General features: G+C 67.3%; 53 protein-coding genes, 3 tRNA genes and 1 pseudogene (2 of these 57 running past the window's edge). 21 read left to right on the forward strand and 36 right to left on the reverse strand.

Going from position 1 to position 57270, the window contains the following annotated elements; genetic code table 11:
* Window positions 1-837, reverse strand: the 5' portion of a protein-coding gene (locus tag IG04_RS0117180; protein WP_245816625.1) for an ATP-grasp domain-containing protein. Its footprint begins 417 nt before the window's first position; 837 of the gene's 1254 nt are visible here — the first part of the coding sequence; the start codon lies at window positions 835-837; the stop codon falls past the left edge of the window.
* A gap of 18 nt (window positions 838-855) precedes the next feature.
* Here IG04_RS0117180 and IG04_RS48140 point away from each other — a divergent pair, with 18 nt between their 5' ends.
* On the forward strand, window positions 856-996 hold the full coding sequence (locus IG04_RS48140; protein ID WP_245816627.1) for a hypothetical protein: 141 nt from the start codon (window positions 856-858) through the stop codon (window positions 994-996).
* 192 nt (window positions 997-1188) lie between these two features.
* Here the strand turns inward: IG04_RS48140 and IG04_RS0117185 are convergent, their stop codons facing one another.
* Window positions 1189-1359, reverse strand: a complete 171-nt coding sequence (locus IG04_RS0117185) for a hypothetical protein (protein WP_157512940.1) — start codon at window positions 1357-1359, stop codon at window positions 1189-1191.
* Between the two features lie 105 nt (window positions 1360-1464).
* Between IG04_RS0117185 and IG04_RS0117190 the strand changes: the two genes are divergently transcribed.
* A complete protein-coding gene (locus IG04_RS0117190) occupies window positions 1465-2322 on the forward strand; it encodes an NAD-dependent epimerase/dehydratase family protein (protein WP_030477669.1) in 858 nt (285 codons plus the stop codon).
* Here IG04_RS0117190 and IG04_RS0117195 read toward each other — a convergent pair.
* Entirely contained in the window at window positions 2267-3178 is a 912-nt protein-coding gene (locus IG04_RS0117195) for a ribonuclease Z (RefSeq protein WP_030477670.1), read from the reverse strand. The genes IG04_RS0117190 and IG04_RS0117195 overlap by 56 nt on opposite strands.
* 23 nt (window positions 3179-3201) lie before the next feature.
* Between IG04_RS0117195 and IG04_RS0117200 the strand changes: the two genes are divergently transcribed.
* On the forward strand, window positions 3202-4023 hold the full coding sequence (locus tag IG04_RS0117200; protein ID WP_030477671.1) for a serine hydrolase domain-containing protein: 822 nt from the start codon (window positions 3202-3204) through the stop codon (window positions 4021-4023).
* On the opposite strand, the gene IG04_RS0117205 is transcribed toward IG04_RS0117200, so the two are convergent.
* The 10 genes from IG04_RS0117205 to IG04_RS0117250 form a co-directional block, all read right to left on the reverse strand.
* Window positions 4007-4378: a hypothetical protein gene (locus IG04_RS0117205; protein WP_030477672.1), complete on the reverse strand. Its 372-nt coding sequence runs from the start codon at window positions 4376-4378 to the stop codon at window positions 4007-4009. The two genes, IG04_RS0117200 and IG04_RS0117205, sit on opposite strands and share 17 nt — an antisense overlap.
* On the reverse strand, window positions 4365-5195 hold the full coding sequence (locus IG04_RS0117210) for an SDR family NAD(P)-dependent oxidoreductase (protein WP_030477673.1): 831 nt from the start codon (window positions 5193-5195) through the stop codon (window positions 4365-4367). Before IG04_RS0117210 ends, IG04_RS0117205 begins: the two co-directional genes overlap by 14 nt.
* 62 nt (window positions 5196-5257) lie before the next feature.
* Window positions 5258-6139, reverse strand: coding sequence for an SAM-dependent methyltransferase (locus tag IG04_RS0117215; protein WP_030477674.1), 882 nt, complete (start codon window positions 6137-6139; stop codon window positions 5258-5260).
* A gap of 168 nt (window positions 6140-6307) precedes the next feature.
* A tRNA-Arg gene (locus IG04_RS0117220) sits at window positions 6308-6380 on the reverse strand.
* 41 nt (window positions 6381-6421) lie between these two features.
* Window positions 6422-6511, reverse strand: a tRNA-Ser gene (locus IG04_RS0117225).
* A 155-nt stretch (window positions 6512-6666) separates the two neighbouring features.
* The gene (locus tag IG04_RS0117230) at window positions 6667-8610 is read right to left on the reverse strand and encodes an acetoacetate--CoA ligase (RefSeq protein WP_030477675.1); all 1944 of its coding nucleotides are present in this window, start codon (window positions 8608-8610) and stop codon (window positions 6667-6669) included.
* Window positions 8611-8685: 75 nt separating this feature from the next.
* Window positions 8686-9441, reverse strand: coding sequence for an ESX secretion-associated protein EspG (locus IG04_RS0117235; RefSeq protein WP_030477676.1), 756 nt, complete (start codon window positions 9439-9441; stop codon window positions 8686-8688).
* Entirely contained in the window at window positions 9438-10700 is a 1263-nt protein-coding gene (locus IG04_RS48620; RefSeq protein ID WP_030477677.1) for a PPE domain-containing protein, read from the reverse strand. Before IG04_RS48620 ends, IG04_RS0117235 begins: the two co-directional genes overlap by 4 nt.
* Entirely contained in the window at window positions 10697-11251 is a 555-nt protein-coding gene (locus IG04_RS44035; RefSeq protein WP_144065618.1) for a hypothetical protein, read from the reverse strand. The genes IG04_RS48620 and IG04_RS44035 overlap by 4 nt, the downstream gene beginning before the upstream one ends.
* A 135-nt stretch (window positions 11252-11386) precedes the next feature.
* Complete coding sequence (locus IG04_RS0117250) at window positions 11387-12028, reverse strand: dienelactone hydrolase family protein (RefSeq protein ID WP_030477679.1); 642 nt, start codon at window positions 12026-12028, stop codon at window positions 11387-11389.
* Window positions 12029-12104: 76 nt separating this feature from the next.
* Between IG04_RS0117250 and hisC the strand changes: the two genes are divergently transcribed.
* The gene (gene hisC / locus IG04_RS0117255) at window positions 12105-13172 is read left to right on the forward strand and encodes a histidinol-phosphate transaminase (protein ID WP_030477680.1); all 1068 of its coding nucleotides are present in this window, start codon (window positions 12105-12107) and stop codon (window positions 13170-13172) included.
* Here the strand turns inward: hisC and IG04_RS0117260 are convergent.
* The 3 genes from IG04_RS0117260 to IG04_RS0117270 form a co-directional block, all read right to left on the reverse strand.
* The gene (locus IG04_RS0117260; RefSeq protein WP_030477681.1) at window positions 13162-13911 is read right to left on the reverse strand and encodes a sulfite exporter TauE/SafE family protein; all 750 of its coding nucleotides are present in this window, start codon (window positions 13909-13911) and stop codon (window positions 13162-13164) included. The two genes, hisC and IG04_RS0117260, sit on opposite strands and share 11 nt — an antisense overlap.
* 123 nt (window positions 13912-14034) lie before the next feature.
* On the reverse strand, window positions 14035-17154 hold the full coding sequence (locus tag IG04_RS0117265; RefSeq protein ID WP_030477682.1) for a hypothetical protein: 3120 nt from the start codon (window positions 17152-17154) through the stop codon (window positions 14035-14037).
* A gap of 209 nt (window positions 17155-17363) precedes the next feature.
* Window positions 17364-19952 carry an SdrD B-like domain-containing protein gene (locus tag IG04_RS0117270; RefSeq protein WP_159460508.1) on the reverse strand — a complete coding sequence of 863 codons (2589 nt, stop codon included), beginning with the start codon at window positions 19950-19952 and terminating at the stop codon, window positions 17364-17366.
* Between the two features lie 170 nt (window positions 19953-20122).
* Between IG04_RS0117270 and IG04_RS0117275 the strand changes: the two genes are divergently transcribed.
* From IG04_RS0117275 to IG04_RS0117285, 3 genes are all read left to right on the forward strand, one after another.
* On the forward strand, window positions 20123-20554 hold the full coding sequence (locus IG04_RS0117275; RefSeq protein ID WP_030477684.1) for a helix-turn-helix transcriptional regulator: 432 nt from the start codon (window positions 20123-20125) through the stop codon (window positions 20552-20554).
* Window positions 20555-20564: 10 nt separating this feature from the next.
* A complete protein-coding gene (locus IG04_RS0117280) occupies window positions 20565-20978 on the forward strand; it encodes a VOC family protein (protein WP_030477685.1) in 414 nt (137 codons plus the stop codon).
* 66 nt (window positions 20979-21044) lie between these two features.
* On the forward strand, window positions 21045-22466 hold the full coding sequence (locus tag IG04_RS0117285; protein WP_051770080.1) for a M28 family peptidase: 1422 nt from the start codon (window positions 21045-21047) through the stop codon (window positions 22464-22466).
* Here IG04_RS0117285 and ypfJ read toward each other — a convergent pair.
* From ypfJ to IG04_RS0117305, 4 genes are all read right to left on the reverse strand, one after another.
* Window positions 22463-23359: a KPN_02809 family neutral zinc metallopeptidase gene (ypfJ, locus tag IG04_RS0117290; protein WP_030477687.1), complete on the reverse strand. Its 897-nt coding sequence runs from the start codon at window positions 23357-23359 to the stop codon at window positions 22463-22465. The two genes, IG04_RS0117285 and ypfJ, sit on opposite strands and share 4 nt — an antisense overlap.
* Window positions 23360-23930: 571 nt before the next feature.
* Complete coding sequence (locus IG04_RS0117295; RefSeq protein WP_030477688.1) at window positions 23931-24701, reverse strand: hypothetical protein; 771 nt, start codon at window positions 24699-24701, stop codon at window positions 23931-23933.
* A 54-nt stretch (window positions 24702-24755) separates the two neighbouring features.
* The gene (locus IG04_RS0117300) at window positions 24756-25328 is read right to left on the reverse strand and encodes a superantigen-like protein SSL4 (protein ID WP_030477689.1); all 573 of its coding nucleotides are present in this window, start codon (window positions 25326-25328) and stop codon (window positions 24756-24758) included.
* A 97-nt stretch (window positions 25329-25425) separates the two neighbouring features.
* Window positions 25426-27138 carry a bifunctional metallophosphatase/5'-nucleotidase gene (locus IG04_RS0117305; RefSeq protein ID WP_030477690.1) on the reverse strand — a complete coding sequence of 571 codons (1713 nt, stop codon included), beginning with the start codon at window positions 27136-27138 and terminating at the stop codon, window positions 25426-25428.
* Between the two features lie 163 nt (window positions 27139-27301).
* Between IG04_RS0117305 and IG04_RS0117310 the strand changes: the two genes are divergently transcribed.
* Both IG04_RS0117310 and IG04_RS0117315 read left to right on the forward strand, forming a co-directional pair.
* Window positions 27302-27733 carry a MarR family winged helix-turn-helix transcriptional regulator gene (locus IG04_RS0117310; RefSeq protein WP_051770103.1) on the forward strand — a complete coding sequence of 144 codons (432 nt, stop codon included), beginning with the start codon at window positions 27302-27304 and terminating at the stop codon, window positions 27731-27733.
* A gap of 27 nt (window positions 27734-27760) precedes the next feature.
* A tRNA-Ser gene (locus IG04_RS0117315) sits at window positions 27761-27845 on the forward strand.
* A gap of 76 nt (window positions 27846-27921) precedes the next feature.
* Here the strand turns inward: IG04_RS0117315 and IG04_RS45305 are convergent.
* Window positions 27922-28197, reverse strand: coding sequence for a tyrosine-type recombinase/integrase (locus tag IG04_RS45305; RefSeq protein WP_084402026.1), 276 nt, complete (start codon window positions 28195-28197; stop codon window positions 27922-27924).
* On the opposite strand from IG04_RS45305, the gene IG04_RS45310 reads away from it, so the two are divergent.
* Window positions 28187-28891: an HAD family hydrolase gene (locus IG04_RS45310; protein WP_245816629.1), complete on the forward strand. Its 705-nt coding sequence runs from the start codon at window positions 28187-28189 to the stop codon at window positions 28889-28891. The two genes, IG04_RS45305 and IG04_RS45310, sit on opposite strands and share 11 nt — an antisense overlap.
* 991 nt (window positions 28892-29882) lie before the next feature.
* On the opposite strand, the gene IG04_RS45315 is transcribed toward IG04_RS45310, so the two are convergent.
* From IG04_RS45315 to IG04_RS0117330, 3 genes are all read right to left on the reverse strand, one after another.
* Window positions 29883-31583: an RNA-binding domain-containing protein gene (locus tag IG04_RS45315; RefSeq protein ID WP_245816630.1), complete on the reverse strand. Its 1701-nt coding sequence runs from the start codon at window positions 31581-31583 to the stop codon at window positions 29883-29885.
* A 786-nt stretch (window positions 31584-32369) separates the two neighbouring features.
* Window positions 32370-33881 carry a M28 family metallopeptidase gene (locus IG04_RS0117325; RefSeq protein ID WP_030477692.1) on the reverse strand — a complete coding sequence of 504 codons (1512 nt, stop codon included), beginning with the start codon at window positions 33879-33881 and terminating at the stop codon, window positions 32370-32372.
* A 78-nt stretch (window positions 33882-33959) separates the two neighbouring features.
* Window positions 33960-34592: a GNAT family N-acetyltransferase gene (locus tag IG04_RS0117330; RefSeq protein ID WP_030477693.1), complete on the reverse strand. Its 633-nt coding sequence runs from the start codon at window positions 34590-34592 to the stop codon at window positions 33960-33962.
* A 45-nt stretch (window positions 34593-34637) separates the two neighbouring features.
* Between IG04_RS0117330 and IG04_RS0117335 the strand changes: the two genes are divergently transcribed.
* On the forward strand, window positions 34638-35603 hold the full coding sequence (locus IG04_RS0117335) for an NAD(P)H-quinone oxidoreductase (RefSeq protein WP_030477694.1): 966 nt from the start codon (window positions 34638-34640) through the stop codon (window positions 35601-35603).
* Here IG04_RS0117335 and IG04_RS0117340 read toward each other — a convergent pair.
* Both IG04_RS0117340 and IG04_RS0117345 read right to left on the reverse strand, forming a co-directional pair.
* Window positions 35587-36231, reverse strand: a complete 645-nt coding sequence (locus tag IG04_RS0117340) for a class I SAM-dependent methyltransferase (protein WP_030477695.1) — start codon at window positions 36229-36231, stop codon at window positions 35587-35589. The genes IG04_RS0117335 and IG04_RS0117340 overlap by 17 nt on opposite strands.
* Before the next feature lie 19 nt (window positions 36232-36250).
* The gene (locus tag IG04_RS0117345) at window positions 36251-37450 is read right to left on the reverse strand and encodes a cysteine desulfurase-like protein (RefSeq protein WP_030477696.1); all 1200 of its coding nucleotides are present in this window, start codon (window positions 37448-37450) and stop codon (window positions 36251-36253) included.
* Between the two features lie 139 nt (window positions 37451-37589).
* Here IG04_RS0117345 and IG04_RS0117350 point away from each other — a divergent pair.
* The 9 genes and pseudogenes from IG04_RS0117350 to IG04_RS0117390 form a co-directional block, all read left to right on the forward strand.
* A pseudogene (locus tag IG04_RS0117350) lies at window positions 37590-38015 on the forward strand (bacterial proteasome activator family protein); the annotation flags it as partial.
* Between the two features lie 54 nt (window positions 38016-38069).
* On the forward strand, window positions 38070-38927 hold the full coding sequence (locus IG04_RS0117355; protein ID WP_030477698.1) for a class I SAM-dependent methyltransferase: 858 nt from the start codon (window positions 38070-38072) through the stop codon (window positions 38925-38927).
* A 32-nt stretch (window positions 38928-38959) separates the two neighbouring features.
* Window positions 38960-39898 (forward strand): galactan export ABC transporter permease subunit Wzm/RfbD, encoded by a 939-nt coding sequence (wzm, locus tag IG04_RS0117360; protein ID WP_051770086.1) that lies wholly within the window; start codon window positions 38960-38962, stop codon window positions 39896-39898.
* Window positions 39899-39914: 16 nt separating this feature from the next.
* A complete protein-coding gene (wzt, locus tag IG04_RS0117365) occupies window positions 39915-40733 on the forward strand; it encodes a galactan export ABC transporter ATP-binding subunit Wzt/RfbE (RefSeq protein ID WP_030477700.1) in 819 nt (272 codons plus the stop codon).
* 3 nt (window positions 40734-40736) lie between these two features.
* Window positions 40737-41639: a galactofuranosyltransferase GlfT1 gene (glfT1, locus tag IG04_RS0117370; protein ID WP_030477701.1), complete on the forward strand. Its 903-nt coding sequence runs from the start codon at window positions 40737-40739 to the stop codon at window positions 41637-41639.
* A gap of 95 nt (window positions 41640-41734) precedes the next feature.
* Window positions 41735-42964, forward strand: a complete 1230-nt coding sequence (locus IG04_RS0117375; RefSeq protein ID WP_030477702.1) for an ABC transporter substrate-binding protein — start codon at window positions 41735-41737, stop codon at window positions 42962-42964.
* Window positions 42961-43839, forward strand: a complete 879-nt coding sequence (locus IG04_RS0117380) for a carbohydrate ABC transporter permease (protein WP_030477703.1) — start codon at window positions 42961-42963, stop codon at window positions 43837-43839. The genes IG04_RS0117375 and IG04_RS0117380 overlap by 4 nt, the downstream gene beginning before the upstream one ends.
* Window positions 43836-44648 (forward strand): carbohydrate ABC transporter permease, encoded by an 813-nt coding sequence (locus tag IG04_RS0117385; protein ID WP_030477704.1) that lies wholly within the window; start codon window positions 43836-43838, stop codon window positions 44646-44648. Before IG04_RS0117380 ends, IG04_RS0117385 begins: the two co-directional genes overlap by 4 nt.
* A 108-nt stretch (window positions 44649-44756) precedes the next feature.
* Window positions 44757-45554 (forward strand): SdrD B-like domain-containing protein, encoded by a 798-nt coding sequence (locus IG04_RS0117390; RefSeq protein ID WP_030477705.1) that lies wholly within the window; start codon window positions 44757-44759, stop codon window positions 45552-45554.
* Window positions 45555-45615: 61 nt separating this feature from the next.
* Here IG04_RS0117390 and glf read toward each other — a convergent pair whose 3' ends face one another.
* The 8 genes from glf to IG04_RS0117430 form a co-directional block, all read right to left on the reverse strand.
* On the reverse strand, window positions 45616-46803 hold the full coding sequence (glf, locus tag IG04_RS0117395) for a UDP-galactopyranose mutase (RefSeq protein WP_030477706.1): 1188 nt from the start codon (window positions 46801-46803) through the stop codon (window positions 45616-45618).
* A 68-nt stretch (window positions 46804-46871) separates the two neighbouring features.
* Window positions 46872-47771: a glycosyltransferase family 2 protein gene (locus tag IG04_RS0117400; RefSeq protein WP_030477707.1), complete on the reverse strand. Its 900-nt coding sequence runs from the start codon at window positions 47769-47771 to the stop codon at window positions 46872-46874.
* On the reverse strand, window positions 47768-49366 hold the full coding sequence (locus tag IG04_RS0117405; protein WP_245816634.1) for a glycosyltransferase: 1599 nt from the start codon (window positions 49364-49366) through the stop codon (window positions 47768-47770). The genes IG04_RS0117400 and IG04_RS0117405 overlap by 4 nt, the downstream gene beginning before the upstream one ends.
* Window positions 49367-49514: 148 nt before the next feature.
* Window positions 49515-49913, reverse strand: a complete 399-nt coding sequence (locus tag IG04_RS0117410) for a DUF2304 domain-containing protein (protein WP_051770088.1) — start codon at window positions 49911-49913, stop codon at window positions 49515-49517.
* 9 nt (window positions 49914-49922) lie between these two features.
* Complete coding sequence (locus IG04_RS0117415; protein WP_030477710.1) at window positions 49923-50669, reverse strand: glycosyltransferase family 2 protein; 747 nt, start codon at window positions 50667-50669, stop codon at window positions 49923-49925.
* A gap of 20 nt (window positions 50670-50689) precedes the next feature.
* On the reverse strand, window positions 50690-52633 hold the full coding sequence (locus IG04_RS0117420; RefSeq protein ID WP_030477711.1) for a DUF6541 family protein: 1944 nt from the start codon (window positions 52631-52633) through the stop codon (window positions 50690-50692).
* Between the two features lie 104 nt (window positions 52634-52737).
* Window positions 52738-54006: a lipopolysaccharide biosynthesis protein gene (locus IG04_RS0117425; RefSeq protein ID WP_051770089.1), complete on the reverse strand. Its 1269-nt coding sequence runs from the start codon at window positions 54004-54006 to the stop codon at window positions 52738-52740.
* Window positions 54006-55043: a glycosyltransferase family 2 protein gene (locus IG04_RS0117430; RefSeq protein WP_036014974.1), complete on the reverse strand. Its 1038-nt coding sequence runs from the start codon at window positions 55041-55043 to the stop codon at window positions 54006-54008. The genes IG04_RS0117425 and IG04_RS0117430 overlap by 1 nt, the downstream gene beginning before the upstream one ends.
* Before the next feature lie 62 nt (window positions 55044-55105).
* Between IG04_RS0117430 and IG04_RS0117435 the strand changes: the two genes are divergently transcribed.
* The gene (locus tag IG04_RS0117435) at window positions 55106-56215 is read left to right on the forward strand and encodes a UDP-N-acetylglucosamine 2-epimerase (RefSeq protein WP_030477714.1); all 1110 of its coding nucleotides are present in this window, start codon (window positions 55106-55108) and stop codon (window positions 56213-56215) included.
* Between the two features lie 64 nt (window positions 56216-56279).
* Here IG04_RS0117435 and IG04_RS0117440 read toward each other — a convergent pair whose 3' ends face one another.
* Together IG04_RS0117440 and IG04_RS0117445 are read right to left on the reverse strand one after the other, a co-directional pair.
* Window positions 56280-57251 carry a Gfo/Idh/MocA family protein gene (locus IG04_RS0117440; protein ID WP_030477715.1) on the reverse strand — a complete coding sequence of 324 codons (972 nt, stop codon included), beginning with the start codon at window positions 57249-57251 and terminating at the stop codon, window positions 56280-56282.
* On the reverse strand, window positions 57248-57270 hold the 3' end of the coding sequence (locus IG04_RS0117445; RefSeq protein ID WP_030477716.1) for a DegT/DnrJ/EryC1/StrS family aminotransferase. 1075 nt of this gene lie beyond the right edge of the window; 23 of the gene's 1098 nt are visible here — the last part of the coding sequence; its start codon lies off the right edge, out of view; the stop codon is at window positions 57248-57250. Before IG04_RS0117445 ends, IG04_RS0117440 begins: the two co-directional genes overlap by 4 nt.

Consider the following 57270-nt stretch of genomic DNA (forward strand, 5'->3'; position numbering starts at 1 on the left):
GACCTGGACCAGCGCGAGCGGCAGCGTCGGGACCGCGTCCTCGAAGCACACCATCGCGCCGCCGTAGCGGGTGTTGATCTCGGTCGGCAGGAAGCCGTCCTCGGTCGCGATGCCGTCCAGCGTGAACGTGCCGCGGTAGCCGACGGTGCCACGCAGGTGCTCGCCGACGCGGCGGGCCAGGTTGCGCATCTCGTCGCGGATCCACACGGGCGGGTCGTAGTACGACGCGCAGCCCGCGTAGAGGAACTTGGCCTGACCCTGGCGGCGCGGCACGACCATCTCGATCGGACGCAGCACCGCGGTGCCGTCCGGGAAGACGATGCCGTGCACGCTGACCGGGATGCCTTCCAGGAACGGCATGACGCGGACCTGGTCGCACTTCGGCGCGAGCACGTCGAAGGCTTCCTTGGCCTCCTCGTAGGACCGCACGCGGCGCACGAAGTTGGCACCGCCGTTGATCGCCGGGCCGTCACCGGACCAGACGACGCCCGCGCCGCGGTCCAGGATCTCCGAGGCGCCCCAGAGGCGTTCGAAGTCGAGGTCGAACACCATCGCGGGCGCGCGGCGGGCGGACAGCTCGTCCCAGAGCGCGTCGATGGTGGTCTTGTTCTCCAGCGCGACCCAGTCGTGCTGCCGGGCGTTGAGCACCGGGCGGCCCTCGAACGAGCTGATCTCGTTGTAGGGCGTGCTGATCACGACCGCTTCACCGTCGGCGTCGAAGTCGCTCAGGATCGCCTTGACCTCGGCGCCCGGCTTGGTCAGCAGCTTGCCCAGGCGGCGCTGCTCGACGGCGACGAGACTGCCCTTGATGCCCAGCGACACCCAGCGCGCGATCACCGAATCATGAAGCGGGGCATGATCGTCGGTATCGAGCACGAGCGTATGGCGGGCACCGAGCGCATGAAGCTCATGCGCGCGCTTCGCCAGACGCGTACCGCCGGCCAGAACTACCAGCCGGTCACCGAACAACCTTCCGAGGCGCTCGTTGAGCGCTGAGAGGACATGATTCATCGCCGAAAACTCGCTTAAGAGAAGCGGAGGACGTGACCGGCGATCGCCGGGTGACGCGTAGCGTAGAGCCACCCGGTATGTGTGTCGAAGCACGGTCCGGCAACGGCCGGATGAATCTTGCGACGGGCCTGTCGGCTCAGGCGTCGAAGCAAGTGGATCAGCAGTCGGCCCGGGTGCTCACCGGGAGCGTGCCGCGTCCCGGAGGACCTGGTCAACGCGGTTGAGGAAGCTGCGCTTCGGGTTGATCGACGGCAGCGGCGCCGTGAGCTCTGCGGACTGGGGCGCGGGTGCGGCTCCCACGATCTCAGCCACGTTGCGCAGGAACTCCTGCCGCTTGAACTCGAGCACGGCGTGATCGTGCAGGAGTCCGGCGATGCTTGTGTGCACAGCGCGATGGGGGTAACTCACTCGTGTGTTATCGGCGTAGTCGCCGTCGACCTTTAGGGTCAACTCGTGCGAGTTCTGGTGACCGGTGCCACTGGGTACGTCGGCCGCGCCGTGGTGCGTGAGCTGCAGGTTCATGGTCATGAACCTGTTCTGTCCCGTCAACGCCTCTCGGAGCCGTTCGAGCTGGACGACGTGGACGCCGTCGTCCACCTGGCCGCCGTGGCCCGTGTCCGGGAGTCTTTTCTTGATCCACTCCCGTACTACGAGACGAACGTGGGCGGGACGCTGAATCTGCTCAAAGCCCTGAAGGGCCAACGATTCCTGCTCGCGTCGACTGGCACGGTGTACCGGCCTTCCGACGCCGTCCTGACCGAGGACTCGGTCCGGGAACCGTCCTCCCCCTACGCCGCTTCCAAGGCCGCCGCGGAGGACCTCGTGGCGTGGGCGGCGCGGTCCGGGCAGATCGGGGCGACCACTCTCCGTTTGTTCAACGTCGCTGGAGGGGGTGACACGGACACCACTCGGGTGATCACGCGGGCCGTGGCGTGCGCCGCCGGAACGGTGCCCGGCATGGAGGTCTACGGCGACGGCGGGGCCGTGCGCGACTTCGTGCACGTACGCGACGTTGCTGCTGCCTTCGTCGTGGCTCTGGAGGCATGTTCCGTGGGCACGTCGTCGGTCTACAACGTCGGCGCGACCGCTGCTTCCGTCCGGGACGTGCTCGACGCCGTCGCCGAGGTGACCGGACGGACCGTCGACGTGACGTGGAAGCCCGCAGTCCCCGGGGAGATCCGTTCACTGCGGGCCGACGCGTCACGGCTGCGAGCGTTGGGCTGGGAGCCTCGTTCGTCGGCGCTGACGGAGATCGTCAGGGACCAGTGGCTCGCTTCGGCACCGGTACCCGGTCCAGATCCTTCGCGATGACGATCTCGCCGTCGAACTCGGCGGCGGCCTCGGCGAGGAACTCGGCCGGATCGTCGTAGCGCTGGGAGAAGTGCGTCAGCACCAGCTTGCGGACGCGGCAGTCCCGCGCGACGCGGGCGGCCTGCTGGGCGGTGAGGTGACCGTGGTCGCCGGCGAGCTTCGTGTCGCGGGCGAGGTACGTCGACTCGATCACGAGCATGTCGGCGTTGTCGGCGAGCTCGAAGACGTTGTCGCAGAGCCTGGTGTCCATGACGAACGCGAACCGCTGGCCCTTGCGGGGTTCGCTGACGTCCGCGAGCTTGACGCCCTCGAACTCGCCCTGCTGCTGGAGTGTGCGGACCGCCGGGCCCTGGATGCCGTGCTCCTTGAGCTTCTCGGGGAGCATGCGGTGGCCGTCGGGTTCGACCAGGCGGTAGCCGACGCTGTCGATGCCGTGGTCGAGCGCGTACGCCTCGAGCCGGCCGAACCTGCCGTTGGCGATCTCGCCATCCTCGACGACCGGCACCTCCTTGATGTCCGCGGCGTCGTAGAACGCGCTGGCGTAGCGGAGGCGCTCGAAGAAGTGCGCGCCCGACAGCGGGTAGTGCGCGTGGACGGTGTGCTGGACGCGGTCCAGGGACAGCCGCTGGACGATGCCGGGCACGCCCAGGCAGTGGTCGCCGTGGAAATGGGTGATGCAGATCCGGGTGATGTCGCTCGCAGCGGCGCCCGACCTGAGCAGCTGCCGCTGGCTGCCGTCGCCTGGGTCGAACAGGAAGCCCTCGCCGTCCCACCTGAGCAGATAGCCGTTGTGGTTGCGCTGGCGGGTCGGGACCTGGCTGGCCGTTCCCAGGACGATCAGTTCCCGGACTGTCACCCCCTGACGTTAACGTCTGTCCCATGCGGAGCGTGGAAGTTGCGTCGACCTGGCCTGTCGGGAACGTGGCGGTGGCGGTGGTCACCCCCGACGGCGTGACCGGGTCGCTGGGTGATCAACAGCGCGTGTTCCCGCTCGCGTCCGTCACGAAGCTGCTGACGTCGTACGCGGTGCTGGTGGCCGTCGAGGAGGGCGCGGTCGAGTGGGACCAGCCGGCCGGCCCCGAGGGTTCGACGGTCCGGCACCTGATCGCGCACACCGCCGGTTACGCGTTCGACAAGGCCGAGGTGCAGGCCACTCCCGGTACCCGCCGGATCTACTCGAACGCGGGCTTCGACGTGCTGGCGTCTTTTGTGGGCGAGGCGTGCGAGATGCCGTTCGCGACTTATCTGCACGAGGCTGTTTTCGCGCCGCTGGGGATGAATTCCTCCGCGCTGGTCGGCTCGGCGGGGGCCGGTGCCGAGTCCTGCGCCGCCGACCTGGCGTTGTTCGCGGCCGAGCTGCTGTCGCCACGCCTGGTCTCCGCCGAGCTGGTGGCCGAGGCGACGTCCGTCGTGTTCCCCGGCCTGAACGGCGTGCTGCCCGGTTACGGAATGCAGAAGCCGAACGACTGGGGGCTCGGCTTCGAGATCCGCGACTCGAAGTCACCGCACTGGACGGGACTTTCCTTCTCACCGCGCACCTTCGGCCACTTCGGGCAGTCCGGCACGTTCCTGTGGGTCGATCCGGAGATCTCCGCGGCCTGCGTGGCTCTGACCGACCTGCGTTTCGGGCCGTGGGCGGTCGAGGCGTGGACCCCGTTCTCCGACGGCGTGCGCGCCGAGCTGGTCAGTCGGCGAGCCTGATCGCGAGCTGCCGCAGGACCTCCTGCACGTCGGCTTCCTCGTAGTCGTTCTCGTACGCCTGAGCGACGCCGTGGAAGGCGTAGAGCAGCCCCGCCGTGAACCAGCCGAACTGCGACAGCACCTGGTCCATCGCCTGCTTGAGGGCCTGCTGCCCGGCCTCGTTGAGCTCGCCGTCGACCTTGACCTCGTAGCTGAACACGCCCTCCTGCAACGACTTGAGGGCCATGCGCAGGTAGTCGTTGGATCCGGCGCCGTCGTAGGTGAGCGTCAGGACGCCGAGCGCCCGCTGCATGATCTCCCGCTGCTCCACGCCGCCACTCTGCCTGGAGATCAGGCGTGCGTCACCTTCCGACACCCCATCGGACCCTGGCGGGGTCCTCCGGCACGAGCTGCCGCTCGAAGGCCTCGGCGATCGAGTCGACGTCCCACGCCTCGCGTTCGAGAACGGGTTCCCTCGGTGAGGTCTGCCCCATGACGTGCAGCTTCTGATTGGCGAACCGGATGAGCTGCCCGGTGATCCTCGCCGCGTGGTCGCTCAGCAGGTACGTGACCAGCGGCGCGATCGTCTCCGGCGGCGGCCCGCTCGGGCCGGCCAAGGTGTCGGCCGCGGCCATGCGTGTCCATGCGACCGGGCAGATGGCGTTGACCCTGATGCCCTTGTCGTGGAGTTCCGCCGCCGCACCGGCCGTGATGCTCGCGACGGCCCCTTTGGACGCGGAGTAGGTGAGTGCGGTCGGCTGCCCGACCATCGCGACCGAGCCGAGGTTGACGATCGAACCCCTGCCCATGCTCCTCACCGCGGCGTTGGTGCAGTAGAGCGTGCCGAGCACGTTGATCTCGATGAGCTCGCGCATGTCCCGGGGATCGTCCTGGCCGATCTCGGCCTGGTATCGAATGCCGGCGTTGTTGACGAGCCCGTCGATCCGGCCGAACGCCGCCGTGCAGGTGCCGACCATGGCCTCGGCCTGATCGGGATCCTGCACCGGCCCGGCGCTGACGACGGCCTTGCCGCCCCTGGACGTGATCAGGTCGGCGACCTGCCCGGCAAGCGGCTCGTCGACGTCGTTGATCACCACCGCCGCGCCCTCGGCCGCCGCGTGGACGGCGAACGCCCGACCCAAGCCCTGTCCGGCGCCGGTGATGACCACGGCCTTGCCTGCCAGAACCGTCATCCTTCGATGATGCCGTCATGTGCGGCCCGGCCCCGTGCGGACGGGGCCGGGGTTCGCTCGGCTCAGCCGGGCTTGCGCGCGACCCACCGCGCGACCGAGAAGACACCGGCGGCCCGAGCGGCGTCGAGCACGCGCTTGCCGTCGTGGATCACGGTGTTCTGCTCGCCGGCGTACTCACCCCAGCCCTGGCCGTCGTCCGGCGGCGTGCTGCCCCAGCACTCGACGTCCGGGTAGAGGTCCTCGGCGGCCTCGACGACGAAGCCGGCGGCCGACATCATCTCGCGGTACTCGTCCAGCGTGCCGAGCCGCGGGATGGAGATGACCTGCTCCACCGGCCCGATGAACGGCGCGATCTGCTCCTCGGTCAGGTGCTCGCCGAACGGCCGCCGGATCCAGTCGACCCCGACCAGGCAGGCACCGGGCTTGAGGACACGGAACGCCGCCGTGAAGAAGGCGGCCTTCTCGGGCAGATGACACACCGACTCGTAGAAGCTGACCATGTCCAGCGACCCGGCCGGCCACGCGACCAGGGTCTTGTAGTCCTCGTCGCCGACCGTCAGGAACGCGGCCCGCTCACTCATCCCCTGCTCGGCCGCATACGCGCGCGCCTGCGCCGACAACCACTCGTTGTTGGAGATGCCGACGACGTTCGCCCCGGAGACCGAGGCCGTGTAGACCGCCGTCCCGCCGACGCCGCTGCCGAAGTCCAGCCCGGTCCCGCCCGGCCGCAACCCGGCCGCGTCGATCTGCTTGCGCGCCAACGCCTTCGCCGCCTCTTCGGGCGACAACCCCGCCCGTTCGGCTTCCAGGTCTCCGTGGTGCCAGAACTGCCCCATGAGCGCGTGGTAGGCGGGCCCTGCGTGGTCGTAGTACTCGCGGACCTGTTGCTCGACAGTGGTGTTCACCAAAACCCGGCCTTTCGTGTTGAGCTTGCGGCCGCTCATCGAAGGGCCCGCGAGAACTCGTCGGCCACACCGAAGTCGACCAGCACCGGCGAATCTCAACGTAGTGTCCGCTCAGCGGGGTTGTCCACGATCTGGGTCGGCACTGGCACGGCCGGAAATGAGATCAGGGCCCCTGTGGAAAACTTCTCCACAGGGGCCCTGAGTCAGTGCGCTCGGCAGGATTCGAACCTGCAACCTTCTGATCCGTAGTCAGATGCTCTATCCGTTGAGCTACGAGCGCGTGTATTAAATTGTAACCGATCCTCAAGAGGCTCGGCCTTGCGGAGGCTCCGGGATTTGAACCCGGGATGGGGGGTTACCCCAAACCGCATTAGCAGTGCGGCGCCATAGACCAGACTAGGCGAAGCCTCCCGGGACCATCCTCGGCCACGGGACATAGGTTACACAGGTCCTCAACCGAGTTGCAAAACGCCCCCCTTCAACACCAGAACCTGCTGGTCAGAGCACGTTCAGAGGGGTGAAGAGGGGCGTTAAAGTCCTGGTCGCCGCGCGCGGAGTGACCTAGATCATTCCGCAGCGATTTCCAGGAACGGTTGGAGGGACTCGGGATTGCGGAGCGCGCCCCGGCTGACGGCTCGGTCCGGGTCCATGCCGGCGAGGATCTTCTTGACCGGGACCTCGCACTTCTTGCCGTTGAGAGTCCTGGGGATCTCGGCCACGGCCACGAAGCGGTTCGGGACGTGACGGGGGGACAACGACGCGCGCAATTCACGGCGTAGCAACGGTTCCACGTCGGGCAGCGTTACTCCGTCCAGCACGACGAAGCAGAGGAGTTCGCCCTCGGTCACGCCCGAGGTGTCGATCACCAGGGAGTCGACGACGCCCTCGATGGACTCGACCACGCGGTAGAACTCCGAGGTGCCCATGCGGACGCCGCCGCGGTTCAGGGTCGAGTCGGAGCGGCCGTAGATCACCGCCGAGCCTCGCGGGGTGATGCGGATCCAGTCGCCGTGGCGCCAGATTCCGGGATATGTGTCGAAGTACGCGTCGCGGAGGCGTGAGCCGTCCTCATCGCCCCAGAAGTAGACCGGCATGGACGGCATCGGCTTGGTGATGACGAGTTCGCCGACCTCGTTGTCCAGCGCGGTACCGGACTCGCTGTACGCGTAGACCGCGGCGCCGAGGGCTCGGCAGGAGAGTTCGCCCAGCCAGACGGGGCGGTCCGGGGAGGCTGCCACGAAGGCGGTGCAGAGGTCGGTTCCGCCGGAGACCGAGGCGATCTGGACGTCCTTGCCGACGGCGGAGGCGATCCAGCGGAAGCCTTCAGGGGTCAGGGGTGCGCCGGTCGAGCCGACGACGCGCAGGCCCGTCAGGTCGTAGCGGGAGGACGGGTCGATGCCCTCCTTCAGGCACGACTGGACGTACGGGGCCGAGGTGCCGAAGTAGGTCACGCGGTGCTGTTCGGCCAAGTGCCACAACACATTCAGCGACGGGAACGCCGGGCTGCCGTCGTACAGGACGATGGTGGTGCCGACCATGAGGGCGCCCACCAGGTAGTTCCACATCATCCAGCCGGTGGTGGTGAACCAGAAGAAGCGGTCGCCGGGGCCGAGGTCGCTGTGCAGGCCCAGCATCTTGAGGTGTTCCAGGACGATGCCGCCGTGGCCCTGGACGATGCCCTTGGGCAGGCCCGTGGTGCCGGACGAGTAGAGCACCCACAGCGGGTGGTCGAACGGCACCGGGGTGAACTCCAGCGGGGCGCCCTGGTGAGCGGCCACCAGCTCCGTGAACGACAGCGTGTCCGGCAGGGTCGAGCCGTTGTCCAGGTAGTCGATCAGGACCGTGGCGCGCAGCGACGGGATCTGCGCGCGGATCTCCTCCACGACCGGGCGGCAGTCGAACGACCGTCCGTTGTAGACGTAGCCGGAGACCGCCACGAACACCACGGGCTCGATCTGGGTGAAGCGGTCGGCCACGGCGCGGGCGCCGAAGTCCGGGGAGCAGGACGACCACGTGGCGCCGAGCGAGGCGGCCGCCAGGAAGGCGATGAGGGCCTCGGGGGCGTTGGGGACCAGCGCGACCACCCGGTCGCCCTTGGAGACGCCCAGGGAGGCCAATGCGGCCCGGAAAGCGGCCACGCGCGAGCGCAGCGTGCCGAACGTCAAAGAAGATGTGACGCCGTCTTCGCGATGGAAGATCACGGCGAGGTCGTCGTCGCCTCCGCGGCGCAGCGCATGCTCGGCGTAGTTCAGGGTGGAACCGGGGAACCATTCGGCGCCGGGCATCTCCGTGGAACCCAGCACGCGTGACGGTTCGGTGTGGAACCTGACGTCGAAGTACGAAGCTATGGCGCCCCAGAACCCCTCGAGGTCTGAGACGGACCACTCCCACAGCGACTCGTAGTCGGGGAGGTCGCGGCCCTGCTCGGAGAGCCAGGTCCGAAAAGCGGTCATCCCGTTGTCCCTCGTGGGGTCCGGGCGCCACAGCAGTTCGACGTCGGTGTCGGTCATGCCCCATGTCTAACCGAGGCACAACCGCACGTCCATGTGTGATTGGCGGACTTGCGGTAGCCCACCGGTGTGGAACTATCCCGCCGCGATCAACTCGTCGACGGCGCTGGTCAGGCGTGAGGCGTCGGCCGGGGCCAGCACCAGCCAGCCGTCCTGCCTGCGCAGGAGGTAGCGGCCCTCTCGGGTGTCGAGCCACTGCACCGATCGGCCGGTCGGGCGCGGCACGCCGTCGCGGTTGCGGGCGGTCAGGCCCAGTTCGCCGCCGCCGATGCGGGACGTGACGATCCGCATCAGGTTGTGCGCCTCGGGCTCGCGGATGCCCGCGTCGCGCAGGATCTCCAGGAACGCCTGCTTGCCGTCCTGCTCGCCCGCCTGGCCCGCGCGGACGTAGTCGTCCCAGCGCACGTTCACGGCACGGCCGGTGCCCGGTGCGAGACCTGGCAACGATGACACCGTTGCCGAGGCCAGCGACGTCGGGTGGAACGGGTACAGGTGCACCTCGCCGTTCACGCGGGCGGCGAAGACACCGCCCCAGCCGGCGCACGCGATGCCGCGGGCCAGTTCGGTGCCCTTGAAGTACGCGATCTCCAACGCCCGGTCGAACTCACCGAGGCCGCTGATCAACGCCCTCAGGTCAGGATCCGGGCGCTGCACCGTGCCCAGCCGGCGAGCCTGCAACGTCCGTGAACTCTCGTCGACGAGACGCTGCCGCGCCGCCCGGGTGGCCCCGACGTGGGGCGTGCCGAGCGGCACGACGCGGTCCTCGCCGTGCACGGCCTGCCACAGCAGGAAGAACTCCTGCGAGCTCACCGTGTACTGGCGGTCGGTCACTGACCGATCACCGGCGGGGCCGCCTTGCGGTCCAGACCGAAGACGTTGTCGTCCTCTTCCAGGTAGCTCGCCGTCTTGTGTTCCTTCGAGTCGTTCTGGCCGCCGCCGGCCACGGGGGCACCGGCCATCGGCGCGCCGCCCATCGCGAGCGGGTTCTGGAACGCCTTGGTCGTGTTGCCGGGTGCGGCCGAGGCCGCAGCTGCGGCACCACCGGCGCCACCACCGCGCGAGCCCTCGCTCACACCGGCCGAGCCACCGGCGGACGCGGCACCGCCGGCGCCGCTGGCGGCAGCGCCCTGGTTGCCGCTGCCGGAGCCGAACGGACGGGCCATGCCGCCGCCGAAGCCGCCGAACCCTCCGGCGCCACCACGGCCACCGGCACCTCCGCCATAGCGCGAGGACGTGTTCGTGGTGCCGCGGTTCTGGTTCTGCGTGCCGGTCGCGACGGGAGCACCCGCGCCACCGCCCGCGCCGTCCGAGGGCGTCGCCGGCGTGCGGCCGGTGAGGTCGCCGCCGACCGGGGTCGGATTGATCGGGTTGACGGGAGGCGTGAACTGCGCGGGCACGGTCTGGTCGACCGCGGCCGAGTTGCGCTGGAACGCCGCCATCACGTCCGCCGCGCGGCGGTGCGAGGCGTCGTTGGCCGCGAGGGCGTCGACGGGGCTGCTGCCGATGGTCTCGAAGCCGGCGAACTCGGTCTGCGGCTGCGCGATCAGACGCGGTTCCCGCAGGCTCGCGGACCCGAAACCGTCGACCTGGTCGACCGTCCGCAACCTGTCCTGCAGCACCGGCCTCGGCAGCGTCGTCTCCGCGGGCACCGGCGGTTCCGGCGCCTTGGGAGGCGGCGGCATCGCGGCACGCGCGGCTTCGACGTTGCTGGTCTCGGTCGTGATCGCGGCCGAGACCTTGGTCGCGTAGTTCGCGGTGTCGTCGACCCAGTTGGTGACCTCGGTCAGACCGTCACGGGCGAGCCGGGCCGACTCGCTGTCCCAGCCGACCGACGAGTCCTCGACGGCCTTGAGCAGGCCCGTGCGCACGCCGGCGATGTCCTCGCCGATCTTCTGCCAGTTCGTGGCTGCGGCCTGGGCACCGTCGAGGTTCACGCCCGTGTGGACCATTTTGTAGAGCTGCTCGTGGGTGTACGTCATCCAGTCGACCGGCTCGTGCAGGTCGCTGCGGTCGTACTTGCCGTCGCCGTGGTGCGACGACTTGCCGTCCCGGTCTCCGTTGCCCTTGTTGTCGTGCGATCCGTGGCTCACCAGGACCCCCCGGCGTTCTTCATCGACTTCTCGGCCTCTTCGTCGGCGTCGCGAATGGTGTCGCGGTTGCGGCGCAGGGCGTTGCTGATGTCGTCGAGGACCTTGAAGAGGTCCAGCAACGCCTTGGCGGCACCCGAGTCCTCACCGACGGCCAGGTCGGAGAACCGCGCGCTGATCGCCTTGGCGACCGGGTTCTCCCCCAGCTGCAGCGGTGTGGCCAGCTGGTCGGTGGCGCGCTTCCACAGGTCCATCACCTGGTCCCGGGCCGCATCGACGGCCTTGATCAACGCGTCCGCCGCGTCGACGTCGAGCGTCAGCTTCCCGTTGTCCGCCGCCTGGTCGAGCTTGGCCGCGGCATGGCTCGCCTCCGCCTTGTCCGCGAGCATCTGCTGCTGGAGAACAGGCTTCACCGCCGCCAGCTGCTCAGCCGTGATCGGCACGGTGGTCGACGTCGTGACCTCCGGTGTCACCGCCGGCGGTTGCGCCGGCGGCACGGTGTCCGTCGTCGCCGCGCCAGTCGTCCCGGTACCTGTCCCAGTGCCTTCAGCCATCCCTAGTAACCCCCTGCACTGCTAACTCGTCACCGCAGCACTGGGTGTTACGCGCAGCTACACCCAGTCAGCCGTCCGAAGCACTCCTTAGATGTACCTGGAGGACGGTTCGGTTCCAATCCGCCGGAAAGACCCTTACCTCATGTGAGCGTCGAACCAGTTCAACGCACGAACCCACGCTTCGTCACTCGAAACAGTGAAACGAACCAGATCGGACGCGGTTTCGGAGCTGATCACAGCATCACGAAGCTTGCTCACTTCTTCCGACTCCTCGTCGCTGAAGATGCCGAGCCATGGGCACGTGAGGTCGCCCGCCACGTCCACCAGCGCCGGAAGGCCGTCCGAGAGCGGCTCGAGGATGCCGGGCGCCTGCACGGTGACGGCGGCGCCGATCGTGCGGCTGGCGGCGACCACCATGGCGACGGTGCCGCCGATGTCGAACCCGACGACGCCCATCCGGTCGGCGTCCACGCCCTGCTGGCCCAGCCAGACGAACGCGACGTCGGTGTCCGCGAGCAGCCGGTCGCCGTTGAGCTTGCTGACCTGGTCCTTGATGTCGTCACCGTGCACCCGGTCCGCGTCGTAGAGGTGCGGCGCTATCGCGAGCCAGCCCTCGTCGGCGAGGCTGCTGACGAGGGTGCGCACACCCGCGGTGATACCGCGGGCCTCGTGCAGCACCACGAGCCCGCCCCGCACGGCGGAGTCGGGTTCGGCGATCGTCACCCGCAGCTCACGGCCGTCGGTGAGGGAAAGCGTCTCGGTGCGGGTAGTGGTCATGATTCCCACCCTTCCACGAGGGGGTGAACTCCAGTCAACGTGACCAATCGGACGGAGCAATGCGAGGATCGGGTCCATGACCGTGCGAACCCGTGCTGACCTGGCGTCCCTGCCGTCCTACGTGCCTGGCAGGACCATCCCCGGCGCCATCAAGCTCGCGAGCAACGAGGTGTCGGCCGGACCGCTTCCCAGCGTCGTCAAAGCGATCGCCGAAGCGGCCACCAGCATCAACAGGTACCCCGATTCGGGCGCCGTTGAACTCACCGGGCGGCTGGCCGACAAACTCGGCGTGCCCGCCGACCACCTGGCGCTCGGCTGCGGCTCGGTGACCCTGTGCCAGCAGCTCGTCCAGGCCACCTGCACCGAGAACGACGAGGTCCTGTTCGCGTGGAGGTCGTTCGAGGCCTACCCGATCGTCACGCACGTGGCGGGCGCGCGGCAGATCCGTGTGCCGCTGAACTCGGAGCACACGCACGACCTCGACGCGATGCTCGCGGCGATCACGCCGAACACGCGGATGGTCTTCGTCTGCAACCCGAACAACCCGACCGGCACCGCGCTGCGCACCGACGAGATCGAGGCGTTCATCGCTCGCGTGCCGCGCGACGTGCTCGTGGTGCTCGACGAGGCGTACAAGGAGTTCGTCGACGACGCCCACATCCCGGACGGCGTCGAGCTCGCGAAGCAGCAGTGGGCCGCGGGCCACAACAACGTCGCCGTGCTGCGGACGTTCTCGAAGGCGTACGGCCTCGCGGGCCTGCGGATCGGCTACGCGGTCGCGCCGCCGGTCGTCGCCGACGTGCTGCGCAAGGTGTACGTGCCGTTCTCGGTGAACGCGCTGGCGCAGGTGGCCGCGATGGCCTCGCTGGACGCCGAGGACGAGCTGATGGTCCGCTGCCGCGCGATCGTGGCGGAACGGGGTCGCGTGCGCGCCGAACTGCTGGCCATGGGCTTCGATGTGCCGGAGACCCAGGCGAACTTCGTGTGGCTGCCGCTGGGCGAGCGCACGGGCGCGTTCAACGAGCACTGCTTGGCGCACAAGGTCGTCGTGCGCGCGTTCGTCGGCGAGGGTGCCCGGGTGACCATCGGCGAGCCGCACGAGAACGACGCGTTCCTGGCCGCGGCTCGCACGTTCACTTCATGAGCAGCTGAACGATCGCCGCGACTCCCACCACCACGATGACGCCGCGCAACACGGCGGGTGGGAGTTTGCGGCCGATCTTGGCACCGATCTGGCCGCCGACCACGGACCCGACGGCCAGCAGCAGCACGACCAGCCACGCCACGTCGGCGATGAAGATGAACAGGACGCCGGCGACGAGGTTCACGAACGCGGTGAGCACGTTCTTCAGCGCGTTCATCCGCTGCAGGTGCTCGCTGACGAGCACGCCCATGATGCCCATGACCAGCACGCCCTGCGCGGCACCGAAGTAGCCGCCGTAGATGCCGGCGGCGAAGACGCCGAACCACAGCAGCACGCCGCCATCGTTGTCGTTGCGCCGGTGCGCGAGCTTGCGGTTGAGCCACGGCTGGATGAGCACGAGGACCAGCGCGATCACGATCAGCACCGGCACGATCGCCGTGAATGCCTTGTCCGGCAACGTAACCAGCAGAATCGCGCCGAGGATGCCGCCCAGGATGGACGCGGGCAGCAGGCGCTTGATGCGGTCCGACTGCCCCTTCAGCTCCTCGCGGTAACCCCAAGCGCCGGACAGCGAACCGGGCACGAGACCGAGGCTGTTGGACACGTTCGCCACCACGGGCGGATAGCCGACGGCGAGCAGCACCGGGAACGTCACGAGGGTGCCGCTGCCCACGACGGTGTTGATCCCGCCTGCGAACACACCCGCGATCACCACCGCGATTGCTTCCCAGACCGTCACGTCCACCCCCAGGTACCCGATGGTTCGCGACGCTAACACTCCGTTCGGACCAGCGAAGTGTGGCGCTCATGACAACAGGCCCGGCACTCAAAGTGAGCACCGGGCCTGTTGGGATTCGTTCGGTTACGCGACCTTGCGGCGGCCGATCAGGCTGGCGCCGAAGCCGAACGCCACGAGCAGCGCGCCGAGCAGGCCGAGGCCCAGGACGGACGCTCCGGTCTTGGCGAGCACGTCAGCCGAACCGCCACCACCGGACGCGACCGGCGTGACCACGGCAGGCTTCTGGTCCTCCGGCAGCTGGTAGCCGGGGTCCTCGACCTCGGGTCCCGGAACGAGCTGGAACAGCTGCACCTCGTGCTCACCGCCGACGCTGACCAGGAACCACGGGCCCATCCGGGGAATCTCGACCTTCCACGGACCCGGCACGATCAGGTCGTAGCGGCCGACCGGCAGCTGCGAGACGCCGAACTTGCCCTCGGCGTCGGTGATCGTGCGCGCGACAACCTTCTTCGTGCCGTACTCGGCCACGATGACGGTCATCCCGGGCTTCGGCAGGTAGCCGTTCTCGTCCACCGTCACCAGCAGGCCCAAGGCGTCGGCGCGCAGGCCGACCACCTTCAGGTCGTCACCGGCGCCCGGAGCACCGGGATCGGCCAAGTCGGGAGCGAAGCTGCACCCGAGGGTGGCGAAGCCGATGGACGCCGCCTCTTCCGGCAGCGGACCGGTGACCCGGAACGTGCGCTTCTCGCCGTTCGGGACCGACACGCCGCCACCGTCCCACGCGAGCGCGCCCCAGCCGGGACCGCTGTTGTAGATCTCACCGGGCGAGCCCGGGCCGCTGCAGAGCGCGTTCACGACGGGCAGGTCGGCGCCGGTCTTGTTCTCCAGGGTGATCACGGCTTCCCAGTTCTCGTCGGCCGCGTACTCGTCCTTCGTGAAGTTCAGCGTCGCGAAGAACTTGTCGGACAGCGGACGCTCCGCACCGACCTCCAGCACCGACTCGGTGCCGGCGCTGACGGTCAACCTGTCGGTGTAGGAGCCGGGCCGCACCCAGCCGTCCGGGTAGGAGGCGTAGAAGTTGTACACGCCGACCGGGATGTTCTTGAACGACGCACGACCGGATTCGTCGGTCTTGGCGGTGCCCCACCAACCCGGCCGGGTGCCGCCGCTGACGGACACCTCGACGTTCGGGAACGGCTGTTCGCCCGCGTCCTTCTGCTTGTTCTTGTTCGCGTCGGCGTACAGCACGATCGCGGCGTCACCGCTGAGGTACGTGACGGTGGCGGTCGCGGTGGCGTTGGAGGCGCCAGAGCCGTAGTTGATCGGCGTGAAGACCTGGACCGGCAGGCTGACCCTGTTGTCGCTGTTCAGCCACCCGGCGGTGCCCACGACGGTGATCTCCCGGCTCTCACCGGGCCACAGGTACACCTTCTTGCTCTCGTCGCCCAGGTCACCGAACTGCGACCGGTCGAACTCGAGCATGTTGCGGAGGTCCGGCGTCAACTGGCCGACGCGCAGGCCGACCTGGGCCTCGTGACCCCTGCCGACGTTCTTCACGGTGATCGTGGCGCGCATCGGCTCGGCGATGTCGTACGACGGCTTGTCGAAACTCACCGCGACGGTGATGGTCGGACGGTGGCTGACGTCGGGCACGTCGACGTCGCTCGGCACGACGTTGAGGTCACGCTTGACCGTCTGGTCCGCGACGATGTCGACGACGAACTCGTTGCCGTCCTGCGGCTTCCACTTGCCCGCGACCTGCAGCACGACCTTGCCGGGGTTGAGGCTGTAGATCCTCAGGTTGCCGTTCCAGTCGACCACGATGGTGTCCTTGACCGGACGCCGCGTGACCGGGTCGAGCACGTTGACGACCGCGTTGCGGAGGAGATCACCGTTCTCGGCGTTGACGACCTTGCCCTCGAACGCACCGTTCACGCCGGTGACGTCCGCGCGGACGTTGCCCCCGTACGCGGCACCGTTGGCGTTGCGGCCCTGGTTGCCGAAGAAGCAGTTGGCGTAGATCCACGGGTTGGTCAGCTTCGGCATGTCCGTGGTGACGGACACCGTCAGCTCGCCGCGGGCCGGCACCGTGACACCGGGGCCGTCCGGGCGCAACGCCGAGAAGTTGTCGCTGCTGAGGAACTCGGGGCTGCTGCCGCTGCAGACCGCGACGATGCGTTCGAGCGGCAGGGCACCGGAGTTCTTCAGCGTGATGTTCAGGCTGGGCTTCTCGCTGGCGTGGTACGTCGGCTTGGCGAACGACATGGTCGCCGTCAACGACTCGCGCACCGGCGCCACCACGGGCACCTCGAAGTACGTCTCCTGGCCGGCCTCGATCACGAACTCGTTGTGACCGGGCTTCACGGCTCGCTGGTCGTTCCCGACCTGCGAGATCGTGTACTTGCCGGTGACGGCGCTCCACACCTTGAACACACCGTTGGAGTCGCCGTGGCCCCAGACGTCGCCGGCCGGCGTGCCGCCCTTCGCGACGAAGTACGTGTTCGGGAGGCCCTCGCCCTGGTCGAACGCGCCGTTGTTGTTCGCGTCGACGTAGATCACGCCGGACGCGGAACCCTTGATCTGGTGGATCCGCAGGCTCACGTCCCTGCCGTTGTCCCCCGGCGTCGGGTCGGCGATGCCGTCGACGGTCGCGCGGAACTGGAAGGGCACCGACTCGGTGGTCGGGTTCGACGGGCGCAGCACGACCCGGAAGGACTTCTCCGTACCGGGCGCGAGCGACGGGCGGCCGCCCAGGTCACTTGCGCCGGAGACCAGCCACGCCTGCGTGCTCTCGTAGCCGAGCCGGATGTTCGACGCGAGCGCGTCGCCCTTGTTCTTCACGGTGAGCGTGAGACCGAGGTCCTCGCCCGCCGGGAACTCGGCGCGGTCGGGCGTCACGGTCACGGCCAGGTCGGCGCGCGGCTCGGCCGAGGGGGCGATGGCCGGCGGCACGTCCTTCTTCTCGTCCTCCGGCTTGGTGTCCGGGGTGGACGGGGTGGTGGACGGCGGCGTCTCCGGCTCGCTCGGCGGCGTTGACGGGTCGGCCGGTGGCGTGGACGGCTCGCTCGGTGGCGTGCTCGGCTCCGCCGGTGGCGTGCTCGGTTCGGTCGTCTGCGTCGGTTCGGTCGTCTGCGTCGGCTCGGTCGTCTGCGTCGGCTCGACGACCGACGTCGGCGTTTCCGGGTCCTGCGCGTGTGCACCGGTGGTGGCGGTGCCGAACGCGAGGACGACAGCAGTGGTCAAGGCCCCAAATCTGAGCAGGGCACGGCTGACCGATCTCTCGGACAAAAGAATCCCCCATAGACCCCGGTAGTGGTGGTCCACCGGCGTCAGAGCCCCCGCACGCGCCCAGCAGACACGCGCAACCTACCTCAAGAACTCCAGCGGGGAAAAGTGTTCCCGTTTCCGGAAATCCACTCTGGACAGTGTTGTGAACAACAGGCGTTGGTGGATCAGGAAGTCTTGCGGCGGCCGGCGACGCGAGCGCCGAGACCGAACGCCACGAGGAGCACGGCGAGCGCTCCGAGTCCGAGCACGCCGGCACCCGTTTTGGCGAGCACACCACCCATGCCGCCGCTGGCGGGCTGATCACCACCTGGTGGCGTGACGCGCGGGGCCGGCACCACGAAGAAGTCACGTTCTGTCAATTCGCCGCCCCTGATGTCTGCACGGCCCTCGTCGCCCTCGAACCTCCACGGTCCGTCGACCGACGCCCAGAACTCACCGGGCGGCAGCTCACCGAAGTGCATCACCCCGTCCGCGTCCGAAACCGTCTCCGCGAGCCGGAAGCCGTACTCCTTGTCGGTCATCAGCAGGACGCGGGCATCGGTGACGGCCTCTCCGGGGTCCACGGCACGGTTGTTGTTGCGGTCGTGCGCGAGCCTGCCCTTCAACGAACCGATCCCGCCGTGGACAGCGGCCCAGTCGAAGGCGAAGGGAACGTCGATGTTCTCGACGGGGTCCGGCCCGAAGCGACAGGCCAGTGCCGCCATCTGCCAGATGGCGGCGCCAGGGGGCACCACTTCCTCGACGATGATCGTCTTCGTCTCTCCGGCGGCGAGCGTGACACCGGGACTGTCCTCGCGGAGATCTCCCCATCCCGGCGGCATCGGGTTGTCGAAGTTGCCGCCGAAGTGGTTCACCTCGCCTTCGAAGTTGCACATGGCCTTGATGCCGCGGATCTCGCGGCCGGCGGTGCTGGTGAACCTGATGGTGATCCTGGCGGTCTCCCCCAGCACGTAGGAGATCTTGTCCAGCTCGGCGGTCGCCCCGAACAGTTCGGTGTACGGGCGGTCCGCCCGGACGGTCAGGTCGACGGGCCTGCCTGGTTCCACCCGCACGTTCGCGCTCTGGTCCTCGGCGTGCACCATCCACCCGCCGGCCAGCCGGAAGCTGATGTTGTAGTCACCGGACGGGATGCCCTTCGCCGAGAACCTGCCCTCGGCGTCCGTCACGATCTGCTTGGACGTGTGCGGGACACCACCGCTGAGCCAGACCTCGGCGTCAGCCGCCACCTCGCCCTGGTCGAGCCGCCCGTTGATGTTCTCGTCGGTGTAGACGACGCCGCCGAGATCGCCCGTGGTCCGCACGACCTCGGCCGTGGCCCGGAAACCGGAGGGGTCCCGCATGCCGAGGTGGGCAATGGCCCCCACCACCGCGAGCTTGCCGTCGGCGAGGACGCTGATCCGGCCCGAGGCGCTGAGAGTGCGGGACTCGCCGGCGGGGATCCGCCCACCGGAGACGGACGGCCTGAACTCTCCCCACTGCTCGGCAGAAAACGACAGTCCGTCGAACCATTCGACCCCGACCCGTTCGGCGGTCTGGCCACCGATGTTCGTGATGGTCAGCTCCAGGTGAACCGTCTCGTGCGACTCGTAGCGAGGTTTGTCCAGCTTGACCTCGACCCGCAGGTCGGCGGGACTCGCGGGCTTCAGGAACCGGTACCCGAACCCGCCCTTCCCGGTGATGACCACCCGCTCCTGACCTGCGTCGGTGAACGTCCACGGCCCGACGACGACGGCCCGGTACTCACCGATCGGCAGACCACCGAACTCGGTCCTGCCGTCCGCCCCGCTGGTGGCGTCGGCGACCCACGCCCCGGTCCGCGCGTCCAGCAGGACGACCTTGAGGCCTTCCACCGCTTCGCTGCCATCGATGCGTGCGTCGGCGTTCCTGTCCTCGCCGAACACCATCGTGTAGGCGCCGGCGCCACCACTCGCCTGCGCCTGGACGCTGATGGTCGGACCGTCGGTGTTCCAGCCGGCGTTGGGTGCGAACGCGCAGTTGAGCGACACCGAGCCCACCAGGCTCGCCGCTTCGGGGATCTCCTCGTCGATCGACATCGTGTACTTCTGCCCGGCGCCGAGCGTGAGGCCGTTCGCCAGGAGCGCGTCCCAGCCCTTGCCGCGGCCGAGTCCGTCCGGCCGGTTCCGGCTGTCGCAACGCGGTTTGATGCCGTGGATCTTGCGGTTGCCGGTGTTGCGGAAGTTCAGCGTGATCCTCGCGGTCGCCGGGAGGCGGTAGCTCTCGCGGTCGAATGTCGCGCTGACCTCGATCTGCTCGCTGTACGGCCGCTCCGCACGTGCCGTGACCTGGGTCGTCTCGTTCGCCCTGACCGTGATCAGGTCGCCGCCGGCGTTCACGTGGTGCACGACCCAGCCGTCGTCCAGGGCGTAGGTCGGGGCGTAGGTGCCAGGTGCGAGGTCACGGAAGATGAACTTCCCGTCCACGTCACTCCTCGCCGAGCGCTTGTCCGGATCGCCATCGCCCAGGAGCGACACAAAACCACCGGAGACTGCCTCGCCGGGATCCTGCACACCGTTGTCGTTCTTGTCGGCGTACAGAACTCCGGAAACGCTGTCCTGCTGCTGCGCCTGGACCGGAGGCGGCGGCGCGGGCTCCGAGGACGTGGCGGTGGACGCGGGCGGTGTGCTCGTGGGCTCGCTCTGCGCATAGGCGGAGGTCGCGCTGAACGCCAGCGCCACGACGGTGCCGAAAACACCGATCCCGAGTACGGCACGGCTGGTAAATCTGATGGACAACGGTTCCCCCCGAGCCCCAGTGACGCGCGGAAAGTACCGCAGGTCCACGACATGCCGAAAGGGTTTCAGGCAGGACCAAAAAGCGTTCAAGATTTTCTTCGAACCTGGCAACCAAGGGCGCGCGGAAAGCGTGAGCATCGCGGGGACTCCCCTGCGCTCATGGCGGTGGCATGCTGGTCCGCGTGACGCCCGAGGACCTCGCGCACCTGCGCCGGGCACGTGACCTGATGGACCGCGAGTACGCGCGGCCGCTGGACGTGCCCGCGATGGCCCGTGCCGCGCTGATGTCGCCGTCGCACTTCGCCCGCCAGTTCCGCGCGGCGTACGGCGAGACCCCGTACGGCTACCTGATGACGCGGCGGATCGAGCGTGCCAAGGCGTTGCTGCGCCTGGGAACGCTGTCCGTGACCGAGGTGTGCGTCGAGGTCGGCTGTACCTCGCTCGGCTCGTTCTCCGCGCGGTTCACGGAACTGGTCGGGGAGACGCCGTCGGCCTACCGGGCGCGCGCCCATGACGCGCTGGCCGGGGTGCCCGGATGCCATTTGATGGGTTTGACGCGGCCGAGCAGATTTCGAGAAGCGACGCGTTCACCGCGTGCCTAGGGTTTCGCCCATGAAGCTTTCGCACACGTTCCTTTTCGTCCACGACCAGGACGCCGCGCTGAAGTTCTACCGCGACGTCATCGGGCTCGAGGTGCGCACGGACGTCACCATCGAGGACGGTTACCGCTGGCTCACCGTCGGCCCCACCGAGCAACCCGACGTCGAGATCGGCCTGTCCCGCATCGGCCCGCCCGTGCCGCCGACCGATCACGAGGCGCTGGAGGCGTTGCTGGCCAAGGGATCACTGCAGGGCGTGATCTTCGAGCTCGACGACGTGGACGCGAAGTTCGAGCAGGTGCGCGCGACCGGGGCCGAGGTGCTGCAGGAGCCGATCGACCAGTTCTACGGCGTGCGCGACTGCGCGTTCCGCGACCCGTCGGGCAACATGATCCGTTTCTCCACGCCGCGTTCCGTCCAGCCGTAGATCGCTTTCGCTCTCGTGCGGCGTGGCTCGCCGCTGATCTCACTTGGCCCAGGTGGTAGCGCTCTCATGGTCATCTGGGCCAAGGTCGGGATCATGCGTGCCATCACCGCGGTAACAGCCCTGGCCTCGTCCCTGGTGCTGCTCGGCTCCACAGCGAGCGCAGCCACCGATCCCGCTCGTGACCTCTCCGCACGGGTGAGCGCGGACGGCGCCCAACGCCACCTGGTCGCGTTCCAGCGCATCTCCGACACCCACGGCGGCAACCGGGCCGCGACGACCACCGGCTACGCGGCCAGCGTCGACTACGTGGCCGGGCGGTTGCGCGAGGCCGGGTTCGACGTGACCACACCGGAGTTCGAGGTCAGGCGGAAGATCGACGACGCCGGCCGGGCGACCATCGGCGGGGCCTCGCACGAGCTCGTGCCGTTCGGCGGCACCCCGAACACCCCGGACGGTGGCCTCACCGCGCCGTTGCGGGCCGTGCCGGAGGACGGCACGCCCGGTTGCGAGGCGAGTGACTTCGCCGGGCAGGACTTCAAGGGCTCCGTCGCGTTGATCCGGCGCGGTACCTGCACGTTCGTCGCCAAGTACGCCAACGCGGTGAACGCGGGCGCGGCGGCCGTGATCATCTCCAACAACGCCGACGGCCACCTCGACCTGCGCATCCCCGGCACGGTCCCGGGCGGCAGCGCCTCGAAGGCCGACGGCACGGCGCTCGCCGCGCTGGCCGGGCAGTCCGTCACGCTCGACCTGCGCCACCACGACGAGGTCCACCTCGACCGCAACGTCATCGCGCAGACCCGCACGGGCCGCGAGGACAACGTTGTCACGGCTGGGGCGCACCTCGACAGCGTCGACGCGGGGCCGGGCATGAACGACAACGGGTCCGGGTCGGCCGCGCTGCTCGAAGTGGCGCTGAAGATGGGCTCCCGGCCCAAGCTGCCCAACGCCGTGCGCTTCACGTGGTGGGGAGCGGAGGAGGCCGGGCTGATCGGGTCGCGCGCCTACGCCTCGGCGTTGACCTTCGAGCAGCAGCTCGACATCGCGCTGTACCTGAACTTCGACATGGTCGGCTCGCCCAACCCCGGCTACTTCGTCTACAACGACCCCGGGCTGCCGTACGGGTCGAAGCACATCGAGAAGGCGTTCAGCGACTTCTACACGGCCCGGAACCTCGGCCCGGAGGGCCTGAACGTGCGTGGTGCCAGCGACTACGGCTCGTTCACCGCGCTCGGCATCCCGGCGGGCGGCATCATCTCCGGCGGCGGCGAGGTCAAGACCGCGGCGCAGGCCGCGAAGTGGGGCGGCACGGCGGGCATGGAGATGGATCCCTGCTACCACCGCGCATGCGACCACCTCGGCAACATCAACCGGGAGGCGCTGGGCCGCAACGTTTCCGCCGCGGCCCACGTCATCGCCTCGTACGCCGTCACCACCGAGGGCGTGAACGGCGTCCCGTCCCGTGCGGAACGGGCTGCTCTGCGTTAGCCCAGGTTGTTCGTGTCGAACGTGTTGCAGCGGGCGGGGTCGCCCGTCTGCAACCCGGTCGTGAACCACTTCTGCCGCTGCTGCGAGCTGCCGTGGCTGAACTTGGTCGTGTCGACCCGCCCGCCGCCGAGCTCGCTCTGGATGAAGTCGTCACCGATGCGTGCCGCCGCGTCCAGTGCCGCGTCGATGTCCTCCTGGGTGATGTTCGAGATGAGCGGCTGGCCGTTGGCCGAGGGAACCGTCGTCGCGGCCTTGGCCCAGGCGCCCGCGTAGCAGTCGGCCTGCAGTTCGAGACGCACCGAACCCGACGTGGGGCCGGTCTCGCGGCCGACCCGGTCCGAGGTGCCGAGCAGGTTCTGCACGTGGTGGCCGTACTCGTGGGCAAGCACGTAGGCCTCGACGAACGGGCCGCCCGTCGCGCCGAACTTGGTGCGCAGCTCGTTGAAGAAGTCCAGGTCGATGTACACCTGGGAGTCCGCGGGGCAGTAGAACGGCCCGACCGCGGAGGTGGCGTTGCCGCAGCGGGTGTTCACGCTGTTGCGGAAGAAGTTGGTCTTGGTGACCTGGTAGGTGTTGCCCGAGCGGGCGAACTGGTCGGTCCAGAAGCCCTGGATCGAGTTGATCGTGGCCACGACCCGGCAGTCGCTGTCGCGGTTCGCGTCGGCGCCCGTCCTGCACTTCTCGAGCAGCTGGCCCGACTCGACCTGGGTGTTGTTGCCCAGGCCCTCCAGCCCGCCCGCCGGCAGCTGGATGCCGGTGAACTGCTGGAACAGGAAATAGATGATGAGACCGACCACGCCGAGGCCACCACCGACACCGGCGACCCGGCCGCCGACGCCGCGTTGGTCCGAAACCTGCGAAAGGTCGAGTTCCGCGCCTTCGTTGAACTGCACCGCGTGCCTCCATGCCAAGGACCCGTAGGCGGCACACCATAAAGCACAAAAGACGCCCAGGTGCGGGACCCGACGTCGGGGCACCGCACCTGGGCTTTCCCATTTGGAAGTGACGACTACGGCCCACGAAGGTTGGCGTGGCGCTCAGCCGGTGACGCCATGAGACGACACCGAAGCCGAGCTCAACAGCGTCGAAGTGCACCGAGCGACGCCTGATGGCGCCTGGGCACCCGAAACCTCGTGTCCGTCGCTACACAGTCGCGCTCGGACCGTTCACGTCCGATCCGCTCGCGGGGATGCGACAGACCGCGTTTCGCCACAGCGAGGAGATACCTGCACAGCACCACCTACCCCTTCTGGGCGTGGCCTCCGGGTGGTCTCGTTCATTTACCTACCGGTTGCCAGCTCGCTATCGACTATGCGCCTGATCGCCGCATTTCTCAACACCTCACACCAAACCTGAATTGGTGAAGTCAGACGGGTGACCTGCGGAGATCGACAGTGCAGACAGCAATCGCCCGGCGAGAGAATCTCTCGCCGGGCGATTGGGGAAAAACGATCAGATATTTGATCAGGCCTTGGTCGTGCGACGCGCTCCGCGACGGGCCATCACGCCCGCGGTCATCAGGCCGAGGCCCGCCAGGAGGAACTCGAGCGGGTCGGCGCCGGTCTTCGACAGGTTCGGGATGACCGCCGCGGCGTGCCGCGAGGCCTTGTCGCCGGTCTGCGGGGTGCCGGCGCCGGAGTCGTCGCCCGTGTTGCCGCTGCCGGAGTTGTCGCCGTTGTTGCCGCCGCCGGGGTTGCCGTTGCCGGGGTTCTCGCTACCGGGGTTCTCGCCAGGGTTCTCGCCGGGCTGCTCGGGGTTCTCGCCCGGCTGCTCCGGCTGCTCCGGCTGTTCCGGGTTCTCGCCCGGCTGCTCGGGGGTCTCGGTCTTGCCGCAGTCGCCGCTCGCGGTGCCGAGCACGCCCGCGGCGGTGCCGCAGACGGTCACGGGGGCCTCGATGGTGCCGCTGGGCTCCTCGGGCTTCGTCTGGCCGCAGCTGCCGTTGCCACCGCCGGCGACGCCGACCGAGTTGCCGCAGACCGTGACGGGCGCGGAGACGAGCGCCTTGTCGGCCTGGGTGCGCGCGGCGGGCTTCTCCTCGCACGTGGCGTCGCTGTTGCCCAGCACGTTGATCGCGTTGCCGCAGACCTTCACCGGGACGCTGACGAGGTTGCCGACGCGGACCTCCTGGTCGATGTCGAGCGGCACCGGAACGGCCTGCGCCCAGCCGGCGGTCGCGACCATCAGGCCGCCGGTCAGGAGAGCTGCGGACATGGTGCGGTTGAGGTTCTTGCGCATGACTGTTCTCCCTGGAAAGTGACGGATCCCTGTGCTGTGTGCGGCACGTGTGGATCAGTCAGGGGAGAACGTCGGCTCCTCCGCGCGCGCGATGCGCGGCACGTCCTGCTGTTCGGTGCTGACGAGAGACGCCGTAGTGGTGGGCGGCCGCATCGCGTGCGGCAACGTGTCCGCCGGAATCTGGGTGCTGCCTGCCGACGCCCCCGCGCCGCTCTGCGGGAGCGTGCCGGGGATCGGCTGCTCGGCCTGCGGTTGCGGCTGCTGCGGCACCGGCACGGAGTTCGGGGGCCACGTCGTCAGCGGCTCCGTCTCCGGCTCTGGCTCCGGCTCCGCGTGCTGTGGCACTTCGGCCTTCACCGGCGCTGCGCCGACTTGGGCCGGTGTCTGAGGCGCAGTGGGTTCTGGAGTCTCGACGCGGGGTGCCGGCTTCGGCGGAACGGGCGCGTCGGGCTGCTGCGACGGCGTGGTCGCGATCTTGAGGCCGATGTCGACGACGGGGAGCTTGACCTCGACCTTGAGCTGGTCGATCTCGACCCGGACGTCGGCGTTCGCCTCGCCTGCGCCGCCCAGCAGCCAGGCGCCGGTCACCAGACCGGCGAGCAGCAGCAACCGACGCAACCAGGACATCGGCCCTCACCCTAGATCAAATGGAGCAACGCGTCACACGAAAAAGGCCATCCCGGCGACTTCCGTCGCCGAGATGGCCTTCAACTGCGATCTGCGGTTACGGCAGCTGCGTGATCCGGCCGGTCGCCGGGGGCAGCTGGCCGGGGTGCGTCGAAAGGTAAGCGGCGAACCCGTCGAGGTCGATGCCGCCACCGGTGATCTCGGTGCCCTTGGTGAACTCGGGGAAAGCGTCACCGCCGGCCTGCAGGAAGCTGTTGATCGTCACGCGGTAGTTCGCGTTCGGGTCGACGGCGACACCGCCGATCTTGATGTCGGAGATCTTCGAGCCGAACGCCGCGGAGGCCGACCAGGAGTACGTGAAGCCCGCCGAGGGCTGCAGCACGATCGTCCTGGTCGCGGTGAACTGCTGTTCCAGGGCGTTCTTGATCTGCGCACCGGTCAACGTGACGGTCTGCAGGATGTTGCTGAACGGCTGAACGGTGAACGCCTCGTCGTAGGTCACCACACCAGCGCCCTCGGTGCCCTTCGGCGCGTAGGTGAGGTCGGCGCGCACGCCACCGGGGTTCATCAGCGCGAGGACGGCGCCGTTGGCCTTGGTGGCCTCCAGCTGGGAGTCGGCGATCAGGTTGCCCAGCGGCGAGTCACCGGAGGGAGCCGCGGCCCGGACGATGTCCGCGCCGATCGAGCCGATCGGCCGGTTCGCGATCGGACCGGACTTCGTCTTGGCCAGGTCGATCACCTCCTGGATCGCCGGGTCCGGCGTGACCGTGCGCGTGACGATCTTGTTGTCGGCCTTCGTCTCGCCGCGGACGACGTCGCGCGTCCGGCGGTCGATCTTCAGGTCGACGACGCTGAGCTCGCGCCCGAACGCCAGGCCCTCGATGAACGGCCGCGGGTTGCCGGCCGGGTCCTTGACGACGCAGTTGTAGTGCTGGTGGCTGTGGCCGGAGAAGACCGCGTCGATCTTCGGGCTGACGTTGGTGGCGATGTAGCTGCCGGGGTTCTGCGGCGACACGTTGCACGCGTTGGGCCCGCCACCGGTCGAGGTGACCTGGTCACCCTGGTGCACGAGCAGCACGATCGACTTCACGCCGATCGCGTCGAGGAAGTTGGCGTACTTGTTGGCCGCCTTGACCTCGTCGCCGAACCTGATGTCCTTGATGCCGCTCGGGTCGACCAGGATCGGCACGTCCTTGAGCGGCATGCCGATGAAACCGATCGGCATCCCGTCGCGGATCTCCACCCAGAACGGCGGCAGAGCCGGCAGTCCGGACTTCGCGTGCGTGACGTTCGCGCCGAGGATCGGGAACTTCGCGCCCTTGTACTCGTCGCGGAACTGGCAGCCGTCCACCGGGTGGCACCCACCGCGCTGGATGCGCAGGAGCTCCTTGTAGCCCTCATCGAACTCGTGGTTGCCCGCCGCGGTCGCGTCCATGCCGACCTTGTTGAGCACCTCGATCGTCGGCTCGTCGTGGAACAACGCCGACACCAGCGGCGACCCGCCGATCAGGTCGCCCTGCCCGACGATGACGGAGTTCCTGACCTCCTTCTGGAGGTTCCTGATGTGCGTCGCGTTGAACGCGGCGCCACCGGCGTCGACGGTCGTGCCGTCCGGCAGGATGACGCGCCCGGACGACCCGGTCGGCGGCTCGAGGTTGCCGTGCAGGTCGTTGATGCCGATCAGGCGCACGTCAACCGTGCCCCGACCGCGCAGTGACTGGACATCGGCCTGGGCAGGCCCGGTAGCGCTGATGACAGTGGCCGCGGCGGCGGTGATCGCCAGAACGGAAAGCCGTCTGAACGAACTCATGGAGGGGGCCTTTCAAGACTTGGTTAACGCGCGTGTACGGCGGAGGAGTCTGCCTTCCGAACGCCACGTTTTCCAGGGGAACAGCTGGATCGTCATCGTCAGGCTTAGTCTTGTTCGCGTGACACCAAGTGAGCAGGAGCCGCGCTGGCTCGACGAGGGCGAGATGCGCGCATGGCGCACCTACGTGAACGGTTCCTCCATGCTCATGGACCGCCTGCACCGAGAGCTTCAGGACACCCACGGAGTGTCACTGGCGGACTACGAAATCTTGGTCAGGCTGTCGGAACAACCGAACCAGCGCATGCGAATGACTCAGCTCGCCGATGACGTCGCCTCCTCGAAGTCACGCGTCTCACATCAGGTCGCGCGCATGGAGAAGGCCGGCCTGGTCTCCCGCCGCGAGTGCACAGAGGACGGCCGCGGCGTGCTGGCCGAGCTGACCGCCAAGGGCATGACGCAGCTCGTCTCGGCCGCTCCGACGCACCTGCGTGGCGTGCGTGAGCACATCGTCGACCTGATCACGCCCGAGGAGGGCGAGGTGCTGGCCAAGGTGTTCGACCGGGTCATGACACACCTGCGGGAGTCGAACGGCTAGGCTTTACGCCGACGCTCCTGGCGTCGTGGAAGCGTGGCAGAGCGGCCGAATGCACCCGCCTTGAAAGCGGGAGACGGGCAACCGTCCGGGGGTTCAAATCCCTCCGCTTCCGCAGTTCAGAGGGGGTGTGACCGGCCGTTGAGGCTGGTCACACCCCCTCTGGTGTAGCAACGGGTGTAGCAACGACCTCAGCCCAACTCGTCCGTGAGTCGCTTCAAAGCCTCCCGCTTGTCCTCAAGGGAGACGGCCGCGTAGATCATCATCGTGACCTCGATGTTCGAGTGACCGACGATGTCCCGGACGATGTGCGACGGCACGCCGAGCCTGAGCAGCAGCGTCACGCACGAATGCCGGATGTCGTGAAAGCGCACCTCATCGAGGCCGGCACGCTTCCGGATCGGGTACCAGCTCGACCGGAGATAGGTCGGATCGATAGGCCCGCCGAGGATGGTCGTGAAGATCAGTCCTGACTCTTCCCACCGGGATCGCCCATGGCTGAGACGTGTCCGGGACCAGCATCCGAATGTTGACCGAGGCGGCCCAGTTTGCTCGGTCTTCGCAGGGCTACCGGCGCCAACAGTCGCCGATCAACTTAGGGAAATCCTTGCCGAAGGCGGGCATCTCAACCTTCCGCTAGACATCCAAAACAGCGAAGATCCTTTCGATGTATTTAAGGATGCGGCCAGCGTTGGCCCAGATGAAGCACGCTACGTCGAATCTGCGCTTAGGGCCCTTGATGTTGAGGCAGCTTCAACAGCTAGACCGACGCCTGGAGCAGGCGACCTGATTCGCGCATGGAGCGAAAGTGGACGAAAGATCGCCATAGTCAGCAACAACAGCAACGAGTGTATCGAAACATATCTGCACATTCACAATCTACAGGGCTTCATACCCGAAGTAAGCGGTCGAACATTTGATGACCCCGATCTACTTAAGTCAAATCCGTTTATAGTAGATCGGGCAATCTCCAATCTCAAAGGAACACCGAAAGCTTGTATCCTCGCAGGAGATTCTGTCTCCGATATTGAGGCCGCAAAACTGGCAGGAACGCAGTCAATCGGCTACGCAAACCGTCCTCATAAGCAAAATAAGCTTGACGATGCAGATGCGGACGCCGTAGTTTCGAATATGGCAGCTCGTAGGAAGAAGCTGTTCTAGCCGCAGGTTAAAGCAAAATAGAGAACGGGGCCGGACAGCATATCCGGCCCCGCCATGACCTGGGTGCGGGCACTAGTGCCCGCAGGGACACCTCGTACCGCAGAACATCGCGGTCCCAGGAGTTGCTCGCTCAGTATGTCAGATGATGCAAGTCACCTCAAGAGGATAAACAAGATGACATCGATCGCAGTGTGGGCAGGCATCGATTCGCGGCGACCAGCGTCCGTCTACATTGCATCCGATAGCCGGATCTCCTGGGGGAATGGCGAACGCTGGAATCAAGGTCGAAAAGTGTTCTCATCGTTCACCACTCCACACATATTCAGCTACTGGGGAGACGTCTTGTTCCCCGCACTCGCAATACCGATTGTCTTAGACCGAATCGAACGCGGACTACTGCTCGCAGGCGATGAGGATATTTCCATTGACAGAGTCGAGCAGGCCTTCCGTAGTCTATGGTCCGACTACCCTCAAAATCTTAGTGGCGACCTGGGAATCGTTCACGCCTGGCGCATTGGCCAATACATGACGTGCGATTTCAAGGTCTCAATTCTCACGTATCAAGCGAGCTCGAACACATGGCAATCTCGCAGCGTTGGCATGCCTAAAGAATCTTCTATGCTCCATGTCGCCGGCAGCGGAGCAAAGTTTGTCAGAGATGCAAACAGCCTCTGGCAATCTAGCTCGGCATCAAAAACCAGCCGCGCCGTTTACAGCGCATTCTGCGAAGCGCTTGACGTTGGCCGCGATCCCATGACTGGAGGTGCGCCCCAGATTGTGGGGCTATACAGAAAGGGCCCTGGTTCCATAATTGGGACCGTTCATCAAGGCCAGAGGTATCTGGCCGGTTCCAGGCTGCTTCCGCACGAAGATCCGACTGGGGTCGAATGGCGAAACAGCCTATTCGAGCGAATAGATGGCACACGCAAGAAGCGCTTGTCTGGAGCGCAAGCTCACGAGAAAAGACCGTGAACCACTTAAAGCGCCTGCCTCAAAATAGGCGTCCAGCTTCTTCATCAGGGTCCGGTTCCACATTAGCTTTCGTTATCGACTGACTCTTTCGTTTCTTCGGCGACGGGAAAGATGGCCCAGGTGAATACTTGACGGCCACGCCGCGCGTTTGAGTGGAGCTGCGCGCGATAATTTCGCGCCCAACTAGGCTTTGAAGTATGTCACGAGCCTGATAAACGTCGACATCAAATAGGCGCTGAATGGTCCTATTGTTGACTTCGCCGTAGTCATTCAGGTGATCGATGATCTTCTTGTCGATGTCGTCGATTGCCCTACTATGATAGGAAACGGCGTTTCCAAGCTGAGCCACTACTTCAGCACGCAACCGGTAAGACGGAAGCTTTCTATTAACGGTGCCGCGCGTCGGCTCAAGCATAGAAACCGGTTCACTCGACAAACGCCGCAGTGATACTTGAGCCTCATCGACACTTCGTTGGATGTAGTCAGCGACGCCGTCAGCCTTAATCGTCCTTTTTTCGCAGAGCTGACGAAGTATTAGAAGAGTATCAGTATCGTCCTGCTCCTCGAGTGGAAGAGTAGATAGGAACTTCGTAATCCTAGTCTTTGGATTCTGCCCCCTAAATAGAACCGCAACTTGCTGCTGATCTTCGCTAATAAGAGGGATGTCCCGCCCAGACCGAATCATCTCGCGATACATTCGGTCGACTCCCTGGCCAACTTCCTCAGCCAATCCAAGAAGACGGAAGGCGGCGGCTAGCGATGGAAATCGCGCACGTGATCCACGGGTAAGAATATTGTTGACGGTAACCCCTGAAACCAGGGGTCCTGGTGATGTAATTCGAAGATACTGGGGCGAGTGTTCAATTTGTATTGGCTGCCTAGAGCGCCAGTCGCCATGAACCGCAGCATTGACGAGTGCTTCGCGAAAAGCGGCTGACGGATAGTCTTCGATTTGAAGTTGTTGCCCATTAGCAAGCGTAACAGGGGTAATTCCCTGGCGCGCCCTCACAGCTTGAACTATCTCCTCGAAAGCTAGGATCAGCGGACCTCCCAAGCGAAGGATTGCGTCAGACTCCCCCGCCTGTGTCCGCTTGTGTTGATACACGATCAAATCCGACGGACCCGACGTAGCCTCGCTGCAAAGCAGAAGATCTCCCGCCTTTGTTAGGTGATCATCATCAGCCGTCAGCCTCAAAGCTCGCAGCAAGTCAATGTCACTGAATGACGCATAACGTTGCCGCAAAGAGTCCGCAGAGGAAGAAAGCAGACGCCTGCAGTAACGCAAGGCAAGCGGGTCTATGTCGTTAATGTCCCGGTCGCTTGGAGTCGCCGACCAGTCAACACCTCGCCTCTCTTCAGTGAGTCGAGTAACGTCCATTGGCCGCATAGGTACGCAATCAGTATTGATTCGCTGATATGTGTATCCCTTGCTGGTCGAGTAAACTTCCAAGCCCTCAGGAACCGTGATCTCGATCAAGCGCTTGTCAGAAAACTTAAATCCTTCAACTTCCACCAGTAGTGATGGCGAAGTAAGCTGATGTATCCGGGAGCGCAAGCTCTCTGCATCAAGATCGCACCCAACGAAGGCCTCTAGGCCGGAGCGGGCGTCCGCAACACCTACGACGATGACACCACCGCCAGCGTTAGCAAAGCACACTGCTGCTTCAGCAAGATCGTTACAGGCTTCCTTAAAGTTTGCTTTGGCCTCCTTGAAGTCCAAGCTGGCGGTCTCCAGCTTGGATGCCGACTTGCCTCGCAAGATGGCTTCCTAGTTCTGCGAGCACCGACGGCATCTTTGAGGCTCCTTTGAGGAAGGTGACAAACTGAGAGTACCGCCAAAGCATCCTCAAAGCACGCGCAGGGTCAAGTCGCCGACATGCCTCCTAGCTGGACAAACGCACGGCTCTGCGACTGTTAGGTTGCCGAACCTGGCTCTATGGATCAAGGCGCGCCACCGACGGCGACGCGCAGGAGCTCCCAGCAGCCAGGCTCGGGACGATCGCGCGATCCAAGACCTGACCGAGCCGGGCACGGCGATCGACGCCAGCCAACGCTCCGCGTCATCGGCCACCGGACATGCCAAAGCCGCCCCACCGAGGACTAGCGGGACGGGACAGCTACCAGGCAAGCCCCCGGACGAGGGTGTAGCTACGGGTGTAGCAACGGTCCGGGACGGGTTGGGACGGGACAGCACTCCTGACCAGGCAACACCGACAACCGCGGACTAGCCCGAACGAGCCTGGACAGCCAGATGCAGCCTTGAAAGCGGGAGACGGGCAACCGTCCGGGGGTTCAAATCCCTCCGCTTCCGCTCGTGGGCGAGGTGTGTCGACGGAAAGCGTCGACCTGACCTCGCTCCAGGTGTTTTTGGGGGCTGGTGCCCCGCTTGCGCTCATGGGTTTCTGAGGGCTGATGCCCCCATTGCTTCTCATCGGGCGAACCGGCACCGGATAAAAGAGCGGCGGCGCCCCGAAGGGCACCGCCGCCGTCCATCCGAACAAGCGAACTACGACGCGGCCAGGTGGTTGTGGTCGTCGTGCGCAGCGGACTTCATCAGAGCCGCGGAAGAACGAGCCTCGGCCCGCTGCGAACGCGGCGGCACGCCGTTGACGTCCTCAGTGGACACGCCGTAGGCAGCCGTCACGAACGCGATGGCGCCGGCGTTGCGGCCGAGGGCCACGCGGTCGACGTTGCCGAGGTTGTCGCATGCCGAGTGGTAACACGGGTCGTAGGCGACGCCTGCCGTGCCGCCCCACTTGGCTGCCTGCGCCGCGGTCTTGAGGCCCTCGGCGCCGGTGAACAGGCCGCCGGCCGGGATGCCCTGCGCGATGAACTCGCCGTAGTCCGAGCGGCCCGAGAAGTCGGTGCCTTCGGTGGGGACGCCCTTGGCGGCGAAGTAGTCGGCGAAGGCCTTTTCGATCTGGGCCGAGCCGTACGGGCCCGCGCCTGCGCCTACCCCGTCGGAGTTGTCGCCGTCGTAGATGAAGTACGCGGCGTTCGGGGAGCCGACCATGTCGAAGTTCAGGTACAGGGCGATGTCCAGCTGCTGTTCGAACGTCAGCGAGCGGACCCATTCCTCCGAGCCGATGAGGCCGCGCTCTTCCGCGCCCCACCAGGCGAAGCGGATGGCGTTGTCGACCTTCGGGCGGGAGCCGAGCTTGAGGGCCGTCTCCAGGAGCGCGGCGGAGCCGGTGCCGTTGTCGTTGATGCCTGCGCCCAGTTCGACGCTGTCGAGGTGTGCGCCGGCCATGACTACGTTGTTCTTGCGGCCGGTGCGGGTTTCGGCGATGACGTTGCGCTGGGTGCGGGTCTCGTTGTGGTAGCGCATGTCCACGGTGACCGCGGCGCCTGCCTTGCCGGCGAGCGTGGTGCCGTCGGCCTGGGAGATGCCGCCGGTCGGGATCTTGCCGGGGTTGGTCAGCGTCACGTTGGCCAGCGGGCCCGCCGTGTTGTTGGAGACCAGCACGGCGATGGCGCCCGCGGCGAACGCGTTGAGGTGCTTCTGCTCGAACGTGCATCCGCCGCGGCGGATGAGGGCGACGGTGCCGGCGAAGTCCTGGCCGGCGAAGTCGGTCGCCTCGCAGCCGGTGGTGGCGTCCTCGGGGACGACGCGCAGCGGGCCGGTGACTCCGCCGACCGGGGTCTGGGGCGAGGCGGTCAGGACGAGCGCCTGGTAGTTCACGCCGTCGACGCGGGCGGTCTCGGCGTCGGTGACGGGGACGTCGAAGCTGAAGTTCGGGGTCGTGACGATGAAGCCCTCGTCGCGGAGCTTGCCCGCGACGTAGTCGACGCTGGCGTCGTAGCCGGGCGTCAGGGCCGCGCGGTTGCCGCCGTTGCGGTCGGCGATGCGCTGGAACGCGATGAGGTGCCGGTTGACACCCTCGACGGTCATCTTCTTCGCGAGCTTCTTGGCGAGTGCGGGGCCTGCCGGTTCAGCGGCGGCGGACGCCGTGGCGGTAGGGGCAGCGACTAGTGCCGAGATGGCAAGCACTGCCGCCAGCTTGGTTCTGCCGGACATGAACGTTCCCCTTCGTTCGAGATGGCTGAACCCTCACAAGAAGGAGACCCAGGCCACAAGCCGTCGGTCGGCGGGAGTTCAGCTGGTGATCAGGTGAACACACTCCGCTAGTCCGTCGACAGCGACGTTCCAGTCCGGGCGCACGAAGTTCGCCTCGTCCAGACGCAATCGCACGTGCTCAAGGCGTTCTCCGCGCGGTGCCGCACCAATCGTGCCGTCGTGCACGTAGCCGAGCTTGGCGCTGACGCGGTTGGACGACTGGTTGCCCTGCCAAGCCGCCGAACGAGCGATGTGCGCGCCCAGGTGGTCGAACGCGAACTGCAGCACGCCCACACGCATCTCCGTGCCGAAACCGTTGCTCTGGAACTCCCTGCCGAGCCATGAGCCGGTGTTCACCTCGCGCAGCACGCCGAAGTCGCGCGCGCCCAGCTCCTGCACACCGATGACCTTGCCCTCGTGCCGCACGAGGAAGCAGATCGCCCAGTCCTTGGCAGCCAGCTTGGCGCGCATGCCCCAGAAGAACTGGACCATGCCGAACCCGTGGTCGTCCGCCAGGCTGTCGGTCCACGGCACGTTGAACGGCATCTCGGCCGGGTCGTGCACGCCCGCCTTGGCGACCTCGACGAGCTCGAACAGCCCGGAGTCGTCGTCCGGGCGCAGCTCCAGGCGCGGGGTGCGGAGAACCAGATGTCGTAGCGGCCAGGCGTCCATGATCCGATGGTGCCCGACCTGTCGAACGGTATTACGGTCGACCTCATGCGTGCCATCACTGTTCGCGAACCCGGCGGCCCGGACGTGCTCGAATGGACCGAGGTCGCAGACCCGGTTCCCGGCGCGGGCGAGGTGCTGATCGACGTCGCCGCGAGTGCGGTCAACCGCGCGGACCTGTTGCAGCGGCAGGGTTTCTACCCGCCTCCCCAGGGCGCGTCGGACGTCATCGGGCTGGAGTGCTCCGGCACGATCGCGGCACTCGGCGAGGGCGTCACGGGCTGGCAGGTCGGCGACGAGGTGTGCGCGCTGCTGGCCGGTGGTGGCTACGCGGAGAAGGTCGTCGTGCCCGCGGTGCAGGTCCTGCCCGTCCCGGCGAACGTCGACGTCGTCACGGCGGCCGCGCTGCCCGAGGTCGCGTGCACGGTGTGGTCGAACGTCGTGATGGACGGCCGGCTCAAGCTCGGCGAGACGTTCCTCGTGCACGGCGGTGCGGGTGGCATCGGCACGCACGCGATCCAGGTGGCCAAGGCACTCGGCGCGACCGTCGCGGTCACCGCGGGATCGGACGAACGACTGCGGAAGTGCGCCGAGCTCGGCGCGGACATCACGGTCAACTACAAGACGCAGGACTTCGTCGCCGAGGTGAAGCAGGCGGACGTCGTGCTCGACAACATGGGCGCCTCCTACCTGCCCCGCAACATCGACGTCCTCGCCCCGGACGGCCGGCTGATGATCATCGGCATGCAGGGCGGCGTGAAGGGCGAACTGCCGATCGGCAAGCTCCTCGGCAAACGGGCGTCCGTGATGGCGACGGGCCTGCGCGGCCGCAGCGTCGACGGCAAAGGCGCGATCGTGGCCCAGGTCCGCGAACACCTGTGGCCGTTGATCGAAAGCGGCGCGGTCAAGCCGATCGTCGGCCAGGTCGTGCCGATGTCGGACGCCGCCGAGGCGCACCGGCTGCTGGAGGCGAGCGACGTCTTCGGCAAGGTCCTGCTCAGGCGAGACCGGTAGCCGCGGCCAGCGAGGTCCGGGGAGCCGTGCGGAACTCCAGCCCGAACTCCTCGGACCACCGCGTCAGCACCGCCTGCTCGTCCGGCCGGTCGGCGTCGTCGGCCAGCACCGTCGCCCCCGGCGCCAGCACGGCACTGAGCACGGGCAACGCGGGGTAGCGCGAGTCACCGAACCCCGGCCCGTCCACCAGGAGCAGGTCCACCAGACCGAACCGCTCGACGTACCCGAGCACTTCGTCGTGCACCTGCTGCGGCGCGTACCACTGGCCGTGCCGCGACAACGCCGCCGGATGCCGCGACAACGGCGCGTGCACCACGCGAGCCGCGGAGCCGAGACCTTCACGTCGTAGTTGTGAGGCAACGAAAGCAGCCGTGCGTTCGTCGTGCTCGATCGACAACAGGTGCCCGAACCCTCGCTGCTGCAACAAACGCGCCAGCAGGACCGAGGAAGACCCGCAGCCCAGTTCCACCAGGACGGTCCGGGCACCCAGCACGATCTCGTCCATCACGGCGACGAGCGCCGCCGGCCGGAGGTCGCCGGAGAGCTGCGGCAGGTACTCGGTGTTCAACGAGCCGAGGCGCTGCAGGGCCGAGAGATCGGCGAGCTCGCGAGCCAGCGAGTCGTCCAAAGATGATCTCCCAAATCCCTCAGCCGAGTTCGGCCACCGCCCGCACCAGATCGTCCATCTCGACCGCGTTCGTGTAGTGCGCGAGCCCGATGCGGATGGCACCGCCGATCTCGCCTACGCCCAGCACCGAGAACACGCCGTGCTGACCGGGGTCGGCGAACGCGCAGACACCCCGTGACGCGAGGTGTTCGACGCCATCCTCCGCCTTGACCCCGGCGATCGAGAACGCCAGCGCGGGCACCCGCCGCATGGCGTCACCGATCACCATCACGTGGCGCAGCGAACGCAGTTCGTTGATGAGGTTAGCGAGCAGCCCGGCCTGGTAGGCCTTCACCGATCCCAGCGACGTGAGCACCCGCTCGCGGCGCGTGCCGGAAGCCGCGTCGTCGAGGTCCGCCAGGTACTCCACCGACGCAACGAGCCCGGCGAGCATCGGATACGCGTGCGGGCCGAGCTCCAGCCGTTCCGGGCCGCGCGCCATCGGGTCGACCGAGACCGACGGCAGCCGCTCCAGCACCGACGGGTCGCGGAACACCAGTGCGCCGACCGGCGGACCGCCCCACTGACCAGCGGAAAGAGCGACCACGTCGGCACCCATGCCAACGATGTCCAACGGCACGAAAGGGGCCGCGGCAGAGGCGTCCACCACCATCAGCGAACCGTGCGCGCGAGCCACCGCGGAGATCTTGCCCAGGTCCGGCCGGGTACCGACCACGCCGGACGCCGCCGTGATGGCGATCAGCTTCGTGCGGTCGGTGACCAGCTCGTCGAACTGCCAGCTCGGCAGCTCGCAGGTCTCGATGTCGATCTCTGCCCATTTGACCGCACTGCCGGTGCGCTGGGTGGCGCGCAGCCACGGCGCGATGTTCGCCGGGTGGTCCAGCCGGGAAACCAGGACCTCGTCGCCCATGAACCAGTCGTCGGTCATCGCGTCGGCGAGACGTTGCAGCAGCACGGCGGAAGAGGGCCCGAGCACGACACCGGCGGGATCGCCGCCGACGAGGTCCGCGACGGACCTGCGGGCGGCGTCCACGATGCCCTGGGCACGTTGGGACGCGGGAAAGATGCCACCAGGTCCGGAGACCGGGGCGCGCAGCGCGGTGGAGACGGCGGTGGCGACCTGCTCGGGCACCTGCATGCCGGCCGGTGCGTCGAGATGGACCCAGCCGTCGCCGAGCGCGGGGAAGAGCCCTCGTACCCGTGCGACGTCGAACGCCATGACACACACCGTACGTATGCGAGCAAACACAGCAACGACCAGCCCCACCCCGATTAGTTTCGAAAACGTGAATCACGCGAGGATGGAGACCATGAACCAGGAGCAGCCCGTCGTAATCGTCAACGGCCAGGACGGCGACCTCGCCGACCTCGTCGAACAGCCGGCGAAGGTCATGCGGATCGGCACGATGATCAAGCAGCTGCTGGAGGAGGTGCGGGCGGCTCCTCTGGACGAGGCCAGCCGAAACCGCCTCAAGGAGATCCACAAGCGGTCCATCGAGGAGCTCGAGGACGGCCTGGCGCCGGAGCTGCGCGAGGAGCTGGAGCGCCTGTCGCTGCCGTTCACCGAGGACGGCACCCCCTCCGACGCCGAACTGCGGATCGCGCAGGCTCAGCTCGTGGGCTGGCTGGAGGGCCTCTTCCACGGCATCCAGACCGCGTTGTTCGCCCAGCAGATGGCGGCGCGGGCCCAGCTGGAGCAGATGCGCGGCCGTGCGCTTCCCGCCGGCAGCGGTGACGCGCAGGACGCCGGTCCCACCGGCAAGGGAACCGGGCAGTACCTCTGATCCCGCAGGGCTTACCATGCGGCCCACTACTGGGAGTGGTGTGAGGAGTCGAACGTGCTCGACAGAGTTCGCCGGAGCATGGCACCCGGCTTTGTCCGAAAGGCTCTCCGCGACAAGCTGATCCGGGTGGTCGAGGAGGCGCTCCTCCCCTATCACAAGGTTCAGCTGGGTCGCATCGACGACCTCCAGCACCAGCTCAACGAGGCGTTGCGCTACCAGGGCGACCGGCTCGCGGAGCTCACCGCGAACTACGAGCACCGCGAACGCCGCGACCTGCTGTTCGCGGCCGAGCGCGACGCCGCCGCGGACAGCGCCGCGTTCGCGCTGCAGCACCTCCGGACGGCGCCGCACTTCCCGGACCCGCACGCCACGCTGCTCCACGCGCTGAGCCTGCTCGATGCCGAGGTCGAGGGCATGGTGCTGGAGTTCGGCGTCTACACCGGCACGACGCTGAAGATCATGGCGAACGCCTCGGCGGACCGCGAGATCTACGGCTTCGACTCCTTCACCGGACTGCCGGAGGACTGGCGCACCGGGTTCTCGGCCGGCGCGTTCGGCGTCGAGCAGTTGCCGGAAGTCCCCGGCGCCGAGCTCATCGCGGGCTGGTTCGACGAGACGCTGCCCGGTTTCGTGGCGGAGCACGCCGGACCGGTCGCGTTCCTGCACGTCGACTGCGACCTCTACTCCTCGACCAAGACGGTGCTGGAGCACATCGGTCCGCGCCTGCGGGCCGGCTCGGTCGTGCTGTTCGACGAGTACTTCAACTATCAGGGCTGGCGAGACCACGAGCACAAGGCGTGGATGGAGTACACGGCGGAGACCGGCATCGAGTTCAGCTACGAGGGGTACACGACCGATCACGAACAGGTGATCGTGCGAATCACGAAGGTTCCTGGACAATCCGGACGTTGATCTTCCCGTGACCGACCGGGGGCGAGGCTCGCATGAACTCGCCGGTACGCTCAGTCCTCGTGCAAGCCACCAGTACCCACGACCATCCTGAGGCACCCCCTGCAGCGAACTCCAGGACGTTCGACCGAGCCTTCGAGGATCTGAAGAAGGCCTGGCAACACCGGGAGCTGTGGGGTCATCTGGGCTGGCAGGACATCAAGCAGCGCTACCGCCGGTCGGTCATCGGCCCGCTGTGGATCACCATTTCGATGGGCACCACGGCGCTGGCCCTCGGCCTGCTGTACTCGCAGCTGTTCGGCGAGGAGATCTCGACGTTCCTGCCGTACGTGACGGTGGGTTTCATCGTCTGGGGCTTCATCCTCGGCTGCGTCAACGAGGGCACCGACGTCTTCATCTCCAACGAGGGGCTGATCAAGCACCTCCCGGCGCCGATCACGGTGCACGTGCTGCGGCTGGTGTGGCGTCAGACCCTGTTCTTCGTGCACAACCTGGTCGTCTACTTCGTCGTGCTGGCGATCTTCTTCTCGACGCTCGGCCACCCGTACATGATGAACAACGACCCCGAGGTCAAGCCGGGCGTCGGCTGGGAGATCCTGCTCGCGATCCCCGGTTTCGCGCTGCTGGCGATCAACGGCATCTGGATCGCGCTGCTGTTCGGCATCGTCAGCACCAGGTTCCGCGACATCCCGCCGGTCGTGCACAGCTTCATCAACCTGGTGTTCTTCATGACGCCGATCGTGTGGCACGCGGGTGTGCTCAACAAGGTCAGCGGGGGCGACGGCGGTTGGCGCGTCCTCATCGCAGAACTCAACCCGGTGTACCACTACCTGGAAATCGTCAGGGCGCCTTTGCTCGGCCACGTCGTCGACTGGCACCACTGGGCCATCGTCGGTGGCATGACGGTCGTCGGCTGGGCGGTCGCGCTCGTGGCGCTTCGCAACTGGCGCGCTCGCGTCTCGTACTGGGTCTAGAGGAGGTCGGCAAACCATGGTCAGCATCGACGTCTGGAACGCATCGGTCGACTTCCCGATCTTCGACGCCAAGTCGAGGTCGCTGAAGAAGCTCGCGCTCGGCAAGGTCGGCGGCAAGATCGGCTCAGAGGGCCGCGTCCCGATCATCGAGGCACTGCACGACATCACGCTCCACCTCAAGCACGGCGACCGTGTCGGCCTGGTGGGTCACAACGGCGCCGGCAAATCGACACTGCTGCGCCTGCTCGCGGGCATCTACGAGCCGACCCGCGGCAGCCAGCGCATCGTCGGCAAGGTCGCGCCGGTCTTCGACCTCGGCGTCGGCATGGACCCGGAGATCTCCGGGTACGAGAACATCATGATCCGCGGCCTCTTCCTGGGTATGACCCGCAAGGAGATGGAGAAGCGGGTCGACGACATCGCGGAGTTCACCGAGCTCGGTGACTACCTGTCGATGCCGCTGCGCACGTACTCGACGGGCATGCGCGTGCGGCTCGCGCTCGGCGTGGTCACCTCCATCGACCCCGAGATCCTGCTGCTCGACGAGGGCATCGGCGCGGTGGACGCGGCGTTCATGGCGAAGGCCCGCGAACGCCTGAAGGACCTCGTGAAGCGGTCCGGCCTGCTCGTGTTCGCGAACCACTCCGACGAAACGCTGCTGGACTTCTGCGACAGCGCGATCTGGATGGACGAAGGCCGCGTCAAGCAGCACGGCGGCCTGCGCGAGGTGCTCACCGCGTACAAGGGCCACGACCCCTTCGAGCGCATGACCCCCGAACAGATCGCCAGGCTCGGCTACTCCTCTCCCGTCCTCAGTGGAAATGGCGGCGAATAGATCGTGAAGCTCCAGGCACTGCCCAAGGGCTCCGTCGTGGCGGTGGTGGTCACCCGCCACCGCAGAGAACTGCTGGCCGAGTCACTCAAGGCGCTCGCGACCCAGACACGAGTCCCCGACCATCTGGTCATCGTCGACAACGGCCCGGACCAGCCGGTCGACGACCTGGTGGAGCAGTGTCCGCTTCCGACGACGTACCTGCCGTCGCACCGCAACCTCGGTGGCGCCGGCGGCTTCGCGCTCGGCATCCTGCACGCCCTCTCGCTGGGCGCGGACTGGGTGTGGCTCGCGGACGACGACGGCCGCCCTGCCGACGAGAACGTGCTGGCCGTGCTGCTCGAGGAGGCAGAGCGCCGCAAGCTCGCCGAGATCTCCCCCGTCGTCACGAACATCGAAAGCCCGGACAAACTCGCGTTCCCGTTGCGCCGGGGCCTGACGTGGAAGCGCTCGGCGGCCGAGCTCGGCACCGACTTCCTGCCGGGCATCGCCTCGCTGTTCAACGGGGCGCTGTTCCGCGCCTCGACGCTCGACGTCGTCGGTGTGCCGGACTACCGGCTGTTCTTCCGCGGCGACGAGGTGGAGATCCACCGCAGGATGGTCCGCTCCGGTCTGCCGTTCGGCACGTCACTGCGGGTCGCGTACGTGCACCCGGACGGCTCGGACGAGTTCAAGCCGATGCTGGGCGGCAGGTTCCACGCTCAGGACCCGGAGAACCCGATCAAGCGGTACTACACCTACCGCAACCGCGGATACCTGCTGTCGCAGCCGGGTATGCGCAAGCTCGGTGCGCTCGAGGTGTTCCGGTTCGGGCTGTACTTCCTCGGCGTGAAGCGGGACCCGAAGGCGTTCGTCGAGTGGCTGAAGCTCGTGCGCCTCGGTCAGCGGGAGCACTTCTTCCGCAAGTGATCTGACGAAGGGTGGGGTCGCTGCGAGCGATCCCACCCTTGGCGACTTCAGGTAACGGTTCGCACACGGGGCGTGATCGGAGTAAGACGGGATGAGTGATCTCCCGACGCAGACTTCTTTCACTGGCCGGCGCGAGCACGCTGCTCGCGGCGTGCGGATCGAACACGGGCCGCGGCGGTAGCGGACAGGCCCTCAGCCAGTGGTATCACGCCTACGGCGAACCTGGCGTGCAGCAGGCCGTGGAACGCTATGCCGAGGCCTACCCGAAGACCCCGGTCGAAGTGCAGTGGAACCCCGGCGACTACGACTCCAAACTCGCGACGAGCCTGCTGTCCGGCCGCGGGCCTGACGTCTTCGAATCCACTCTGCAGATCAGCTCCGTCCGCGCGGGCCGGCTCGTGCCGCTCGACGACGTCCTCGGCACCGCGAAGAGCGACTTCACCGCGTCGATCCTCGCGACGCACACCGTCGACGGGAGGGTTTACGGGATCCCGCAGGCGGTCGACATGCAGATGCTGTTCTACCGCAGGAGCCTCCTCGACAAGGCCGGCGTGCAGCCACCGTCGACCGTGGACGAGTTGATCGACGCGTCACGACGACTCACCAGGGACGGCGTCAGAGGGCTCTTCGCCGGCAACGACGGTGGCGGCGGGGTCCTGGGCGGGCCCGCGCTGTGGTCGGCGGGACTCGACTACGTGCGCGACCACGAGGTCGGGTTCGACGATCCCCTGGCCGCACAGGCGATCGGCAAGCTGCGCGAGCTCTACGCGAGCGGCAGCCTGCTTCTCGGCGCGGTGAAGGACTGGGCCGAGCCGGACGCGTTCACGCAGGGGCTCGTCGCCATGCAGTGGACGGGGTTGTGGGCCGTGCCCGTGGTCCAGAAGGCGCTGGGCGACGACTTCGGGGTGTTGCCGTTTCCGAAGCTCACCGCCGACGGCAAGCCCAGCGTGCCGGTCGGCGCGTTCGGGGCGATGGTGAACGCCCAGTCGAAGCGCGTCGACGAGGCCAAGGAGTTCCTGCGCTGGCTGTGGGTCGAGAAGACCGACCTTCAGGAGGACTTCAACCTGAACTACGGCTTCCACATCCCGCCGCGCGACAGCATCGCGGCCAAAGCGTCGAAGCTGACGTCGGGGGCGGCGGCCGACGCGGTGAAGTTCGTGCGGGACAACGCGAAGGCCTCGAACCCGCCGGACTGGACTTCGGTGATGCGCACCGCGTTCTACGACGCCGTGTCGCGGGTCGTCCGTGACGGTGCTCCGGCCGACGCGGAGATCAGGGGCGCCGCCGACAAGGCCCGTGACGAACTGAAGCGACTGTACGGATGACGCACGGACGCTCTTTCTGGCTGTTCGTCGGTCCGTTCGCGATCGGGTTGCTCGTGTTCGTGTACGTGCCGATCGGGTGGAGCCTGCTGCTGTCGTTCTTCGACGCGCGCAACACGGTGACGCCCAGCGAGTTCGTCGGGCTGCGCAACTACGCGGACATGCTGACGGATGGGCCGTTCCTGTCGAGCCTGGTCACGTTCAGCGTGTTCGCCGCGTTCATCGTGCCGCTGACGTTCGTGCTCGCGCTCGCGCTCGCCTTGCTGGTCAACCAGATCACCTTCATGAAGGCGTTCTTCCGGTCGGTGTTCTTCCTGCCGACGGCCTGCTCGTACGTCGTGGCGTCGCTGGTCTGGAAGCTGTCGATCTTCAACGGGGTGCGCTTCGGTCTCGCGAACACGGTGCTGGGGTGGTTCGGCGCCGAGCCGATCGCGTGGACAGTGTCGACCTCGCCGCCCTGGTACTGGCTGGTGCTCGTGACGCTGCGGCTGTGGCTGCAGCTCGGCTTCCACATGATCCTGTTCATCGCCGGACTGCAACGGATTCCGCGGCACCTCTACGAGGCCGCGTCGATCGACGGCGCTTCGGGCGGCTGGCAGACGTTGCGGTACATCACGATGCCTCAGCTGCGCACGACTTCGGTGGCCGTGCTGCTGTTGCTGCTCATCGCGGCGTACCAGGCGTTCGACGAGTTCTACAACGTGCTGGGCACCGATCGCGGATACCCACCGTTCGCGCGGCCGCCGTTGATCTACCTCTACTACACCTCCCTGGGTTCGGGTGGGCAGGACTTCGGTCACGGCAGCGCGGGCGCGATGATCCTGACCCTGCTGATCGCCGGTGTGGCGTTGCTGCAAGGGCGGGTGATCACGCGATGAAGGCCGTTCGGTACCTGGCTCTGTCGGTGGCGGCGGTGCTGTTCCTCGTGCCCTTCTATCTGGTGCTGCGCAACGGTTTGTCGACCGAGCAGGAGATCACGGCACCCACGTGGACGTTCTGGCCGCGGTCGATCCGCTGGGAGAACTTCATCGCGCTGTTCAGCAACCCTGCCGTGCCGATGGTCCGCAGCATGGTCAACTCGCTGCTGGTCGCGGTGTTGCAGACGGCCGGGCAGCTGGTGCTGTGCGGGATGGCCGGGTACGGACTCGCGCGAATCCCCTACCGGTACTCGAACTTCGTGCTGTACCTGGTGATCGCGACGTTGATGATCCCGGCGGCGGTGACGTTCGTGCCGACGTTCGTGGTCGTGTCGACGCTGGGGTGGGTATCGGACCTGCGCGGGCTGGTGATCCCGGGGTTGTTCAGCGGGTTCACCACGTTCCTGTTCCGGCAGTACTTCCTGAACTTCCCGCCGGAGCTGGAGGACGCGGCGCGGATCGACGGGCTCGGGCACTGGGGCACGTACTGGCGGGTGGTGGTGCCGAACTCGAAGGGATTCTTCGCCGCTCTCGGTGTGATCGCGTTCGTGACCAGCTGGAACCAGTTCCCTTGGCCGTTGGTGATCGCGCAGGACCAGGACTCGTGGACCGTGCAGGTGGCGCTGTCGACGTTCATGACGGCGCAGTCGATCAACGTCGTGCAGCTGTTCCTGGCGGCGGCGATCTCCATCATGCCGTTGGTCATCGTCTTCGTCGCCCTGCAGGGACTGTTGATCCGCGGTGCAACCGAGACTGGAATCAAGGGCTGACCTGCGGTTTTCCTCCTACAGACGACTTGCAGACCACTTGCAGGTTTCTTGGAGGTCCCTCCGTCAGAGTTCTCACTGTCGAACAACGAACTCCAGGGGGACAGCAAGATGGACACCATCACCCGGCTCGCCGCTCTCACTCTCGCCGTCGCCGCGCCGCTCGGCTTTGTCGGCACGGCGCAGGCCGAGAACACCGCCTCGATCTACGGCTTCGTGTGGAACGACGCCGACAACGACGGCATTCGCGAGGTCGGAGAGGCGCCGATCGCTGGCCACTGGATGTACATCGACGGCACCAACAAGGCCGCGCAGACGGACGCCGACGGCCGGTACGACATCACCGGCCTCGCGGCGGGCAGCTACGTCGTCGGCTCGGCAGACCGTTCGCTCTCGCACGGCCAGGGGTGGACCAAGCAGTACTTCGAGTCGAGGTTCAACGAGGCCACCGGTAAGGCGAAGCCGATCCAGGTGGAGGCCGGCCAGAACTACGGCATGGTCAACGGTGGTTTCGTGGACGCCAAGATCGACACCAAGGTCAACCAGCTCTTCATCAGCAACACGAGCCCGAAGGTCGGCGATGTGATCGACATCGTCGGATCCACCGTCCACAACGGCAACGTGTACGACCAGTTCGGCGGTCAGCTGACGCTGCCGGAAGGGCTGCGTGTCGTCGAGCGGCTCGGCGGCATGCCGAAGTACTACGAGACCGAGCCCGCGGGCAAGGTCACCGGCTACTACTACGACCGCAAGCCCGCGAACCTGCCCGAGTGGGTGGGCGCCCGCGTCGTCGTCGAGAAGCCGCTGAACGGCGCCGAGATCAAGTTCGAGGCGTGGAAGGGCGTGTTCCGCAACTTCGACCCGAACCTGTCCAACGACACCGAGACGAAGACGCTGACCACCAGCTGATCACCGAATGAGTTCGCGGCCTGGCTCTCCTGGGGGTGAGCCAGGCCCGATTTTTCTTCGATCAGTCGTCAAGCGACCCGTTCAGCGGGGTGCCGTCGGTGAAGAACGGCGCGATCTTGTTCTCGAACACGGTCAGCGCCGAACCGATCGCCATGTGCATGTCGAGGTACTTGTAGGTGCCGAGACGGCCACCGAAGATCACGTTGCGCTGCGCGGCCTCCGCCTTCGCGAGCTCGCGGTAGCGCTCCAGCTTGGCGCGGTCCTCGGCCGTGTTGATCGGGTAGTACGGCTCGTCGTCCTTCTCAGCCGCGCGGGAGAACTCGCGGACGATGACCGTCTTGTCCTTCGGGTAATCGCGCTCGGGGTGGAAGTGGCGGAACTCGTGGATGCGGGTGAACGGGACGTCCGCGTCGTTGTAGTTCATGACCGGCGTGCCCTGGAAGTCGCCGATCGACAGGACTTCCTGCTCGAAGTCGAGCGTCCGCCAGCCGAGCCAGCCCTCGGAGTAGTCGAAGTAGCGGTCCAGCGCGCCCGTGTAGACGACCGGGATGCCCGCCGGGATCTCGTCACGCACGTCGAAGTAGTCCGTGGACAGCTTCACGTCGATGTTCGGGTGGTTCGCCATCTTCTCGAGCCACGCGGTGTAGCCGTCCTTCGGCAGACCCTCGTAGGTGTCGTTGAAGTAGCGGTTGTCGAAGGTGTAGCGCACCGGCAGGCGGGCGATGACCGCCGCGGGCAGCTCCTTCGGGTCCGTCTGCCACTGCTTGGCGGTGTAGTCCCTGATGAACGCCTCGTACAGGGGCCGGCCGACCAGGGAGATCGCCTTCTCCTCGAGGTTGGTCGCGTCCTTGGAGTCGATCTCGGACGCCTGCTCGGCCACCCAGGCCTTGGCGTCCTCCGGCGACATGTAACGACCGACGAACTGCGACAGCAGGCCCAGACCCATCGGGAACTGGTAGGCCTGGCCACCGTGCATCGCGAACACGCGGTGCTGGTAACCGGTGAATTCGGTGAACTGGTTGACGTAGTCCCAGACGCGCTTGTTCGACGTGTGGAACAGGTGCGCGCCGTAGCGGTGCACCTCGATACCGGTCTCCGGCTCGTTCTCGGAGTAGGCGTTGCCACCGATGTGGTCGCGCCGGTCGATCACCAGCACGCGCTTGTCGAGTGTGCTGGCGGCGCGCTCGGCGATAGTGAGGCCGTAGAAACCAGATCCGACGACAACCAAGTCATAACCCGCGAGGTTCACGCCCGCAGATTACAAGGGCCCCGCGGCGCGAATTCGCCGAGGGGCCCTTGCAACTAATTGATCTCAGGTCAGAGAACGGAACGCGGCATCTTCGGCTTCGGGTTGAAGGCGATGCCTTCGACGACCTTGCGGAAGAGCTTGGCCCGGATGGACCACGGCACGTTGCCGTGACGCAGACCCTGCACCAGGCGGGCCAGGAACTTCAGCCAGGACACCGGGTTCTCGTGGTGCAGACGGAACGACGACTCGTTGCGGGCGCCGTACTCGAACTTCCACAGGTTGGAGGCGTTCGCGTCGCCGAAGTTCACACCGCGGTTCACACCGAGGTCGTGCACGACGACACTGCGTAGCACCTGGACACCGGGGCCGGCCTTGGTGATGCGCAGGGTGTACTCCTGGTCGTCGAACCAGATGAAGTACTCCGTGAGCGGCAGGCCGAACTTGGTGAGCGCCCAGCGCGGGAACAGCACCGAGACGAACGAGCAGTGCGTGACCAGGACGTTCTCCTGGCCCTTGGCGATCAGCTTGCCCCAGTCCCAGGTGGTGCCCGGGTTGTTCATCTCGCAGATGTTGCCGTCGACCCACTTGACCAGCGAGCACGCGTAGGGCAGCTGCATGCCCATGGCCTCTTCTGCCTTCGCGTGCCCGTTGATGAGCTCCTCGAGGGCGTCCGGGTTGGCGTAGCAGTCGTCATCCATGATCCAGATGAAGTCCGCGCCGAGCTCGTAGCTCTTGTTCATGCCGGTCGCGAAGCCACCCGCGCCACCGGTGTTCTCCTTGAGCCGCACGACGACCACGCCGTCGATCTGCTCGTACTCCTTGAGCACCTGGTCGGTGCCGTCGGTGGAGGCGTTGTCGACGACGACGACCCACTCCGGCCGGCGGGTCTGTGCAAGGACGTGGTCGAGGACCGTTGTGAGCTTGTCCTTGCGGTTGTAGGTGACGACAACGGCGGCGACAGTGCTCACTTGAGCCATCCTTGGTAGAGGTCGCGCGTCCAGTCCTCGGCACGCGGCAGCTTCGCGAAGGCCTCGGCCTTGGCGGCCTGCTCGTCAAGCCAGGTCTTGCGCTGGTCGGGAGAGGTCATCATGGTGCGGATCCGGGCCGCGGCGGCCTGGACGAAGGCGTACGGGTGACGCGGGCACAGCAGGTCGTCGGCGATCAGCGACGACTGCGAGCCGACGTCCGCCGAAACGACGGGCACGCCCGCGGCCGTCGCTTCAAAAGACGTGAGAGTCAGGCCCTCGTTGTCCGATGAGACGACGAGCACGTCGGCGTCGCGGAACGTGTCGCTCACCGCGTGGTCCGCACCGCGCAGCTCGACGACGTCGCCGAGGCGGGCGCGCAGGCTGTTCACCTCGGCGGCCAGCTCTCCGTGGCCGTGGATGATGAACCTGACCTCGCGCGGCGAGTTCTTCTTCAGCTCTGCCGCGAGCTGCAGGAACAGGTACGGGCGCTTCTGCTGGGTGAACCGGCCCACGAAGGCCACGGTGAACGGGTTGTTCTCGACGGCGTCCGAGCCGCCGGCCGCGATGCCGCCCGTCGTGAGGCCCGCGAGGGTGGCGAAGACGACCTTGTCCGCGTCCAGCCCGTGCTTGCCGATCAGGTAGTCGCGCAGCTGCGGCGAGATCACGTGGTGCTGGTCGACCATGTTCGACAGCCGCACGGAGATGTCGACGAACCCGCCGGTGCGCCACTCGAGGACGTGCAGCGAGTCGACGACCGGGATGTCCGGGCGGATCGACTTGATCCACGGCAGCTTGTCATAGAGCCACGTGCAGTGGTGCAGGTGGATGCCGCGCACGTCGTACATCGACAGCAGGCCATTGAGGAACGCGGACTCCTGCTTCGGGTCCAGCGGCAGCGTGAGCGGCACGACGACCGCGCCGTCGAGCTCGGGACGCGTGATCCACTCGTGCGCGGAGTCGCGGTCGGTGACCACGATCGGCGTGAAGCCGGCCTCCTTGGCGAGGCGGATCGTGTCGATCGCCCAGCGCTCGGCACCGCCCAGCTCCAGCCAGTGCAGGCCGAAGAGGATCGCGGGCGTGTCGCCGTGCGGCGTGGCCTCGGCACCGCGGGTCAGCCGGACGGGCGCCTTGCGCGGGACGTCGCGGCCCTTGCGCTCGACCATGTCCGTACGGAACTGGCGCAGCGCGTCGAACTGGACCGGTGCGAGGAACCGCACGGCCTTGCGCGCTTTGCCCAGCACACCGGTCAGCTGGTGGTAGGCGGTCACCGACTGGGGTGCGCCGCCGATGTCGATGGCGATGTCGACGAGACCGTCGGACGGCGAGTGGTCGGCGGTGGTGTGCACCAGGCTCCGCACCACCAGGGAACCGACGACCTCGCGGTCGTCCTCCCACTCGATCGTCGTGCGGTCCTCGTCGGTCAGCGCGGGCATCGTGCCCGCCGGTCCGCGCAGGACCGTGAGGCGGAAGGTCTGCCCCGGTCCTGCCAGCGCGTAGAAGTTGGCGGCGCCCTCGACAAGGCGGCGTTCCCGGCCGTCGAGGAGGGCTTCGCCGCCGCTCAGTCCGACACCGCTGTCGTCGAGTACCTCGAACACAGCTGTCGGCTTCTGGTTACTTGGCTTGTCCGTCACGTCTCTTCGAAGGGGTCGGATCGGCGCTCACCACGGAAACGGGGAGCCGAACTAGGACAGATGGTACCTGCTGGGCGACATCGGGCTTGTCGTCGCCACCGGTGACGGCAGATCAGGAACGGCTTCGCAGCAGCTGTTCCTCGGCACCGGTCACACGTTCGTCGAGTGCCGCACGAACGTCTTCCAGCTCACAACGCAGCAATGCGATTTCCTCCACTGTCGTGCGGACCTCTTCTTCGAGGTGCCCCACTTCGGTGGACAACTGCAGAACCACGAAGAGCAGCACGAACGCCGCCACCGCGAACAGGAAGTTCGAGGCGAGCTGGACGCCGGTCAATCTCGACAGGAACGTCGGCAGGCCGGGAATCACACCCACCAGCACCACGCCGATGCTGACGAGCAGCCAGATTCCCGCGTACTTCTCCCGCAGCTTGCGGCGGCGCATCATTTCGACCACGACGATCAGCACGAGCGCCGCGACCACAATCGCCATCAAACGAAACGCAGACACGGTGGCCTCCTATGCGGCTTCGACGGCTGGGCCGGTCTTCGGCTTGCGGCGCACCAGCGCGAGCGTCAGGGCCAGGGTCGCCCTGAGCAGGTACACAGCGGACTTCACCGGCGACGTGCTCGGGGTACCGCCGGCGCGCACCCGCATGGCGACGGGCACCTGGCGGATCGTCAGACCCGCGCGCACCGCCATGACGAGCGACTCCAGCGTGTCACCCAGGTACTCCGCCGGGTAGTGGGCGGCGAAGAGCCGCACCGCACGCGGACCGGCAGCCTTGAACCCCGACGTGACGTCGGTGAGCTTCGTGCCGGAGACGAGCGACAACGTCACCGAGAAGACCTTCATGGCCCACCGGCGCGGGCCGCGCGCCTTGTAGTCGCCCTTGCCCGCGAACCGGGCACCGATGACCAGGTCGGCGTGCTGGAGCTCACGCAGCAGTTCCGGCAGCTCAGCCGGGTTGTGCTGTCCGTCGGCGTCGACCTGGACGACCACGTCGAAGCCGTTGCGCACGGCGTAGCGGAAACCGGTGCGCATCGCGCCGCCCACGCCGAGGTTGACCGCCAGCCGGGCGACGAACGCGCCTGCTTCACGGGCGCGCAGCGCGGTTTGGTCGGTGGACCCGTCATCGACGACCAGGACGCCCGCGTCCGGCAGGGCCGCCCGCACCTCGGCGACGACCTTGTCGATGTTGTGCTCCTCGTTGAGGGCAGGCAGGACGATCAACACTCGTCCCGTGGCCTCCAGCGACTCAGCCACAGCCGTAACCTTATCGTCTCTCAGCGGCCGTTGGCGCTGGCCGAAGTGGTCGTCCGGGTCAGCACGTCGCGCTGACCCGCGATCTCGTAAATGGTCGCATCCTCGTTCTCGAAGACCTTCTGGAACGTGCTGTTCGCCCCCAGCCCGAGCATGCCCTCGAACCGCTTGCGCTCGGGGCGGACGAAGCCCTTGCCGAGGATGACGTAGCGAACCTTCAGGTCATCCAGTTCCTCGCGCACCCGAGGATCCGAGTTGATCTTGTTCAGGTTGTCCGCGAGGTACGTTTCCTCCGAACCCGCCTCAGTACCGTAGAACGTCCAGATCACGGGCTCGACCTTGGAGATCGCGTACAGCCACGCGGTGCCGTCGCCGACGTCGTTCATCGCGCGCTCACCGGGCTTCGCGTGCTGGCCCAGCCACTCGTAGGCCTTGCGCTCCGCCTGGGTGACCGTGGGGCCGTCGACGTAGGACTGTCCCAGGCGGACCGTGTTGCGGCCGATGTACGCCTTGGTCATCACACCGATCAGCACGAACACCAGCACGCTCGCGACGACCGCGGCGAGCGGCGACGCCAGCACGGGCACCCGCTCGCGATACCGCTCGACCAGCCACGTGCCGACGGCCCAGAGGAACACGCCGAACGCGATCGATCCGGGCAGCGGCAGCATCACCGCGATGCGCCAGTGGTCGTTGTAGAAGAAACCGGTCAGCTTGTGGACGATCGGCGTCTCCAGCGACACGGTCATCGCGTAGAGCGGACCGAAGAAGGCGTACACGCCGACCATCCACAGCAGCACGCGCTTGCGGATCATGATCACGATGCCGGCCAGCGCGGACAGCCCCAGGATCCACTGGGGCGACGCGACGACGCCGGAGAACGTCAGCATCTGCCCGAACGCGGCCGCGGGCGTCGCCTCACTCGGCCAGAACGCTCCGGTGACTCCGCCCGAGATGGCCAGCGTCGGCAGCATCATCGGGATGGCGCCCAGCAGCGCGAGCACGCCGACGGCGGTGAGCGACTTCCACGCCCGCTTCCACTCGACGGGCTCCAGCTTCAGCAGGCACGCCACCAGGATGATCAGGTAGAGCGGCGCGAGCAGGAACGCGAGCGAGGTGTGCAGTCCGATGAGGCCGGTCGCGATGACGGCGATGGCGACAGGCCCGGTGAAACCCTTGGGGCGCAGCAGGTACGTGACGAGTGCGAGCGCGACGGGCAGCAGCGCGACACCGGCGACGAACGGCCACAACGGACCGCGCCACAGCGCGTCGTCCGGGAACGGCGAGAACCAGGTGCTCACCGCGGCGGCACCGGCGATCGCGACCGGAGGCAGCCGCCACGCGACACCGAGCGCGACGATGCCGAACACCCAGAAGACGATGCTCGCGAGGCCGCCGGCGTTCAGCAGCTGCACGATGTTGATGCCGAACTTGTCCACCAGCAGCGACAGCAGCTCGTGGTACGTACTCGGGTAGAAGTAGTTCGTGTTCTCCGGCTGGTTGCCGATCTGACCCGCGGTGGAGACCAGCGCGGTGTGGTGCTCGGACAGCCAGCGGATCAGGTTCGCGTGGTGCGGCGCGTCCCAGTCCTGGTGGATGTTGTTCAGGCTGCGCAGGCCGCGCAGGAACGTGAAGACGCCGACCCCGAGGCCCAGCACGAGACCACCCGCGACGACGAGGTGGTCACGCGGCGAGAGCTTCGGCTCGACGTCGTCCGCGACGGTGGTGCGGCGGGCGACGAAGAAGGAGGCGACGCCCGCGATGAGCGAGAGGGCGAGCACCCAGGCACCGAACGACCAGAGCGACCACGAGACGCCCAGCTTGCCGATGACCAGGCCGCCGAGCGAGACGAGGCCGAAGGTCAGTGCGGGAGCAGCCGCGGCGAGCACCCATCCGCGCAGCCTGATCGCGGCGCCGAAGGCGAGCCCCGGCAGCCAGCACAGCAACAGCACGATCACAGCACTCATCGCAGTTGACTACCTATCACGGTTGAGTTCGCCAACGGGCCGTCCACCCCGGCCGAGGCAGACTAGCGGGCACGAGGTGGACGCCCGGCCGCGCCCTTGGGTTGTCATCGTTCGGTGATCGACTGTTCCGGTGCCTGTCCCCACACCGCCACGAGCGCGACGATCGCGCCCACGACGGGGCCGGCCACGAGACCGACGACGGCGCGGGTGACCGTGTCCGCGGGCCACCACACGAGGGCCGCGGCCGAGACGAGCGCCGTCGCCGCCCACGCCCGCAGCACCACGCCGTGGCGGGCACGGGCGATCAGAACGGACGCGAGCAGCTGCAGCGCGGCCAGCAGGGTCGACGAGAAGACGAGCCCGGCGACAGCCCAGCCGGCGACCACGAAGTCGTCACCGTAGATGAGGCGGACGATCCACGGCCCGAGCAGCGCACCCAGGACCGACCCCACGACACCCACGACCAACGCGCCCAGCGCGCCCTTGACCAGCCAGCCGTGCAGCTTGCGGCGCCCGTCCTCGGTGCTGGTCATCCGCACCACCGCGGGCACCGCGAGCGCCTGCACCGGCAGCAGCGCGACGAGCGGGAAGCGGGCCAGCGTCAGTGCGGTGAGGAACGCGCCGACGACCGCCTTGTCCCCGCCGGGCGCGAGCAGGGTCACGAGCGCGGGAAAGCCCGTGACGACCGCCGCCGTGCATGCGGCACCGGCCATGAGCTGCAGAATCGTCCGTGCGGACGCGCCCCAGCCCGCGCCGGGACCGGACCGGTCGACGAGCTTGCCGGCGTGCACCAGGAAGGCGATCCAGACGAACGTGCCGACGGCGACAGCGACCGCGATCGGCAGGATCTGGCCGAGCCCCGCGATGACCAGCACGGCCGCGACGACGATGCGGGTCGTCGGCTCCGCGATGGTCAGGCCCGCGTAGGGGTTGATCCGCCGGTGCCCGACGAGCAGGCCGCGCACGCCGTACAGCACCGCGTAACCGAGGCCGCCGACGAGCGTCACGACCGCGAGCCAGGAGTGACCGTGGAAGAGCCGGTCGTTGACCCACGGCACGAACTGCAGCAGGCCTACCGGCAGGGCGACGCCGAGGGCGATGGCCACGACGCGCAGCGCGTCCGGCCCGGTGCGCCGCCCGGCGACCTCGGCCTCGGCGGACAGCCGCGAGACCTCCTGCTCGACCGGTGACATCGCGCTGCCGAGGCCGAAGAAGATGCCCCAGAACGACAGGAAGATCGCGTTGTCGGCAGGCCCCAGGACGCGGCCGGCCAGGATCATCAGGCCGTATCCGAAGACCGATGCGATGATCAGTGCACCGGTCACCACGCTGAACGAACGGGCTTGAGTCCCCTGCTCGGCCCCGCCGGACATCAGCGCTTCTTGACCTTGGCCTTGGCAGCGAGGAAGAGACCGCGCACGGCACCCGCGCCGAAGGCGGTGGCGAACACCGGCAGCATGCGCGCGAGCGCGGTGGCGTCGGACGTCTTGCCGCCGCACGCCTTGACCAGTCCACCGGCCGCGACCGTGCCCACGACACCGGTGGCGATCGCGATCTTCGGCTTGAGCACGAGCAGCGTCACACCGGCCGCACCCGCACCGAGCGCGCCCAGGGCCATCTTGCGGCTCGTACCGGCGGTGCCGAGGTAGCCGTCGATGAACGTGGTGCCGCGGAAGTACGCGTGCTTGGCGAACTTCTTGATGTTCTCCCGGCCGTGGAAGTACGAGCAGGAGAAGTCCGGCGAGATCCAGATCCGCTCGCGCTCGGCGATCCAGCGGATCAGGCGCGTGTCGTCACTGGCGAACTCGACCTCGTCGAAGATCGAGTCGAACGCCGCGTTCGCCTCCTCCAGCATCCACTTCGGAGCGGAGAAGAATCCGGAACCCTTGGGGAAGGCGTCGAACTCCTCGATGCCGAACGACGTCAGCCTCGGGTTCATCAAGTACTTGCGCCAGACGATCCGGAGAATTCCGTTCCAGAAACCGGCGTACGGGTTGTTGTCCGACTCGACGCGGACGTGGCCGTTCCAGACGACGCGTTCCGGGTGCTCGATCAGCTGGTTCTTCAGGTAGCCCAGGGAGTGCGGGTCGACGACCACACGGCTGCCGAGGATGAGCACGCGGTCGCTGCTCGCGGTGCTGATCGCCGTGCGCACGGTGTTGAACCGGCCCTGGTTCTCCTGGTGCACCACGACCACACCGTGTTTCTCGGCGTACTCGTCCAGCAATGCCGGTGTGCCATCGGTGCTGCCGTCGTCGATGACGACGATCTCGACTTTCCAGTCGGCCTGTGCGGCGGAGTTCAGAACGGCGTCGAGGGACCTGCCGATCCACTTCTCTTCGTTGTACGCCGGGAAGACGACACTAAGCGTGGGGGCCCCGCCCAGTTCGGAGGCGCTGGTCTGGCTCACGCCGTCGCACACTACACTCGCGTCGGTCTACAGCCGTAAGCGGCTGAGCCCCAGCCTCAAGGATGCGATTCCCGGTGATCTCCTTCATCGTCGGTACCACCGCTGAACTCATCAAGATCGCTCCCGTGTACCACGCGATCGTGGCGCGCGGCACGAAGCCGCAGCTGTGGTTCACGGCGCAGCACTTCGACGAGGTCGCCGACGTGCTCGAAGACCTCCAGCTGCCCGCGCCGGACCTGTGGCTGGTGCCGCAGGGCAAGGCGCGCAACCTGGAGACGCCCAAGCAGGTCCCCGGCTGGGCGCTCTCGGTCGCCCAGACCGCGTACGGCCAGCGCAAGCAGCTCCGCGCGTCGCTCGCCACCGACGGCAAGCCCGGCCTCGTGATCGTGCACGGTGACACGTTCACGACTCCGTACGGCAGCATCATCGCCCGCCGCCTGCTCGGCGCCCGCGTCGCGCACGTCGAGGCGGGCATGCGTTCGGGCAGCGTGCTGTCGCCGCTGCCGGAGGAGCTGAACCGCCGCATCGCGTCGAAGTTCACGGACATCCACTTCGCGCCGTCGCAGAACGAGGTCGACAACCTGCGTGGTGCGCGTGGCGTGGTCGTGAACACCGGTGCGAACACGGTCATCGACGCGATGCGCCTCGCGATCAACTCGACGACGACCGAGGACCTGCCGGAGGAGTTCGGCCTGGCCACGCTGCACCGCTTCGAGCTCGTGTCCCGCACGGACAAGTTCCGCGAAGCGCTGGAGCTGCTGAAGAAGGCGTCCGAACAGACGCCGATGCTGTACCTGGCGGGCGCTCCCGAACGCGAGCGCATCGAGCGCCACGGGTGGGGCCACCTGTTCGACGGCGAGCGCTTCATCATGCGTCCCAAGAAGCGCTACCTGCAGTTCCTGCCGATCCTGGCGCGGGCCAAGTTCGTCGTCACCGACTCCGGTGGTCTGCAGCAGGAGTGCTCGTACATCGGCATGCCGTGCGCGATCCACCGCGAGCGCACGGAGACCAAGCAGGGTCTCGGCCAGAACATCGTGCTGACCGGCATGGACACCAGGAAGCTCGAACAGTTCCTGGGCGAGTACGAGACGCTGCGGCGTCCCTCCATCATGGAGGAGTACCACCCGAGCGAGGTCATCGCGGACACCCTCGCTCAGCTCGGATACCTTTAGCCACAACGAAACGGGCTCCTCACCGCTGCGGTGAGGAGCCCGTTTTGTTGTGCCGGAACAGGGTTCAGCCGACGAGCTCTGCGGACTTCGCCTTGACGGCGGCGACCGCGCGGTGCGAGGGCAGGATGCGCCGGCGCTCGTCGTCCGCGTCGAGCTTGCCCGCGATGAGGTCGATGAACCGGTCGAGCTGGGTCGCGAGAGGTTCGCGGGCCGTCACGAGCTCCGGGATCTCGATGACGGTCTGCTGACGGTAGCCGCGGCCGTCCGGGTCGGAGTCGTGCGAGATGTGCTTGTAGATCGTCACGTCGCGGCGGAGCAGGTCCACCTCGATCGAGCGATCGAGTTCCTGGATGCTCAGCGAGCGGATCTTGCGCTGGCCGATGCGGCTCGCCGAGACGCTCGCGATGCCGCCGGAGGGGAACGTGAGCAGCGTGTCCACCACGTCCTCCGCACCCGGCACGGACGACGGGTGGAACTGGGCCACGCCGGCCGAGACGCGCTCGGGCTCGGCACCGCCGAAGCACTGGATGGCGAGGTCGACGTCGTGCACCAGCAGGTCCCACGCCACGCCGGTGAGGATGCGCGGCGCGTACGGGGAGTGGCGCTGGGCCGAGACGTACACCGGCTCGGTGACCAGGCCGAGAGCGGTCATCACGGCCGGGTTGTAGCGCTCCAGCAGGCCGCACATGATCGCCAGGCCCTTGGCCTCGGAGAGCTTCAGGACCTCCTCGGTCTGCTCCAGCGAGGCGCAGACCGGCTTTTCGACCAGCAGCGGCTTGTTCCTCTCCAGCACCTGGAGCGCGAGGCCGTGGTGGCTCTCGGTGCTGGACGCGAGGACGACCGCGTCGATGTCCGTCAGGTCGCCCATGTCGGGCGCCCACGACGTCTCGAACTTCTCGGCGGCGGCCTTGCCGATCTCCTCGCGCGGGTCGACGATCAGCGCGAGCTCGGCTCGTTCGGACTGCGCGGTCACACGGGCGTGCAGCGAGCCCATGTTGCCGACGCCGATGACCGCGATACGGGGCAGGTTGCTCATGCGCCCAGCACCTCGCGAA

The sequence above is a fragment of the Lentzea albidocapillata genome (assembly GCF_000719115.1).
In the GTDB taxonomy this organism is placed as follows: Bacteria; Actinomycetota; Actinomycetes; order Mycobacteriales; family Pseudonocardiaceae; genus Lentzea; species Lentzea albidocapillata.

What these genes read in the sequence shown, in the direction of transcription:
- IG04_RS48140 (WP_245816627.1), top strand. Translation starts at nt 856, where the DNA reads ATGATCGTCGGTATCGAGCACGAGCGTATGGCGGGCACCGAGCGCATG.
- IG04_RS0117200 (WP_030477671.1), top strand. Translation starts at nt 3,202, where the DNA reads ATGCGGAGCGTGGAAGTTGCGTCGACCTGGCCTGTCGGGAACGTGGCG.
- IG04_RS0117210 (WP_030477673.1), bottom strand. Translation starts at nt 5,195, where the DNA reads ATGACGGTTCTGGCAGGCAAGGCCGTGGTCATCACCGGCGCCGGACAG.
- IG04_RS0117215 (WP_030477674.1), bottom strand. Translation starts at nt 6,139, where the DNA reads ATGAGCGGCCGCAAGCTCAACACGAAAGGCCGGGTTTTGGTGAACACC.
- IG04_RS0117230 (WP_030477675.1), bottom strand. Translation starts at nt 8,610, where the DNA reads ATGACCGACACCGACGTCGAACTGCTGTGGCGCCCGGACCCCACGAGG.
- IG04_RS44035 (WP_144065618.1), bottom strand. Translation starts at nt 11,251, where the DNA reads ATGGCTGAAGGCACTGGGACAGGTACCGGGACGACTGGCGCGGCGACG.
- IG04_RS0117250 (WP_030477679.1), bottom strand. Translation starts at nt 12,028, where the DNA reads ATGACCACTACCCGCACCGAGACGCTTTCCCTCACCGACGGCCGTGAG.
- hisC (WP_030477680.1), top strand. Translation starts at nt 12,105, where the DNA reads ATGACCGTGCGAACCCGTGCTGACCTGGCGTCCCTGCCGTCCTACGTG.
- IG04_RS0117275 (WP_030477684.1), top strand. Translation starts at nt 20,123, where the DNA reads ATGCTGGTCCGCGTGACGCCCGAGGACCTCGCGCACCTGCGCCGGGCA.
- IG04_RS0117280 (WP_030477685.1), top strand. Translation starts at nt 20,565, where the DNA reads ATGAAGCTTTCGCACACGTTCCTTTTCGTCCACGACCAGGACGCCGCG.
- IG04_RS0117285 (WP_051770080.1), top strand. Translation starts at nt 21,045, where the DNA reads ATGGTCATCTGGGCCAAGGTCGGGATCATGCGTGCCATCACCGCGGTA.
- IG04_RS0117295 (WP_030477688.1), bottom strand. Translation starts at nt 24,701, where the DNA reads ATGCGCAAGAACCTCAACCGCACCATGTCCGCAGCTCTCCTGACCGGC.
- IG04_RS0117300 (WP_030477689.1), bottom strand. Translation starts at nt 25,328, where the DNA reads ATGTCCTGGTTGCGTCGGTTGCTGCTGCTCGCCGGTCTGGTGACCGGC.
- IG04_RS0117305 (WP_030477690.1), bottom strand. Translation starts at nt 27,138, where the DNA reads ATGAGTTCGTTCAGACGGCTTTCCGTTCTGGCGATCACCGCCGCCGCG.
- IG04_RS0117310 (WP_051770103.1), top strand. Translation starts at nt 27,302, where the DNA reads ATGCGCGCATGGCGCACCTACGTGAACGGTTCCTCCATGCTCATGGAC.
- IG04_RS0117325 (WP_030477692.1), bottom strand. Translation starts at nt 33,881, where the DNA reads ATGTCCGGCAGAACCAAGCTGGCGGCAGTGCTTGCCATCTCGGCACTA.
- IG04_RS0117330 (WP_030477693.1), bottom strand. Translation starts at nt 34,592, where the DNA reads ATGGACGCCTGGCCGCTACGACATCTGGTTCTCCGCACCCCGCGCCTG.
- IG04_RS0117335 (WP_030477694.1), top strand. Translation starts at nt 34,638, where the DNA reads ATGCGTGCCATCACTGTTCGCGAACCCGGCGGCCCGGACGTGCTCGAA.
- IG04_RS0117345 (WP_030477696.1), bottom strand. Translation starts at nt 37,450, where the DNA reads ATGGCGTTCGACGTCGCACGGGTACGAGGGCTCTTCCCCGCGCTCGGC.
- wzm (WP_051770086.1), top strand. Translation starts at nt 38,960, where the DNA reads ATGAACTCGCCGGTACGCTCAGTCCTCGTGCAAGCCACCAGTACCCAC.
- wzt (WP_030477700.1), top strand. Translation starts at nt 39,915, where the DNA reads ATGGTCAGCATCGACGTCTGGAACGCATCGGTCGACTTCCCGATCTTC.
- IG04_RS0117380 (WP_030477703.1), top strand. Translation starts at nt 42,961, where the DNA reads ATGACGCACGGACGCTCTTTCTGGCTGTTCGTCGGTCCGTTCGCGATC.
- IG04_RS0117385 (WP_030477704.1), top strand. Translation starts at nt 43,836, where the DNA reads ATGAAGGCCGTTCGGTACCTGGCTCTGTCGGTGGCGGCGGTGCTGTTC.
- IG04_RS0117390 (WP_030477705.1), top strand. Translation starts at nt 44,757, where the DNA reads ATGGACACCATCACCCGGCTCGCCGCTCTCACTCTCGCCGTCGCCGCG.
- IG04_RS0117420 (WP_030477711.1), bottom strand. Translation starts at nt 52,633, where the DNA reads ATGAGTGCTGTGATCGTGCTGTTGCTGTGCTGGCTGCCGGGGCTCGCC.
- IG04_RS0117425 (WP_051770089.1), bottom strand. Translation starts at nt 54,006, where the DNA reads ATGTCCGGCGGGGCCGAGCAGGGGACTCAAGCCCGTTCGTTCAGCGTG.
- IG04_RS0117435 (WP_030477714.1), top strand. Translation starts at nt 55,106, where the DNA reads ATGCGATTCCCGGTGATCTCCTTCATCGTCGGTACCACCGCTGAACTC.
- IG04_RS0117440 (WP_030477715.1), bottom strand. Translation starts at nt 57,251, where the DNA reads ATGAGCAACCTGCCCCGTATCGCGGTCATCGGCGTCGGCAACATGGGC.